Here is a 55,098-nt window from a genome sequence, read left to right as displayed (position 1 = left end):
ACGCGCGACGCCCTGCTGCCGCTGATCGCGCCGCTGGTGGCGGCGCGCGCCGCAGGGCTGGCCGCCCTGGTCGCGGCAGAGCCCGCCCGCTTCACCGCCGCCGACCGCCTGCAAGAGGTGCCGACCGACCGCAGCCTGGCGCTGGTGGCCGGGCTGGCCGCAGACCCGCGCGCGCGGGCCGCCTTTCTGGCCGGGCTGGGGGCGGTCGAGGCCGGGGTGGACCGGACCGACGGGCTGCGCCTCATGCTGGAGGGCGGGCGCATCCTGCACCTGCGCCCCTCGGGCAACGCGCCCGAACTGCGGCTTTACACCGAGGCCGAAAGCCCCGCCGCCGCCGGGGCGCTGTTGGCCGCGGGCCTTGCCGCACTGGCCCGCGCGCTGGAGGCGTGACCGGGCGGCCCCTCAATCTCCCAGCAGGTTTGTCGCCGGGTTGTCGCTGATTTCCACATCGGCATAGTATTTCTGCGCCTGGATGGCCGATCGGTGCAGCGACAGCTGCATCGCCGCCGCGAGGGGCGCCCCATCCAGTGCCGCCTGCGTCAGGAAGCCCGAGCGCAGCCCGTGCGGCGTCGCGTAATCCTCGGGCAGGCCCGCCAGCTTCAGCCGGTGGCGCAGGATGGTGCGGATCGCGTCGGGCGACAGCTTGCGGTCCAGCGCGCGGTCGGCGGTGCTGACCGGGCGGAACAGCGGGCCGTCGGTGATGCGGGCCGCCTCGATCCAGCCGATCACCGCCCGCGCCGCCCTGCCCTTCAGCGGCAGGCGCGGCGCGTCGCCCTTGGCGGTGGTCTTGGTTTCCAGCAGCCGCAGCCAGAGCAGGCCCTTTTCGGCATAGTCCTCGGTGCCGACATCCTCGCGGCAAAGGCTGGTGATCTCTGACCGCCGCCGCCCGCCCGAGGCGAAGCCGAGGCTCAGGATCGCCCGGTCGCGCAGGCCGCGCAGGGAATCGTCGCAACTGGCCAGCACCTGTTCCAGCACCTCGCGCGTCACCGGGCGCGGCGATTTCGGCCGCCTTGGCCGGGCGGCCGCCTTGCGGCCCTGGGCACGGGCCTGCTTCAGAAGCGGCGCCTCGAACGGCGAGGCGAGGTTCTTCATGCGGTGAAACGCCCGCCACGAGGCGATCCGCCGGTCCAGCGTCGCACTGGCGGGGCAGGCAAGGCCGAGCCGCAGCCCCCGCGCAATCAACTCCAGCGCCGCATCCTGCGCCGGGCCGGGCGTGTCGGTCAGGTCGATGGTGTGATCGAGCACGAAGCGCAGCGCCACCCGCTCCTCCTCGGGCCAGCCGAGCGGCCTGCCGAACACGGCCGCCTTCCACGCGGCGATGTAGGCCAGGTCGCGCTCCCATGCCCGCAGGGTGTTCGCGGGCGTGCCGCGCCGGTAAAGTGCGCTCAGCGCCGCCTCGTCCTCGGTCGAGAGGGTGGCGGGGGCGGGCAGGGGCAGACGTTGCGCAACCATCAATGATGACCTACATTATGGACAGAAGTGGAGGTGCCGATGCGGATTGCCATAGCCGAGGCCAAGGCCCGGTTTGCCGAGATCATCCGCCGGGCCGAGGCGGGCGAAGAGATCGAGTTGACCCGGTATGGCTGCGCGGTGGCCCGCATTGTGGGTCCGGGGCCGCAGAAGCGCCAGCCCCTGATCGGCTGCATGAAGGGCCGCTTTGCCGCGCCTGCCGACATCCACGCGGGCGATGCCGAGATCGCGGCCCTGTTCGCCGCAAGCGAGATCGCGCCGCGGTGAGGCTGCTGGTCGATACCCATGTGCTGATCTGGGCGGTGCTGGAGGATGCGGCACTGCCGCCGCGGTTCCGCGACGCGCTGTCCGACCCGGCGGCAGAGGTTCACATCAGCGCCGTTTCGGTCTGGGAAGTGGCGATCAAGCGCGCCCTCGGCAAGCTGTCGGTGCCCCACGACCTGTTCGACCAGGCGGCATTGGCCGGGTGCCTGCCGCTGCCCGTCACCTGGGGCCATGCGGCCGCGGTGGAAGCCCTGCCGCCGCATCATGCCGATCCCTTCGACCGGATGCTGATCGCACAGGCCAGGGTCGAGGGCCTGACGCTGCTGAGCGCGGATCGTCACTTCGCGGCCTATGATGTGACCCTTCTCTGACGTTGCGGCGGCGGCCCGAGGCTGACCCGGGCCTCGTCGCATTCTGGCGATTAACCGGGTCAGCGCAACCTGTGGCGAGGACGGGATGCTGTTCGTCGGGGCCGTGGGTGGCCGCCATCCCGGGCCGGAAAGGTCCGAAAACCTCGGCCCGGAAATGCGGATCGGCGGCGAAGGACCCTTCGCCGCCGATCCTGCAGGTGATCCGGCGCTTCAGGCGGCCGGATGGCGCCTGAAGCGCCTGTTGTCAGACGAGCACCAGGCTGTTCTCCAGGCCGACGATGGAGGCCCCGAGCAGCGTGACCGAACCGTAGTCTCCGAAGTTGAAGACGACGTTGTCTCCGGCAACGCTGGCAAACATGTCCACGACTTCGGCAGCCGTCAGGACGCCCTCTGCCCCGCGCCACATCGCCTGGCTGAAGACCAGCATGTCCTCGAAGGCGGCGAAATCGTTGACCCTGTCGTGCCCGAACATGGCGCCGGGAGCGCCCGCGGTGAAGATGAACATGTCCGCGCCGCCGCCGCCGGTCAGCAGGTCATCGCCCAGGGCGCCGGTCAGCCGGTCGTCTCCGCCACCGCCACTGATCGTATCGGCACCCTGACCGCCCCGGAGGTCATCGCTCCCCGCGCCGCCAGAAAGCTGATCGTCCCCCAGATTGCCCTGCAGAAGATCGGCCCCGTTGTCGCCCGTGAGGGTGTCGTTGCCGTCAAGGCCATAGATCGTGTCGTTGCCGTCCATGCCCTGAAGCAGGTTCGCCGCGGCATTTCCGTCCAGCGCATCGGCATGCGTGCTGCCGGTCACGTTCTCGATGCTGATCAGCGTATCGCTGCCCTCGCCGGCGCTGACAAGCTGCGGGCCTGCGGCGGCAAGATTGACCCGGACACCATCGACGGACTCGAGATATGAAACCGTGTCGGTTCCGGTTCCCCCGTCCAGAATGTCGTCGCCGCGGCCACCGGACAGCATGTCGTCACCCGAATTGGCCAGAAGGAAGTCGTTGCCGGCGCCGCCCTCGAGCGTATCGTTGCCCATGCCGCTGAACAGCGCATTGTCACTGGCATTGCCGACGAGCAGGGCATTTCCCGTTCCGCCAAGATAATGCACGTTCTCGAACCCGAAGATTGCATCGGGCTCGCCCTCGCCGGTCTGGGCAAAGCTGTCTGCCAGGTTCACCGTGACGGCATCGGACGTCCCGAAGATCAAGAGCGTGTCGTTCCCAGCCCCGCCAAACAGGGTATCCCCTTCAAGGATCGCCAGACCGGCAGAGACGTTCCCCCGACCGATGTCCAGAAGCGGGTTGCCGATCAGGATGGAGTCGTCGCCGCTGCCGCCAAACAGGATGTCGGTGCCATTGCCGCCGGACAGGAAGTAGTGCCGGCACCGCCGAACACGCTGTCAGATCCTTCACCGCCTTGCAGATTGTCGTTGCCATCTCCGCCGAAAAGCACGTCATTGCCGTTGAAGCCGTCGAGGTAGTCGGCCCCGCCGTTGCCGTACAGGCTGTCATGACGCGCGTAGCCGTGGAGATAGTCGTCCGCGCCGCCGCCGGTGAGGGTGTCGTCCTCGGACGTGCCCGGTACCTGCATTGACAGCAGGGCGCCGACGGCCGGGGCTGTCGTGACGATGTAACCCGCGTCATCCGTAACCGATGCTGGTTCCGGCCGTCTTGGAGGTTTTGACGAACACGAAGTTGTGCCGGAAACTGATGATCGTCATGGGTGAACTCTGTCCGGCACAGGGAAGGGAAGATCTCCGGCTGGCTTTCACCGAAGTGCAGCGATGTCCTGAGATGATCGGACCCCGGCCTGTCCGTGCAGGACCGGTGTTGCGGCCCTGAAGCCGGGTGGTTCGGCAACCGCAGCCGGGGCCGATGCCCGGTCCGGCCGTGGCAGACACCGTTACGCGCGGCCCGTCCCGCTGTCGAAGGAAAGAGGCCGGAATCCGGAAACGTGAACCCGCCCGCGCACACCCTTGCCGGGGTGGCGCGGGCGGGCAGGAGGCCCTGGTTGCGCGACAGGACCGGCCATCCCGGCCGGGCGACGCCCTGCAAAACGTCGGCCAGCCTTGCCCGCAATCGCGAAATGGCGGCCGGCGATGGCGTGAAACACCTGCCCGAGATCGCGTGAAATCGCCCCCCGCATCAGCAGATGATGGCGGCCTGCAAGTTTGGCCCGGCCCTGCGGAAATGCTGACCCGCCGGAACGGGACCGCGACGAAGCGGATGACGGGCTCTGACGGCGAGGCGCCGCCGTCGATGCCTCGTGGACCGGCGGGGCGTCCGGTTCAGGGGTCGGCCGCGGGCCGCGCACACCAAGGGGCGGGATGCCACTTCCCGCCCCCTTGCGGCGCGACCCTCTCCGGTCAGGCCAGAAGAAAGTCGCTGGCATCGATCACGCTTGCCTGCACCCCTGTCAGCAGCACCGTGGTTCCGCCGCCAAGGGTGATGATCGTGTCTGCCCCCCCGTTCGCAGCCGCGATGCCGAAGGTGGAGAAGATGCCGCCCGCCACCCGGAACAGATCGGTCCCGTCGGCGAAATCCGTGACGGTGTTCGCCCCTTCGTTCAGCGTGGCGGAGAACTCGAACACATCCGCGCCCGCGCCGCCGGTCAGCACGTCAGTCCCGGCCCCCGCGATCAGGGTGTCGTTGCCGGCGCCGCCGTTCAGCACGTCGTTGCCCGCGCCGCCGTCCAGCACGTCGTTCCCCGCACCGCCGTTGACCCGGTCATTGCCCGCGCCCGCAAGAAGCGTGTCGTGGCCGCCGCCGCCGTTGATGGTGTCGTTGCCCCGGCCGGTGGTGATGCGGTCAGCCCCGCCGGCGAGGTCGGTATAGCTGAAATGTTCGATGCCGAAGAACGAGATGTCGTTGTTTCCGGCGGCGTTGAAGATGCCGCCATGGCCGCCGTCGGAGTAGCTGGTGAAGCCCTGGGTCTCCATCCCGCCCGCGATCTCGTTCACCACCACCAGCGTGTCCTTGCCGCTGCCGCCGGTCACCGAGTCATTCCCGCCGTGCCAGAGCGTGATCCTGTCGTTGCCGCCGCCCGTGCTGATGGTGTCGCTCAGCGCCGAGGTGCGGTGCCCGGTGACGACATCCCTGGCCGAGCCGGTGACAAGGTTGCCGAAACCCTCGATGTTCTGCACCGATCCGGTGGCGAGGAAGGTCGATACCCCGTTGAGGTCGATCACGACCGAACGCTTCACGTCCCCCATGTTGGCCGACCAAAGGTCGAGCCCTGCGCCGCCATCGACGATGTCGATGCCCGAGCCCGAATTGATCGTGTCATTGCCGCCGCCGCCGTTGATGGTGTCGTTGCCCCGGCCGGTGGTGATGCGGTCAGCCCCGCCGGCGAGGTCGGTATAGCTGAAACGCTCGATGCCGAAGAACGAGATGTCGTTGTTGCCGCTGGCGTTGAAGATGCCGCCATGGCCGCCGTCGGAATAGTTGGTGAAGCCCTGGGTCTCCATCCCGCCCGCGATCTCGTTCACCACCACCAGCGTGTCGCTGCCGCTGCCGCCGGTCACCGAGTCGTTCCCGCCGTGCCAGAGCGTGATCGTGTCGTTGCCGCCCCCGGTATTGATGGTGTCGCTGACCGCGGCGCTGCGGTGCCCGGTGATCCGGTCGTTGCCGAGGCCGGTGAACAGCGACCCGAAGCCTTCGACACTGCGCACCTCGCCCGTGTCGAGGAACCGCGACCTGGCGGCGTTCAGGTTGATGGCAATGTTTTCGGTGGCAACCCCCATGTTGGCCGACCAGATGTCGATGCCTGCGCCGCCATCGACGATGTCGATGCCCGAGCCCGAATTGATCGTGTCATTGCCGCCGCCGCCGTTGATGGTGTCGTTGCCCCGGCCGGTGGTGATGCGGTCAGCCCCGCCGGCGAGGTCGGTATAGCTGAAACGCTCGATGCCGAAGAACGAGATGTCGTTGTTGCCGCTGGCATTGAAGATGCCGCCATGGCCGCCGTCGGAATAGTTGGTGAAGCCCTGGGTCTCCATCCCGCCCGCGATCTCGTTCACCACCACCAGCGTGTCGCTGCCGCTGCCGCCGGTCACCGAGTCGTTCCCGCCGTGCCAGAGCGTGATCGTGTCGTCGCCGCCCCCGGTATTGATGGTGTCGCTGACCGCGGCGCTGCGGTGCCCGGTGATCCGGTCGTTGCCGAGGCCGGTGAACAGGGAGCCGAAGCCTTCGACATTGCGCAGCGATCCGGTGCCGAGGAAGGTCGAGACTGCGGCGTTCAGATCGAGGTCGATGGCGGTGGTGGCTGCGCCGAGGTTGACCGACCAGATGTCGATACCGTCGCCGCCGTCGATGATGTCGGTGCCCGAGCCCGAATTGATCGTGTCATTGCCGCCGCCGGCCGAAATCGTGTCGTTGCCACGACCCGTGGTGATGTTGTCCGCCCCGCCGCCGTTGTCGGTGAAGGCGATGCGCTCAATGCCCGAAAAGGTGATGTCGTTGTTGCCCAGTGCGTTGAAGATGCCGCCGTGGCTGCCGTCGGAATAGTTCGTGAAACCCTGGACCAGCACGCCGCCTTCCAGATTGTTGATGATCGTCAGGCTGTCGTCGCCGGTGCCGCCGGTGACTGTGTCGTTTCCGGGGATCGGCAGCGTGCGCGTAAAGGCGGCCATGATGTGCTCCTGCATTTTTTGAAATGCTGAATCATTGGACCACGGGGGCCAGGCATGCCGTGATCTGGATCAATGGCCCTGGAACCGCATTTTCCGGTCGGCCGGGAGATTGCGCACCCTTGCCGGGCCTGCCCGAACCTCCGGCGGTCGCTCAGCTGCGGGACGTGGCGGCCGTTGCCGAACGCCTGACCGAACCCTTCAACCGGTCAACCGGCAGTCTGAGCATCCCGCCATTGGCAAGTTTCATCCCGTTCATCGCGGCCGGGTCGCGCCCCGCCTGCAGGCAGGAAAGGCAACCCGCCCAGGCGCCATGGCCGAAGATCAGCACCGGCGGCCCGGACAGGCGTGCGGCCCGGGCCAGCACGCGGGCGACGCGGGCGGTGAAGGCTTCGAAGGGTTCACCCAGCGGCAAGAGGTGCGGTGCCTCGTGCCAGAGGCCGGGATGGGCTGCGTCCAGCTCCGACCAGAGCCGCCCCTCGAACCTGCCGAAATCGATCTCGGCCAGGTCCGGCAGGATTTCGGGCGTTGCGAAGCCGTGCAGCGCGGCCGTCTGTCGCGCCCGAAGCAGGGGAGAGGACCAGACGGCCGAAAACTCCAGCCCCGCCAGTGCTTCGGCATTTGCGGCCAGTGCCGCCCGATCGGCGGGGCCGAGCGGGTCATCCAGCGCGATGTCGCGCCGGCCCTGCAACTTTCCTTCCGCATTCCAGGCCGTGCGAAAATGGCGGATGAACCACAGGTCCGCCATCAGGCCAGCAGCGGCGCGTTGCGGCTTTCGACCTTCAGCGCGACAGCGGCCCCGGTTTCATGGGCCACCGCCCCCTCGCCATGCAACCGGTCAACGATGATCTGCCCATCCGCGGTTTCGACCAGATAGCGGATCTGGCTGCCGAGAAATTCGCGATGCCGGATGATGCCGGGAATGACACCGAAGCCGCGGTCATCCGTCAGGCTGATGTTCTGCGGCCGGAGCACGATGCGGGTCGCCCTGTCCAGGGTGGTCGCGACCGGCAGGGCGTTGCCGCTCCCGGTCACGAAGGTTCCGTCGCGCAGGCTGCCCTTCAGGATGTTCGCGGTTCCCAGGAAGCCCGCGACGAACCCGTTCACCGGGCGGTCGTAAAGTTCCTGCGGGGTGCCGATCTGCTGGATCACGCCACCGTCCAGCACGGCCATCCGGTCGGACGTGGTGTTGGCCTCCTCCTGGTCGTGGGTCACGAAAACGGTGGTGAGGCCAAGCTTGCGCTGCAGCGCCAGCAGCTCGCGCCGCATCTGCACCCGGAGCGAGGCGTCGAGGTTGGACAGGGGCTCGTCCAGCAGCAGCACCTGAGGCTCGATCGCCACCGTCCGGGCCAGCGCAACGCGCTGCTGCTGCCCTCCCGACAGTTGCGCCGGCATCCGGTCGGCAAGGTGGAGCAGGCCTACAAGTTCCAGTGCGGCTTCAACCTTCGGCCCGATCTCGCGGCGGGGCATCCGGCGTTCCTCCAGCCCGAAGGCCACGTTGGCGCGCACGGTCATGTGCGGCCAGAGCGCGTAGGACTGGAACACCATCCCGACATTGCGCTTCCACGGCGGCAGGTCGGCAATGTCGCGATCCCCGATCAGGATGCGGCCCTGCGGCCGCGGGCCAAAACCGGCAATCGCCCGCAGCAGGGTGGATTTGCCCGAGCCGGACGGGCCGAGGAAGGCAAAGAACTCCCCCGGCCTGATCTCCATGTCGATGCCTTCCAGCACCTTGGTCTCGCCGAACGACAGGTGCAGGTTCTCGATGCGGATGCCCGCCTTGGATCGTGTCATGTCTGGGTTCTCCTGCCGGATCATGCCTCTGCCCCCGGAGCGGCGGCGCGGCGGCGGCGGTCGCGTTCGATGATGCGCTGCGAGAGGTAGGTGCCGAGCGCCACGATGACCACTGCGAGGATGCCGAGCGCGGCGCCGGCCCCGCGCCCCGATGGCGATTGCATGAAGAGATAGATGCCGTAAGCAAGCGGCGCATCGGCCGAGCGGCCCACCAGCATGATGGTGGCCGACAGCTCTACTGCGGCGGTGGCAAAACTGGTGACGAAGCCGGCCAGGATGCCGCCCGACATCAAGGGCACCACGATGCGGCGGATGGTCGAGGTCCTGGTCGCGCCAAGGCTTTCGGCCGCCTCTTCGAGCGCCAGCGCGATCTGCTGCAAGGCGGCCATGCAGGCCCGCAGCGCATAGGGCAGGCGCCGGATGGCAAGGGCAAGAATGATGATCCCCCACCAGCTGGCCATCGGCCCCATCCCGAAGGGCAGCTGCACGCCGTGGAACAGGCGCAGATAGCCGATGCCCAGCACCACGCCCGGAACCGCCAGCGCGGCCGTAGCCATGTAGTCCAGCCACTTGCGCCCCGGCAGCCCGGTGCGGATCACGATGTAGGCAATGGCCGTCCCGAGGATGACATCGAGCAGAGCGGCCGTTCCGGCATAAAGCAGGGTGTTCGTCACGTATTGCATCGACTGGCTGAAGACCGTGCCGAAATGCTGCAGGGTAAAGCCGTCGGGCAGCGGGCTGAAGGACCAGATCGTGCCGAAGGCCAGAAGCACCAGCCCCAGATGGGGCGAAAGCACCAGCGCAAGAATGAACAGGATCACCGCATAGGCCGTGATCTTCTCGCCCCGGCCGAGGTCGCGCTTCGACAGCCCGCCTCCGCCCTTCTGCGTCGTGGCATAGTCCTTGCCGCGCATGAAGAGGAACGAGGCCCAGAGCGAGAAGACCGAGAACACGACGAGGATGAACGAGATCACATAGCCCATCGGGTCGTTGATGCCGACGCCGGTGATCCGCAGATAGGCCTGCGGCGCCAGCATGGTGTTCACGTTCAGCAGCAGCGGCGTGCCGAGGTCGTCGAAGACCTTGATGAAGACCAGCGCCGCGCCGGCAAGATAGCCCGGCATGGCCAGGGGAAACACGATCCGCCGGAACAGCCGCATCCCCGAAGAGCCGAGGTTCTGCGCCGCCTCCTCCATCGACCGGTCGATGTTGCGCAGCGCGGCCGAGAGGTTGATCAGGATGAAGGGGAAGTAGTGGATCGACTGCACCAGGATGACGCCGTTCAACCCCTCCATGAAGGGGATCTTGATGCCGAAATACTGGTTCAGCAGCAGGTTGACCGTGCCGTTGCGCCCGAACAGCAGGCTCATCGCCACGGCGCCGACGAAGGGCGGCATGATGAGCGGGATGATCCCGAGGCTCTGGATCAGCACGGCCCCGCCGAAGTTGAACCGCGTGGTGATGTAGGCCAGCGGCAGGGCGATCATGGTGGCGAAGACCACCGACATCGCCGAGACGTAGAACGAGTTCACGAAGCTTTCGCGGAACAGGGTCGTGTTGAAGAAATCCTGGAAGTTCTGCAGCGTGAACGCGCCGCTGCGCGCGTCGAGGAAGGCCACATAGATCACCTGCGCCACCGGCAGGATCAGGAATGCCATGAGGAAAAGGGCGATGACGATGCCGGTGACGGCGGTTCCGGAAAGCCGCGGAAACAGCGTGAAACGGCCGGAGCTTCCCGGGGAAGCGATGGGTTGGGTCATGGGAAGCACCTGGGCTCGAGGCAGAAGGCCCCGCTCCGGACCAGCCGGAGCGGGTGCGGGTCACTGCATCGCGGCAGCCTGGTCCGCGAGTTCCTTCGCCCTGGCATAGTTGGCCACGGCAAAGGCGTCCCATGCCTGTTCCACCTCGGCCTGACGCCCGACGACCTGTGTCTCGGGTTCGGCGCGCGAGATCTGGAACACGCCGGTGAAGGACGGATCGAGCGCCTGCTCCTCGGTGACCGGCAGGGCCTCGACCAGCGCGCGGGCCTCGTCGATCAGCGCCCTGGCCTCGGCATTGGCACCATCGGGATGCGCGGCCTCGGCCGCCTGCACCGCCGCCACCGCCGCACGCAGGTCGTCCATCCGGTAGGTGATCATCACGTCGAACAGCGAGTTCACCAGATTGTAGCGCGTGCCGGACTTGTCCACGTCGAAGACGATCGCACCGGGCGCGAATTCTTCCGAGAACGGGTTGGGGAAGCCTTCGGGTGCGTTTGCATAGGCGTCCGGATTGACCGGCAGCCGCATGATCGCCGGGTTCAGCAGCACCTGCTGGCCTTCGGGCGACAGGATGTATTCGACAAAGGCCTTGGCCCCTTCGGCATTCGGGGCATTCTCGATGATCCCCACGTTGGCCGGCACGATGGACGTGACACTGGGATAGACCAGCTCCACCGGGAAGCCCGAGGCTTTCGAGGCCAGGCCGAAGAAGTCGATCACGATGCCGAAGCCGAAGTTGCCCGAGTTCACCCCGTCGGGCACGCCGAAGCTGCGCTCGGTCACGGTGCTCATGTTGCCCGAGATCCATTTCCACTTGGCCCAGCCGGCATCCCAGCCGTCGCCCTGCAGCAGGGTCTCGACGGTCAGGTGCGTGGTGCCGGACCGCGACGGCGAGGACATGCCGACATGGCCGTTGTATTCGGCCCGCATCAGGTCTTCCCACTCGGTGGCCACGGGCAGGTTGTTCGCCTCGATGTAGCGGGTGTTGTACATGATGCCGTAACCCGAGGCCGCGAAGCCGTAGTAGGTGCCGTCCGGATCATTGATCGGATAGGAGCCGATGGTATCCGGTATCCCCTCGGCCGCGATGTCGACCCTGGCAAGCAGCCCCTCGCTCTTCAGCACCTCGAACGCATCCGGGGCCGATGCCCAGAACAGGTCGGTGGTGTTCGAGGCCCGGGTCTCCTGCAGGAAGGACACCGAGGCGTTGGTGTTCCGGCTGACCACCTCGAGCTGGTAATCGGGATGTGCCGCCTCGAACGCGGCCTTGAAGGGGTCGGTCAGATCCTTGGGAAAAGAGGTGACGACGACGACACTCTGCTGTGCAGCCGCCGCCGTGGCGACCAAGGCAAGGGCCGTGGTGAGTAGGATCGTGCGCATTGTTGCCTCCCTGGCAGTTTCGTGTCGTGCGCCGGTTTCCTGGTGTCCTCATGGCGCGCAAAAACTGTGCGCAGGGTCGATAATTTTATCAAGCATTTGTTTTCAAGGCATTTTTTGGGTCATATCTGACACGCCTCCCGGGTCGGACATGACCCATCATGCCAGCCCGTGGTAACGAAGACGCAGATAGAGCCGCTTGCGGGGGATGCCCAGAAGGCCCGCAGCCTCGGTCTTTCGTCCGCCGGTCTGCAACAGGGCAGCTTGCAGCAGGCGATTCTCGAATGCCTCCATGGCGGTGTCGTAGTCTTCCACGGCCAGGGCTGCCCGGCCCGCAGGCGCAAAGGTGGGCTCCAGGCCGATCACCAGCCGCTCGGCCATGTTCCGTGCCTCGCGGACGTTGCCCGGCCAGCCATGATATTCGGCCTGTCGGCGGAGTGTCGCGTCCAGCGCGGGCTTCGGCAGGTTGTGCCGGGCGGCGGCCTCGGCCGCGAAATGCTCGATCAGCAGCACGGCATCGCCCTCGCGCTCGCGCAGGGGAGGGAGCTTCAGGGCGCCCGCATTGAAGCGGTGGAAGAGGTCGGCACGCAGCCGCCCTTCGGCGATCAGCACCGCCGGATCGGCCTTCACGCTGCCGAGGATGCGCAGATCGACCGCCCGCGCCGCGCCGCCCAGCGGGGCGATCTCCCGCGCCTCCAGCACCCGCAGCAGCCGGACCTGAAGGGCGTCGGGCATCGATTCCAGTTCATCGAGGTAAAGCGTGCCGCCCTCGGCCGCCGCGATGCGGCCCGGATACTCGCCCGCCACCCCGAAAAGCGCGCGGTCAACGTCCGCTTCGGTCAGCGCACCGCAGTTCAGCGCGACGAACGGCCCGAGCCGCCGCCCCGACATGTCGTGCAGGCAACGCGCGACCAGTTCCTTCCCGGTGCCGGATTCGCCCGAGATCAGCAGGTCGACCCGCAGCGCGGCCAGGGCCGCCACCCGCCGCCGCAGGTCGGCCATCGGGGCGGAACGCCCAAGCAGCCTGTCGGTCGGCAGCACCGAACTTGCCAGCCGGTTGCGCAGCTCCGCATTTTCCAGTTGCAGCCGGCGCATCTCGACAGCGCGGCGCAGCACGTCGATCAGCAGATCCGGATCGCAGGGCTTCTCGAGAAAGTCATGCGCCCCCGCGCGCATCGCCCGTATCGCCCCCGCAACGTCTCCGTGGCCCGTGATGACGACGAACGGCACGCCCGGCGCGATTGTCTGGACGCGGTCCAGCAGATCCAGCCCGGACATGCCGGGCATCCGCACATCGGAAAGGATCACGCCCGGCCAGTCGGCCGTCAGGGCCGCCAGCGCGGGTGCGGCCGAGGCATGTGCCTCGACCGCGAAGCCTGCGCGATCAAGCGTCTCGGCCGTGGCCTGCGCCAGATCGGCATCGTCTTCCACCAGCATGACCGTCGGTCTTTCAGCCATTCGCCAGCCTCTCCCCGGCTTGCCAGCGCCGCAGACGCAGCCGCACCTCCGCTCCCTGCGCTGCGGGCCTGATCTCCAGATGGCCGCCCATGTCCTGCATCACGTTGAACGCGATGGACAGGCCCAGACCGAGACCTTTCCCCACCTCCTTGGTCGTGTGGAACGGATCGACCAGGTCGGCGGGAGCCTGACCGCGAAGGCCCACCCCGTCATCCGTTATGCGCAGCAGGACATCGGCGTGCTGTTCCAGCGCGATGCGGATGGTGCCCCTGCCGCGCCCCGTTTCGGCAATCGCGTCCAGCGCATTGCCGAAGATGTTCAGCAGAACCTGTTCCAGCAGGATTTCGTCGCCTTCCACCGCCACGGCCGCAAGCTCCCCTGCACGCTCCACCGCAACGCCCCCCTGATGCAGCCGGTGTTCAAGCAGCGCGAGGGCCGCCTCCAGCGGCTCGGCCAGCATTACGCGGACGTGGCGATGATCCGACCGGCGCGCGATGCGGCGCAGGTGGCCGATGGTGGCGGTGATACGCTCCACCGTCGCCTCGATCCGCGAGATGGAATCCGCCGCTTGCGGACAGGCCAGACGCAGGTTGTGCAGACGGTGCCGCATCGTGGCAAGCGGCTGGTTTATCTCATGGCTGATCGCCGCCGACATCTGGCCGAGCGCGGCCATCTTTCCGGCCTGCACCAGTTCCCGCTGCGTGCGTTCCAGACGCTCCACCGCGCGCTGCCGCTCGGCCACTTCGGCGGAGAGGTCGCGGTGTGCGGCCTGAAGCTGCGCCGCCGAGGCCCGGAAGACTTCGACAGCGCGCCCCATGTCGGCAATCTCGTCGCGGCCCTTCACCAGCACCGAGGCCGTCTGGTCGCCCTCTGCAATGCGTGTCAGGTCCGCCGCAAGCTGCTCCAGCCGCCGAAGGATGCGGTTGCGCACATAGGCAAGCAGGATGGCCGCGCACGCCGCGGCCCCGAGGAGCGCCAGCGCCGACAGCCAGATCGCGCCCGCAAGCACGGCACCGGCGGCATCGTCTGCGGCAGCCTGCGCGTCCACCCGTTCACGGCGCCCCAGCGTGCTGAGCTGCGCCTGCATCTCGGACAGGGCTTCCTGCGCCACGGCAAGATGGCCCACCGCCTCTGTCCGCAGGGTGATCTGGTCGCGCATCTGTGCGAAGACACCCTCCGGTTCCTGTGCCAGGGCGATCAGCCGGTCCACACTCTCCATGAACAGGATGATGTCGGTCCGTTCCGGCAGGCCCATGCGCAGCAGCGCTATGGCATCCATCGTGTCGTGGCCCAGTTCCCGCACCTCGTCCAGTGCGTCGAGCCCCTCCGCTCCGCGGGCCTGCAGCAGGAGCGCCGTCAGGGTCGCCGTCTCGGATGCAAGGCGGGCAAGGCGGTCACGGGCCAGCCGGTCGCGCTTCAGCCCGCCTTCGGCGGCGGCCCGCCGCGCCGGATCCGGGTCTTCGACCAGCACGCCCAGGGCCGCGTCCATGTTGAAGGAAAGATCCAGCAACAGCGCGCCAGCCTGATCCTGCACGTCGCCATGGGTCCAGCGCAGTTGCTGGTTGGCCGCCCGCACCCGTTGCTCGAGGATGCCAAGCCTGGCGCCGGTCTGGTTGAAACCGGCCAGTGCCCGCCGAAGAGCGGTCTCGGCACGCGCCAGATCCTCGCCCTCGGGGGCCATGCGGAGCACCGAGGCATTGAGAACGCCGGCAATCCCTGCCGCTGCCGCGTCCACCCGGCGGGACAGGTCTGCGGGGTCGCTGTCAGGGCTGGCAACGATGGTTGCCGAAACAGCGGCAAGATCGCCGGTGAACTCCGCCAGCTCGCCTGCAAGCGCGACCCGGGGAATCCTGTCCTCGGCCAGGAACCTGAAATCCCGCTCCGCGCGCAGCACGACATACATGCCGGCCAGCACCAGCACGGTGGCGATGCACACGATCACCAGCAGCGCCAGCGTCAGCCTGGCCCGGATGGACACCGGCTTCCTCATTCGGCCATGCCGGCTTCCGCCCGGTCCAGCAGATCCGACGAGGCCCGGGACCAGCGGATGAGCGTATCCCGGTCAAGGACCGCGCTGCGGGCCTGATGTTCGCTGACCGGCATGTGCGTCAGGATCGTCCGCAAGGCAGCCCGGTCGGGCGCATCCTGCGGCAGGCCGTGCCAGCGGCGCCACAGGTCGCGGCGGCGCAGGAAGTCGCGGGCGACGAAGCTTTCGAACAACTGGTTCACCGCCTCGTAACGCCGGCTGGCGAGCCCCGGATCGTAACGCGACCAGCTGAACTGCAGCGCGGCACGGACCTCGGGAAGCAAGGTCTCGGCCAGCTCCGCCCTGATCTCGGGAAGCACCGGAATCCGGCGGATATCGGGCCGGAGCAGCAGGCGCTGCCCCTCGGGTGACAGCAGAAAGTCTATGAAGGTCTGCGCGGCATCGGCGCTTTGCCCCCCTTCCAGCACCGCAATCCTTGCCGGAATGATGATGATCGGCCGGCCATAGCGGAAGACCAGTCCGGCATTGCTGCGCTTCAGCGCGAGGAAGTCGATCGTCAGCCCGATGTCGAACCGCCCGTGATCCACGCCCTCCAGCACGCCGAAGCTGCGGGCCGAGATCGTGTTGAGCTGCCCCGCCAGTTCCAGCAGCCAGGCCCAGCCCGCCTCCCAGCCGCGGTCCTGCAGGATCGTTTCGATCAGGCTGTGGGTCGTTCCCGACTGCATGGGATGCGACATGCCGATCCGGCCGGCAAGCTCGGGTGCGAGAAGGTCATTCCAGTCTTGCGGCGGCCTGCCGGGAAACGGCGTGCGCCATGTCCACCCGACGGCCGAATAGGCAAAATCCACGTGGCTGTCCGGCCCCTTGCCGAGCAGGCTCCCGGCCTGTCTCAACACCTCGAAAGCCTCTGGCGCGGAGGCCCAGAACAGATCGAAGCGGCGATCATTGCCCGAGACGAGTTCGGAAACGGCGGCGTTGGTGTTCTTGTTCAGATGGCGGATCGCGATGTCGGGGTGGTGTGCCCCGAACGCCTCCAGCACCGGGGCGATCACCTCGGCCTCGTAGGATGCGTGTTTCGCTTGATGGTGGGCATCGATTTCACGGGATCATGGGCAGTCATTTCGCGTGAAGCTGGGCACTGATTTCGCGGGATCGCGGGCAGGTCTGGTCGGCAAATTGAGGATAGTTGCGCCTTCAGGAATGAAGGGGTGGCTTGATGCCGACAGGACGATTGAACATGCGCCGGATACGAGATGTTTTGCGATTGAAGCTTGGGCAAGGCCTGAGCGAGCGGTCCATTGCCGCTTCCCTCGGTCTGAGCAAGGGGAGCGTCGGAAGCTACACCCAACGGGCGCGTCATGCCGGGCTCACGTGGCCCTTGCCGGAGGGGATCGATGACGACAGCCTTGAACTTCTTTTGTTTCCAGCCCCGCCCACGGTGCCGGACGCGGAGCGGCTTGTGCCCGACTGGGCGGAGATTGACCGCGAGTTGCGCCGCCCTGGGGTGACGCGGATGCTGCTCTGGGAAGAATACCGTGCCGCGCACCCCGGGGGTTTTGCCTATACTTGGTTTTGCACGCATTACGAGGCTTGGAAGGGTCGGGTGCGCCCGACGATGCGCCAGACACATGTGGGCGGCGAGAAGGTGTTCGTTGACTTTGCCGGCGACACCATCGACGTGATCGACCCCACGACCGGCGAAGCGCGGGCCATGAAGCTGTTCGTGGCGGCAATGGGGGCATCGAATCACACCTATGCCGAGGCGGTGGCATCGGAGGGGTTGGAAGATTGGATCCTCGCGCATATCCGGATGTTCGCCTTTCTGGGCGGCGTGCCAAAGGCGGTGGTTCCGGACAATCTGAAGTCCGCCGTGATCAAGGCAGACCGGTTTGATCCGGGGCTGAACCGGACCTATGCCGAGATGGCGGCGCATTATGGCACCGCCGTTCTGCCCGCCCGGCCGCGCAAACCCCGGGACAAGGCGAAGGTGGAAGTGGCTGTCCAAGTGGCACAACGCTGGATTCTGGCGCGGCTGCGGAACCACCGGTTCTTCTCATTGGCCGAGTTGAACGTGGCGATCCGGCGGCTGCTGGACGAGTTGAACATGCGCGTGATGCGCGGCTATGGCGCCAGCCGCGCCGATCTGTTTGCCACTTTGGATCGGCCCAATCTTCAGCCCCTACCGCCCGAACCTTATGTCTTCGCCCGCTGGAAGCGCGCCCGCGTGGCACCCGACTATCACGTTGAGGTCGACAGCTCATGGTATTCCGTGCCCTTCGCGCTGATCAAACAAGAGGTCGATGTTCGCACAAGCGGCCAGACGGTCGAGATATTCCATCGTGGTCAGAGGGTTGCGAGCCACGTGCGCACCCCGGGGCGGCGCAGCCATGTCACCGTGGCCGACCATATGCCATCGGCCCATCGTCGCTTTGCCGAATGGACCCCGGCCAGAATGCTGGCGCAGGCAACCAAGACCGGCCCCGCCGTCGCCGCCTTTTGCGAGATGGTGATGGCTGACCGCCCCCATCCTGAACAGGGGTTCCGCACCTGCCTGGGTGTGCTGGCCTTGGTCAAAACCTATGGGCCGGAGCGCGTTGATGCGGCCTGCCAGCGGGGTGTGACCATCCGGGCCCGCACCGTCACCTCCATTCGTTCGATCCTCAAGACCGGCCTCGATCGCGCCTTCCTGGAAGGCTCCGAAGAGGTCGCCCCCCTCCAGCACGCCAACATTCGTGGCGGCAGCTATTACCATTGAGAAAGGACTAAAATGCTGACCCATCCCACCCACGACCGACTGTTGGCGCTCGGCCTGACCGGCATTGCATCGGCGCTCGAAGAACAACGCAGGTCAACCGCCTTCGACGCCCTCTCGTTCGAAGAGCGTCTCGGCCTGCTGGTTAACCGCGAGGCTGCAGAGCGCGACACCAAGAAACTGGCCTCCCGGCTCAAGTTTGCGGCTCTGCGCCAAGATGCCAGCGTCGAGGATCTGGACCTGCGCAGCCCACGTGGTCTTGACCGCAGTGTCATGGCGCATCTTGCCGATGGCGGCTGGATCGCCCGGCACGAGAACCTGCTGATAACCGGGCCGACCGGTTTGGGCAAAAGCTGGATCGCCTGCGCCCTTGGCCACAAGGCGTGCCGGGATGGGCGGCCCGTCCTCTATCAACGTGCGCCGCGCATGTTCGAGGCCCTTGCTCTGGCCCGTGGCGATGGCCGCCATGAACGCATCCTCAAAACCATCGCCCGCATGGATGTGCTGATCATTGACGATTGGGGCCTCGCCGTCCTCACCGCCCCGGAGCGCCGTGACCTGCTGGAAATCCTCGAAGACCGCCACGGCCGCGCTTCCACCATCGTCACAAGCCAACTCCCCGTTGACCAGTGGCACGAAGCCATCGGCGACCCAACGCTCGCAGATGCCATCCTCGACCGCCTCGTTCACAACGCACACCGCCTCACCCTCTCAGGTGAAAGCCTGCGCAGGCGCTCCGCCGTCACAAAAAAGCTTGACCAAATCGTTCAAGCCTGACTCCATGAAAGCGTCGGCCAGCCTGCCCACGATCCCGTGAAATGACTGCCCAGAATGGCGCGAAACGCGTGCCCACGATCGCGCGAAATCAGCGCCCATTCTCCGCGAAATCCGCACGTAGGACGTCAGGATCAGCAGGTCCCTGGCAGCACAGACCGTTCCGGACAGGACCAGAAACGCCGCAAGTCCCCAGGTTCCCGCCCTCATCAGCCGCCGCCGCCTCCCGCTGCCATGCCGTCACCCCCCTGAAACCTGCCGGTTTGGCCGAAGGCTGATGGCTCCAGGTTACGCCCCCATGGCTTCCGTTGCCAGAGCGGCATCATCGATGCTCCGCGTTCGCATGGAGGACGACCCGAGACCCCGGCCCCCGAAGCATTCGCAACCGCGGGCCCCGCCCGCTCGGGCGGCTTGCCGTCCAGGGGGCACCGGGAAGAGCCGGCTTCTCCCGGGCTCATGTTTTCGGACAGGGACGCGAAGCCGGAAAGTCTCCGGTTTCTGGGCGCGCAGCCTTGGCGCAAGGGCAAGTGCGACCTCAACGCTGAAGTCGGGGTGCATCTGCCGCAGAGCTCATTGCCAAGGCTGGCGCGGTCGGATATCGCACCCCGCACCCGAAAAATGACTGCGGCAAAGAGATGCAGCCGGTCGGCGGGGATGGGCGCCCCCGGCGATGATCCCGGCGGGTATCGTGCCGGTGTCGGCCCGCGCGATCCTCATCGCGGCGCCCGATCTCGGGGCCATGGGCCCGGCAGGTCGCGGGGCATGACCGGACCCGTGCCGGCCGTGCCCCGGGCCGACGGGACACGGCCGCCCGGCCGGGCTTGCGCCGATCACCCGGCCATGGGGGCAAGGACGCTCCCGCGCATTCAGGGCGACCGGGCCGCTTTGCGCAGGCCGCCTTTCCGGGAGAGCGCGATGGCATGGAACGGTCAACAAACGCCATACGACAGATATGCGGGTCTTGCGGCCTCGAAATGCGGCCGGCCGTGCCGGTCACTCGCTTTCGCTGAGCGCCACTTCGAACCCGCCAAGGATCGGGCCCAGCAGATAGTCGGCCATCGTCTGCTCGCCGGTGGCAATCATCACCTGCGCGGGCATCCCCGGCACGGCCTCGACGTGATCCAGCGCCTCGAGCTGGCCCGGCAGGATGCGGACATCGACCTTGAAGTAGGGCCGGCCGCTCTTGGGATCGGTGAAGCTGTCGGCCGAGACATGCGTCACCTCGCCATCCACGGTCGGCGTGGTGCGGAAATTGTAGGCCGAAAGCCGGACCCGCGCGGCGCCGCCCTGAACCACCTGGTTGATGTCCTGCGGCCGGACCTGGACCTCGATCACGTGGCCCGCATCGCGCGGCACGATCTCCATCAGGTCCTGCCCGCCCTCGATCACCCCGCCCACGGTGTTGACCCGCAGCCCGACCACCCGGCCCGATTGCGGCGCGCGGATGGTCAGCCGCTCGGCAATGTCGCTTGCGGCCTGGATGCGCTGGCGCAGGTCGTCGATGGTTTCGTTCACCGCCTGGCGATCCTGCGTGATCTCTTTCAGCCGGTCGCGGCGCACCTGCAACTGCCGGGCCTCGATCTCGGCGATCTGCTGATAGACGGTCTGCATCTGGGTCTGCGTCACCAGAATGTCACCTGTCAGGGCAGCCTCGTCGCGGCGCAGTTCCAGAAACTGGCTCTTGGTGATCAGGCCCTGTTCGAACAGGGTCTTCTTTCCGGCCAGTTCATCCTGCAGCAGCGCCAGCTGGTTTGCCTGCGCCCGCAGCCGGTGCTCGGTGCCCGAAAGCTGCTGGCGCAACTGGCTGATCCGGTCTTCGAGAATCTGCACCAGCCCCTGCGACAGCCGCAGGTTCGCCTGGAACACGTCCAGTTGCGAGCGCAACACGTCGCCCGAGGCCGGATGCGCGGCGATCATCGCCTGAAGTTCCTCTGACGGGACGATCCTGCCGCGCTCGTCGAATTCGGCCTGAAGGCGGGCCCGGGTTGCCAGCGCCGCCATCAGCTGGTTCTGCAGGATGCCCAGCGAGGCCTGGGCGCGGGTATCGTCGAGCTCGATCAGCACGTCGCCCTGCTGCACCACGTCGCCTTCGCGGGCCTCTATGCGCCGCAGGATGCCGCCCTCCAGATGCTGCACCACCAGACGGTCCCCCACCACGCGGAACTGGCCCGAGGCCACGACCGCGCTCTGCATCGCGGCCATCGTCGTCCAGAAGACCATCACCGCCACCAGCCCGAGGCCCAGGATCGTCAGCCAGACCATCGTGCCCCCGACCCGGACGGGGGGCGCAAGCCGGAGCTGCTGCGACGGCATCCTGTCCACCAGCCCCGGCGCCGTCGGCCTGGCGCGTGCCAGCGCATGCGTGGTCATTGTCCAGCCCCTTTCCGAACCGAGGAAAAGCCCGCCCCTGCAGCCCCCTGTCGCCGCAGAAGGGTGACCTTGCCGGGGGTCACCCTCTGCTGGGCGACCGGGTGCAGGGTGGCGTCGAGGATCTCGCGCGCCGGGCCGAAGCGGATCATCCGGCCGCCCTCCATGACCGCGGCGTGACTGACGCGGCGCAGGATGCTCATCCGGTGGGTCACCACGATCACCACGGCGCCGCGGGCGGTGGCGTTGGCCACGGCGCGGGCCAGCGCCTCTTCGCCCTCGGGGTCGAGGTTGGCGTTGGGCTCGTCCAGCACGATCAGCCGCCGGTTGCCGAAGAAGGCCCGCGCCAGCCCGATGCGCTGCCGCTGGCCCGCCGACAGGCGTTCGCCCAGCACCCCGACCGGCGTGTTGTAGCCGTTGGGCAGGGTCAGGATCAGGTCATGCACCTCGGCGCGCCGGGCCGCCTCGACGATGGCCGAGGGTGCCGCTTCGGCATCCATCATGGCGATGTTCTCGGCCACGGTGCCGTTGAACAGCTCGACCCGCTGCGGCAGGAAGCCGACATAGCGGCCGATCTGGTCGGCGGGCCAGTCGGGCAGGGCGGCGTCGTCGATCCGGACATGGCCGCGCGACAGGGGCTGCAGGCCGACCAGCGCGCGCGCCAGCGTGGTCTTGCCCGCGCCGCTTGGCCCGATGATGCCCAGCGATGCGCCGGGCTGCAGATCGAAGCTGACCCCGAACACGATCGGGTTCTGGTGGTCGGCCATCAGCACGGTCGCCTCCTCGACCGTCAGGTGCCCCAGCGGTTCGGGCAGTTCCAGCAGGGCCTGCCGGGTTTCCTGCCGCGCCAGCAGCGTGTTCAGCCGCTGGATCGACAGGCGCACCGACATCAGCGCCCGCCAGCCGGAAATCGACTGCTCCACCGGGGCCGCGGCCCGCCCCAGCAGGATCGAGGCGGCCATCATCAGCCCGGGGGTCAGCTCGTCGCGCAGCACCAGCAGCACGCCGACCCCGAGGATCGCGATCTGCAGGCCCATGCGCACCAGCTTGGCCAGCGCCCCGAGAAACGCGACCCGGTCGGTGGCCATCGTGCCGAACACCATCGACCCGAAGGAATGCACCTGCCAGCGATCGACCATGGCAGGCGTCTGCCCCATGGCACGGACGATGTCGGCATTGCGCAGGATCTCTTCCGCGGCGCGGTTGGCCTTCTGGGCGGCGTCGGCGGCCGACCGGTTCGGGCTGCGCCCGAACGCCTCGGTCATCACGCCGATCAGAAACAGCAGCAGCACCCCCCCCAGCGCGATCATGCCGAGCACCGGGTGGAACAGGTAGATCACCGCAACGAACACCAGCGACCAGGGTGCATCGAGCAGGGCGATGAAGAAGGGGCCGCTGGCAAAGGCCCGCACCTCCTGCAGGTCGCGCACCGGCTGGGCGCCCACCGCTTCGCGGGTCGGCACGTCATCGACCAGCCCTTCCAGCACCCGCGCGCCGAGCGCGGTTTCCAGCCGGGTGCCAAGCCGCGCCGCCAGCCGCTGGCGGATCAGGTCGAAGGCGAAAAAGAACAGCAGGGCCAGCACGGCCCCGACGGTCAGGGCAATCAGGGTGGGAATGCTTCCCGATGTCATCACCCGCGAAAACAACTGCAACATGTACAGAGGCGCCGTCAGGATCAGGAGATTGACGAACATGCTTGCGATGAAGATCGAGGCGATCAGGCCGCGCTGGCCATCAAAGACGGTTCTGGTCTTCATCTGCGTGCATCCCCCCGGACAGCGACTGCAACAATCCATCACGACGGCGCCCCGGCTCGAGTCGGTACGAACCGGCCGGGGGACCAATCTTTCCTTCATCGAGCCAGGGCTGGAATGTGCCCGACCCGCGAAGGCCGGGCACATCCGTGCCGTGGAACCGATCAGACGATGACGATGTCAACCGCCTCGTAGAGGTAGTTGCCGTCGCTGAAGTCGTTGATCGCCTCGAGCGAGTTGAAGTTGAACGGATGGTTCCCGTGCACCCCGACCAGGGTGATCGCCGCGCCGCCCACGGTGATCGAGGTGTCGACAGCATTGTCGACCACCGTCGTCGCCGCGTTCAGCGCATTGAAAAGCGCGGTATCATCCGCCCCGTTCGTCAGGTCGTGGATGACGAAGGTCAGCACGTCGGCATCCTGGTCCATGTCGAAGTCGGTCGCCGTGTCGGACCCGTCGGTCGAGGTGAAGGAAACGCCGTCCCAGGTCAGGTGAACCTCGAACACGTCCTTGCCATTGCCGCCGGTCAGAACGTCGTCGCCTTCGCCGCCCCAGAGGAAGTCGTCATCGTCGCCGCCGTTCAGGATGTCGTTGCCGGCCCCGCCGTTCACATCGTCGTCGCCCGCATCGCCGTTCAGCACGTCGTCGCCGTTGCCGCCATACATGTTGTCGTCGCCGTTGCCGCCCGACATCGCGTCGTTGCCGTCATCGCCGCCCATCCAGTCGTTGCCGTCGTCGCCGCTCATCACGTCGTCGCCGGTCCCGCCGGACATCCCGTCATTGCCGTTGCCGCCCGACATCCAGTCGTTGCCGTCAGCGCCGTACATGACATCGTTGCCGTCATTGCCGTACATGGTGTCGTCGCCGGCGTCGCCATGCATGGTGTCGTCCCCGGCATCGCCATACATCAGGTCGTTGCCGTTGCCGCCATACATCAGGTCGTGGCCGTCGCCGCCGGACATGGTGTCGTTGCCTTCGCCACCCCACATGGTGTCGTTCCCGGCGTCGCCGCTCATCGCGTCATCGCCGGTGTCGCCGCGCATCCGGTCGTTGCCGTTGCCGCCATACATGGTGTCGTTGCCTTCACCACCCCACATGTTGTCGTTGCCGTCATCGCCGTTGACCAGATCGTCGCCAAGCTGGCCTTCCAGCCGGTCATTGCCGTTGCCGCCATAGATCTCGTCATTGCCGCCTTCGCCGTAGATCGCGTCGTTGCCGTCGCCGCCCAGCAGCAGGTCGCAGCCGTCGGGGCCATCATCGGCATCCGGCACGCCGCTGTGGTCGATGCAGGTGTCGTTGTCCACCACCGACCGGGCGACAGGGCCGTCCAGGCCGCGGTCGCCGTAGATGGTGTCGGCACCGGCGCCGCCGCGGATCCAGTCGTCGCCCGACCCGCCCCGCAGGTTGTCGCGGCCGGCGTCGCCCATGATCGAGTCGTCTTCCGCGCCGCCATCGACATAGTCGTTGCCGCGTCCGGCGAAGATGCGGTCTTCGCCCGCCTCCCCGAACAGCAGGTCGGCAGCGGCGCCGCCGTCGATGAAGTCGTCGCCGTTGCCGCCGAAGATGGTGTCCGACGACCCCGAGAAGCTGTATTGCGAACCGCCGTTCCAGGTGTCGGACCCGATGTCGAGATCGGTGGCCCTGCCCTGGCGGATGTCGCCGAAGATCTCGTCGTTGCCGTCGCCGCCCACGATGTAGTCGTAGCCAAGACCGCCCGAGATGCTGTCGTCGCCGTCGCCGCCGTCGATGGCGTCATCGCCTTCGTTGCCATAGAGCAGGTCGTTGCCGCCCTCGCCCCAGATGCAGTCGTTGCCGCCCTCGCCGGCCACGATGTCGTCGCCCTCGCCGGCCCAGATCTTGTCATGGCCGTCATCGAGCGAATAGTCGTCGCCGTCATCGCCGAGGATGGTGTCGTTGCCCGCGCCGCCGTAGATGGTGTCGCTGCCCTCGCCCCCGATGATCCCGTCATTGCCGCTGTTGCCTTCGTCGGGCTGGTCGGGCGCATAGTCGCCATAGATCACGTCGTCGCCGGTGCCGCCGTCCAGCCCGTCGGACCCGCCTTCGCCGACGATGAAGTCATTGCCGTCACCCCCGTCGATGCAGTCATTGCCTTCGGGGTTGCTGCCGTGGCCGTCATCGCCGTAAAGGGTGTCGTCGCCCGCGCCGCCGGTGATGGCGTCGCTGCCGCCCATGCCATAGATGGTGTCGCAGCCGTCTTCGCCATTGAGCGCGTTGTTGTCATTGTTGCCGACGATGAAGTCATCGCCCGCATCGCCGTTGTAGTTGTCGGGCGAGCCGCGCAGGCGCAGGTCCACGGCATCATCGCCGACGGTGCCGGTCCCCGTCACCTGGTTGTTGCCGCCGGTTGCCTTGGAAAGATCGACAATACATTCCGGGACGACCACCTCGACCCATTCGTCATAAGAGCCAGACATTCCAATTCCTCCATCTGAAGCGCCGGATGGGGCTTGCCACGCGGCACGCCGTTTCCGATCCTGTTGCATTGGCCGTGCGGGCCACCGCGAGGCGCAATTCGCCTGTTGGATTTTTTCACTTCATCAGGTTCGCCCCGTCGGCAATGCCCCCTTCCGGGGATGGTTTCAGGAAAGATTCCGGGGCCGACAGCCCCATACCCGTCATGGCAACCATCGCGGCACCCCGGATGCCATTCGAGAAAACGGCCCCGACGGCAATTGCGCCCGCAATGATGATCCACAGACGCATGTCGCGGAAAAGGCCGCCCGATGGCCGCGCGGTTGCATTGCCGACCGCCTCCTGAACCAGGCCGCGCAGCATCGGCTCCAGTTCGATCCGCAATGCGCCATCCATGCTGTTGACCGCGCGTTCGATCTGGTCGAGCCGGGCCACCAGTTCCGCGCGGTCCTCGCGGACCCTGGCCGCCTGTGCCTCGCCCAGCCCGGTGTTGAGCGTGGCCATCATCGCGACAAGGCGCTTGTGCAGCTCTCCCAGATCGCGGCGCCGTGCCAGCGCATCCTCGCCCTGGGTCAGCGCCGCGATCAGGGCCCGCAGGTCCTGGGGCTCGGGCCTCGCGGCTGCGGGCCTTGCCCCCTGTGCCGCAGGCTTCGCCTGGCCCGGCCGGAAATCCGCGCTGGTGTTGATCTCGTTCATGGCATCCTCCCGCCTTGTGCCTGCCAGGTCAGCATCTGTGCCATCTCGGCGCGTGACGTGACGTTCAGCTTGCTGAGCACGCGCTTGGCATAGGTGGAAAACGACTGCTCCTTGAGCCCGGCCATCCCCGCGGCCACCCTGTTCGACAGGCCCAGTTGCAGCAGGGCCGCGACCCGGGCCTCGGCATGGGTCAGCCCCATCCGCTTGGCCAGCCGTTCCACCCGGCGGCTGTCGGGCGGCGAGGGCATCATGACCGTCACCAGATCGGTCGGCACCCCGACATGCAGGAAGCGCGAAACCGTCACCGGAACCCGCAGGCCAGGCGTCGCGGTTGCCAGAAACACGAAGGCTTCTGCCGTTGCCGCCCCTGCCTTCGCACAGGCCGCCACCGTTTGCCGCAGCAACCGTGTCTGCCCTTCGTCCACGCCGCGGATGCCGCCCTTGCCGCGCCTGAGCACATGCCCGCTTTCGAGCATGTCGCGGGCCGCTGCGTTGGCGCGCAGCATCTGGCCCTTGTCGTTCATCACCATCACCGCGATGTCGATCTTGTTCGAGATCATCCAGAGCATCGCCTCGTCACCGAAGTCGGGCCCGCTGTCCGGCCCGCTGTCGGACCCGCTGTCGGGCAGGGGCAGATGGCATTCCCGCAGCGCGTCCTCCCGCAGGATGGGCCAGATCGACGAGAAGAAGCCGGTCACCGCCTGATCGTTGGCGTTGTCGCGCAGCAGCACGGCAAGGTCGTCCGTCACCCCGTTGGCGAAGGCCGCGCGGAAGATGCGCCACACGCTGCCCTGCCGATGATGGGCCCCGGTGCCGGCCGCGTCGGGCCGTCGTGCATAGCGGTCCAGCCGAGCCAGGTCGTGGCCGTCGGGCGGGACGGCCGAAAGCGCGATCAGGCGACCGGTCGGGGCCAAGGCGGGGGCGGGCAACACGGCACCGGCCTCGCCCCCGCTCCGAGGGGGCAATGTGCCCAGCACAGGCCCGGCGGCAGCCGTATCAAGGAATGCAAGCGCCGTGTCCGTAAGTTCCGACAGGGTCCGTTGCAGGCAATGGCAATAGAAAACGGCTCCCGTTCCCGAAACGGGTCTGAAAATGGAGTTCATTCTGATTTCCCCCCGGAAAATAGAAAGACAGACCAAATCCGGACTCACGTTATCAAACGGCGGGCTGAAGTCGATTGCGCAAGAGGGTTAAGCCAGATGGTCAGGGGCGGGCGATGTCACGGGGCCGAATCGGCGGGCTCCCGGCCGGAAAGGCCTGTTACAGAAACGACAAGGAAATCAATCCGGGGTTGATTTTCCCGGGCGAGCTTCACCCGGAATCCCAGGATTCGAGAATGGGCCCGGTCGGCGGCCGCTTGATTAAATGCATGAGGTGGAATGACTTCCCGTCCCATGGGCGTCCAGGGGCGTGATCCTGGCAAGCCCGGAAACCTTCCCGTCTTGCATTTTTTCAGGTTTCGCCCATTATTTGCGCTATACGCGAAGTCATCCTTTTTTCGAGTCATACCTTGTGCCGAGCAATCGGCCTTTGTGGTTGTGAATGCCGCTGCTGCATCAAGCGGGTTTCTGGGCTGCCCGGCATTATCATTTGGTATAACGGCGGACGGAATAGATGAGTGTGAAGATTGTTTCCGGTAGCCCGGTTTTCCAGAATGTTCTTTTTTCGGTCTGCATTGCCCGTGGGCTTGCAATCTCTGGCATCTACGATTCGTACAGAAAGCTCACCAGAGTCGAATTGCGGGACATTCTGCTGCTTCATGTCATCGAAGGTCGCGGAGATTTCGCAGATCAGGTTCTTTGCCTGACGCAGGTCTTCCCGGGGATACGGATCATTGTGCTGTGTCCGCAAAGGATCATGCATGAGCTTCTGCCGCGGATTGGCGACATGGTGACGGCATTGATTCCGGAAACGGAATCCGCCGACATGCTGTTCAGCGTGCTGTATCTGGCCCAGCGGGGGTACCGGATGACACCCGCCGATCAGCGGGTCGCCCGCGATCAGACCCGGTGCGAGGCCACGTCACGCCTCGACGGCCAGGCATGTCACGGGGAAACGGCCGCACCCGGACCTGTGCCCGATGACCGGCCGGTGTATCAGCTGTCCAGGCGCGAACTGGCGATCCTCGTGCATCTCTGTTCCGGCAATTCGAACAAGAGCATCGCCAATGCGCTTCAGATCAGCGATGCCACCGTCAAGGTTCACCTGCGGATGGCGTTCCGCAAGATCGGCGTCACCAACCGCACCCAGGCCGCCATGTGGGCGGCGAAGCACCTGTGACGTGGCGCCGTTGTTCGTTTGCCTTCATCGCTGCAATCCCGTGATCGGCGGAGCCGGCGTGCCGCCGCTGCGAAGTCACCTTCGCGTTACCTCAAGCACAGGGTCGACCAGCGCCGCCAGATCGCGCAGGGGGTGTCGGATGACCGCAAAGTCCGCGCCGGGGCGATCATGAGGGTCCGAGGCTTTCTGCGCGCAAGAGGCCAGCCACCTGTCTCAGGCCTTCCAGGTCGCTTGCTGCACCTGACGCAAGGGCGATGTCGTCCAGATCGGCCTCGCGGCGCTCTCCGACCAGCCGGGCGTCCAGTTCGGTGGCCGAGCTTTCAGCTCGGCCTTTTTTTTTGGCGCGGGCCCTTTTTGGTCCTGTTTGCCCGAAATCACGGCAGAACCGCAGGGCATTGCCCATTGGCCGCGCAGCCGCCGGGCTTTGGTTCGGGTCGTGCAGGGCGGCCGCGGGGAATCAAAAACAAGACCGGCGCAGGAAACCCGCGCCGGCCACGTCAGAAAGACAATTCAGAAACTCAGGAGTTGGCGCGTTGAACCCGCGCCAGATATTCTGCGGCGCCATCGCGCGACAGGGTCGATTTCGGGCCACCTTCGCGGGCCCGACGCTCTGCAACCCTCGCGCCGACGAAGGCCATGACCGCAACGAAACCCAACGTACCGAAGTTCAGAAATGCAAGTGCCTGATCCATGGTGTCCTCCTGTTCTGGATACAGTTTCTACGCCACGGGATTTTAATCGGATCACAAGGATTCAGCTTTTTTCGCAGGCTGCTTCAATAGACCAGCACGATGACCGCCAGGAAGTAGATCAGCATCCCGATCCAGCCGAACCCGGCCGCGATCAGCGAGGTCACGAACAGCAGCAGCAGCACGCAGCCGACCAGAACGGCCTGGCGGCGCGGCGGCAGCGCCCTCAGGCGGGCCTCGGCGCTCTTGCCATCGGGCGACCGCCACAGCCGCTCCAGCAGCGCCGCGGCGATGGCCCGCAACCAATCCCAGATGCCCGCCAGCAAGGTCAACTCCCCGCCCTCCGCTTCCGTCCTCACCCGATGTCACAATCGGGTAACACGGGCAAAGGCATCGGGGCAACAGCCGAACGCCGACCAGACTGCCCGACCAGACTGCCCGACCAGACTGCCCGACCAGACTGGGGCCTTTTCCATGCACCCCTTTCGATTGGCTCGGCATCCCCTCCCGCTCGGACATCCGTCGTACACGTGCGACAAATGACGGGAGTTGGGCAGCGAAGGCCGGATGATCGCGGGACGCGTGGTGAAGTGCAGCAGCTTCTCCCCGACCAGGCAATCGAGGGCGGCCTTTTCCCCGTAGCAGGCGCGGTCGTGACCGTGACATCACACTGCTCGCGCCCCTTCTCTTCGTTCCTCACCATGCTGGCCTCCAAAGCCCGCCTCGGGAACAAAACCCTGCATCAGCTTACGCTGACCTTGAACAGGTCCGCTATCTCGGGGATGGGGCGGCGCTCCACGTCCCACATCCGTTTCACCCCGGCTTTCTGGGCCGGCGGCAGGGCAGGGGGCCTTCCCCCCATCCGGCCACGCTTCCAGGCGGCTTCCAGGCCCTCCTTGATCCGTTCAACGATACGCTCGCGTTCGAACTGTGCGATGCTGGTCGTGTCGACATTCTCAGTAAGCGAGCGAAACCCGACGCCACGGCTCTCGAGGTCGGTAACGGTTTGCAGCAGGTGCGTCGGGTGGTGTTTTCGTTTGTTCCTCGCCACCCCCACACAACCCAAGTCTGTTATTGACGACCAGTGCCGACTGCTGAATACTACCCAGTAGCATAGGAGGGTTTCGCTGTGAGCGTCAAAGCGTCGATTTCCCTGACCGAATCTCAAGAGGCTTTTGCCCGCGAACTGGTGGCGCAGGGCCGATATTCCAGTCTCAGTGCCGTGCTCCAACAGGGCCTTGAACTCCTGCGCGAAGAATCGCAGACCACCAGCGCACTGCGCGAACTTCTCGAAAGGCGTCGCGTCGGCCCCTTCATTTCGCTTGATGAGGCCCGGCAGAGCGCCAGGGACATGATCGCACGCAAGCGGGGCGAGCGTGGTCTATGAGGTCGTTCGGGCTGCGGATGTCGACGTTGATCTCGAGCTGATATTCGATTTCCTTGTCGCCGCCGCGGAAGATTTCGGTGAGAGCGCGGAAGGGGCATTTCAGCTTGCCGAACGGCGCATTACAGAGATTGAAGCCACCATTGAGGATCTTGGCAGTGCGCCGCATCAAGGCACGCTACGTCCCCGCCTCGGCGATGGGGTCCGAAATGTCACCAAGGGCCGTGCCATCTACTATTTCGAGGTCGATGATGCCCGGAAGATTCTGCGCCTCCTCGCGGTGTTCTTTGGCGGTCAGGATCATGACGCCCGCATCCTGCTGAGACTGCTCACCCGACCATGACCCCAAGATCTGGTTCCCGATTTGCGCATTTAGACGAGGTGGAGTCGGGTTCGGCTATGGCGGTTACAACATGACCGGCCCCAAAATCCGCGCCGTTGCCTTCGACTGTTATGGAACGCTGCTTCACATCCGTTCTCCCATAAATCCTTGGAAGGCGCTGCTGGCTGCGGCGCGTCAACAGCCGAGGCGCTGATCGCGGCCGTCTATCTTTCCGGGACCAACACCCGGCGCGTCAAGCGGGCGCTGTTCGGGCTGTTCGAGGGCGCCGTCAGCAAGGATGTGGTCAGCCGGGCCTGGCGCAAGGTGAAGGTGGATTGGGATGCCTGGTGCGCCCGCAGCCTGGCCGACGAGGACATCGTGCGTCTGATCCTCGACGGCACCGTGATCCGGACGCGGCTGGACCGGAAGGCCACGAACATCTCGGTTCTGGCCGCGATCGGGGTGCGCCGCGACGGCCAGAAGGTGCTGTTGTCCATCCGGAACATGGGCGGAGAGAGCACCTCCGCCTGGCGCCAGTTCCTCGACGACCTCGACGCGCGCGGGCTGAAGCGGCCCGAGTTCGTCATTGTTGACGGCGCCCCCGGATTGGAAGCCGCTCTGGTGGCGCTGTGGGGCGAGGCTCTGCCGATCCAGCGCTGCACGGTTCACAAGCACCGAAACCTGCTGGCCCATGCACCGAAGCTCCTCCATGACGAGCTGACCGAGGACTACCGGGACATGATCTACGCCGACACAGCGACAGAGATCGAGAAGAAGCGCAAAGCTTTCCCGGACACCAAAGGGCGCCCCCGACTTTGTGCGGATGCTGGCAAGCACTTTGTGCGGATGCCGACAAGGATGTTGGTTTTGTCCCCCAGCCGACGCGTTTCTGAGCAACAAAATCAAGGTTGGCACGCCGCGTGCTTACCGTTGTGGTGTCGGACTACATAGCGGGAGGGCAAGATGGACGAGGATCTTCGCGGCGGGCTGGTGCTGCAGCGGGGGGCGCTGCCCCGGATGGGCGGTGAGCGCATCCGTCTGCTGAAGGCGATCCGGGAACAGGGCTCGATCTCGGGCGCGGCGCGGGTTGTGGGGCTTTCCTACAAGGCCGCTTGGGACGCGGTCGCCGCGATGAACAACCTGTTCGCCACCCCGCTCGTCACCGCAGCACCGGGCGGGAAGGCGGGCGGAGGCGCCACGATCACGCCCGCCGGGGCGCGGGTCATCGCCACCTTTGCCGCTGTGGAGGACGGCCTTGCCCGCGTCGTGAGCGCGCTCGAGGTCGGCCTCGGAGGGTCCGACACTTCCCTCAACCCTCTCTGGAGTCTCTTCATGAAAACCAGCACGCGAAACGTCTATCGCTGCACCGTCACCCGTGTCACCGAGGGCGCGGTCAGCGCCGAGGTGACGATGGCCCTCGCCGACGGGCAGAGCCTGACCGCCATCATCACCGAGCGCAGCGCCGACGACCTGGGCCTTGCAGCTGGCACCGAGGTCTTTGCCCTCATCAAGTCGAGCTTCGTGATCCTTGCCGCAGGCGAGGCTCCGGCAGGCATTTCGGTGCGCAACCGGCTGACGGGCACCGTCGCGGCCCGCACCGACGGGGCGGTGAATTCGGAAATCGTGCTCGACCTCGGCGGCGGCAAGACCATGGCCGCCATCATCACGCTGGAAAGCGCGCGCGATCTGAACCTGCAGCCCGGTGACCGCGCCACCGCTCTCGTCAAGGCCAGCCACGTCATCCTGGCAATGCCGTGACGCCTCCCGGCCCGGCTCCTCGGGCGCCGGGCTTTTCCAAATCTCAAGAAGGAATATCTTCATGACATTCTGCACGACAGCCCTGCGCGCGGCCTTCACTGCGGCGCTGGCCGCACTCGTGTTCGCCGCCCCCGTCCGGGCAGGCGAGACGCTGGCCGCGGTCGCCGCCAACTTCACCGAGCCCGCAACCGAGATCGCCGCGGCCTTCACCGAAGCCACCGGCCATACCGTCACCTTCAGCTTCGGCCCCGCCGGCCAGTTCTACACCCAGATCTCGCAGGGCGCGCCGTTCGAGGTCTTCCTGTCCGCCGATCAGGCCCGCCCGGAAAAGGCCGAGGCGGAGGGCTTCGCCGTCCCCGGCACGCGCTTCACCTATGCCATCGGCACGCTGGTGCTGTGGAGCGCCGACCCGGACCTCATCGACGGCACCGAGGCGGCGCTGCGCAGGCCCGACCTGACCCATGTCGCCATCGCAGACCCGGCCGCCGCCCCCTATGGTGCCGCGGCAGTCGAGACGATGCAGGCGCTGGGGGTCTACGACAGCCTGCAACCGAAGCTGGTCACCGGCAAGAGCATCAGCCAGGCGCATCAGTTCGTGGCCACCGGCAACGCGCCCGTTGGCTTCGTGGCCCTGTCGCAGGTGATCCTGGACGACACGGGCTCGCGCTGGATGGTGCCGGAGGAGCTTCATGCCCCGATCCGGCAGGATGCCGTTCTGCTGAAACGGGGCGAGACCAGCGAGGCCGCGCGCGCCTTCCTCGACTTCCTCCGGATGAACCGCCCCGGGTTTACCGGAGGGTGGTTTGTTCAATGACTACGCGACCATATCGAGTGAGTTCAGGTTTGCATAGAACGCCTCCTCTGCTTCTGCGGGTGGGATGTATCCGATTGGGCCAAGCAGGCGGCGGTTGTTATACCAATCGATCCATTTCAGCGTTTCCCATTCGACCTCGCGCATTGATTTCCAGGGGCCGATCTGGTTGATGACCTCTGTCTTGAACAGGCCGATGACGCATTCAGCCAAGGCGTTGTCATAGGCATCGCCAACTGTTCCAACGGAAAGGTCGATCTCGGCCTTGGCCAGGCGTTCGGTGTATTTGATCGACAGGTATTGTGATCCGCGGTCCGAATGGTGGACCAAGCTCTTGTTATCCGGCGTCTTTCTTTGCCAGATCGCTTGCTCCAGCGCGTCGAGCACAAACTGGGTCTTCATCGATGTCGAGACGCGCCAACCGACAATACGACGTGCAAAGACGTCGATGACGAAGGCCACGTAGACGGTGCCGGACCATGTGGGCACATAGGGGCACCTCTATAAATTGCCCCATCCCCCGCACTTCGGTATGGTGAGACAGTGAACTGGCATTGGGGATGCAACGATGGCGCAGATGGGTTTTTTCGATCTTTCGGACCGTTACGCGAGCCTCGATGCCAAAAGGGATCCGCTGGTCGAAATTGATGCCGTCGTGCCGTGGGAGGAGTTTCGTCCGGCTCTTGAGCGGGTCTGGCGCAAGCCTGTTGCGGATCGCAAGTCCCGCGCGGGGCGCAAGCCGATAGATGCGGTGCTGATGTTCAAGACGCTGGTTCTGAGCGCGCTTTACAACCTGTCGGATGATCAGATCGAATATCAGGTCCGCGACCGGCTTTCCTTTATGCGCTTCCTGGGGTTGGGCCTTGGTGACCGGGTGCCCGACGCCAAGACGGTGTGGCTGTATCGCGATGCGCTGGCGCAGGCCGGCAAGGTGGAGGAGTTGTTCGGGTTGTTTGACGGTCATTTGGCGCGGCGGGGCTGACATTGCGCGCGGCGGTCAGATCCTGGACGCCTCCATCGTGCCGGTGCCGCGCAATCACAACACGCGCGATGAAAACGCAACGATCAAGAAGGGCGAGGTCCCCGAGGATTGGGCTGATAAGCCAGCGAAACGGGTGCAAAAGGATGTGGACGCACGTTGGACGAAAAAGCACGGCAAGAGCCACTACGGCTACAAGAACCATGTGAATGTGGACCGCACGCATAAGCTGGTCCGGCGCTACCACGTCACCGACGCCGCTGTGCATGACAGCCAGGCAGTGGATCATCTGCTGATGCAGGGCAACACCGGGTCTGGCGTGTGGGCGGATGCTGCTTATCGGTCCGAGGAGATGGAGGCCAAACTCCGCGCCTTAAAACTGAAAAGCCACATCCACCGCAAGGGCAATCGGGGCAAGCCGCTGACCGACCAGGCCAAGGGCAGCAACCGCACCAAATCCACCGTGCGGGTCCGGGTTGAGCACATCTTCGGCGCGCAGGCCAACGACATGGGCGGCACCCTGGTGCGCACCATCGGCTTGGTGCGGGCGAAGGCCAAAGTCGGCATGAAGAATCTCGCCTACAACATGCGCCGCCTCGGCCAACTGGGTCGCATCAACCCGCACCCAGCCTGAAAACGGTCGGCCAAGGACGCAGATCGCCCCGCGCATCGCTAAAAACGGCCCTGAACCGAAGGTCCGCGAGGCGAAATGGGCGGCAGATCATAAAAACCAAGGCAACAATCGGTCAGCTGAAGGTCGCTGCCGCGCTTCGGGCAGAACCTGCTATGCCGTTGCCGCGAAAACAGTCAAAAATCGAGGTGCCCATAGGTGAAATCTGAAACCCACAGCTTGTTCGGCCGATCCGCCATGAACAGCCGGTTCACCTTGTCGTCCGGGCAAGGCAGAGACGTGTCAGGATTGGTCGTGATGACCTTCTTGCCACGGACCACGCCCCTGATGCCCAGATGGCGCATCAATCGTTCCACGGTGCAGCGGGCGGCGTCTTCACCCTGCCGTCGCAAAACATGCCAGATCTTCCGCGCGCCATAGAGCTTGCGGTTGGCATCCCAGGCCGCGTCGATCTTGAGGCTCAGGGCGGCATCCGATTTGGCCCGGGCCGAGGCCCGGTCAGGATCACGCATGATCGCCCGCCGGTCATAAAAGGTGGAAGGGGCAAACTGCAGTGCCCTGCAGATCGGCTCGACCCCGAATGCCTCTCGGCTTTCCTCAATGAAAGCAGTCATTTGCGAAACGGGCGGTCGAGCTCCGCCTGGGCAAAATACGCTGAAGCTTTGCGCAGAATCTCGTTCGCTTGCCGCAGTTCCCGGTTCTCGCGCTCAAGCTCTTTGATCCGCGCGATCTCAGCGCTGGTAGGTCCCGGCCGTTCGCCACCATCGCGCTGGACCTGTCGCATCCAGACGCGAAGGCTGTCCGTCGAACAGCCCAATTTACCTGCAATCGCCGTCAGCGCCGCAGCCTCGCTCTGATAATCATCGCGGTGTTCCATCGCCAGCCGCACCGCACGCTCGCGGAACTCAGGTGAATACGGCTTCGAGGTCTTCTTCTTTGAGGTCTGTTCCATAACGGGCAATTCTCCGAGAGTTTTGCCCTCCGGTAAACCCGGGGCGGTTCAGTCGCCATCATCGAGCGCTACGGCTACACGACCGGAGACTGAGCCATGACCGGGGACAGCCCGCTGCTCGATGCGGCCATGATCGAGACGATCCTGCTGACGCTTCAGCTTGCCGCGATCACGACCGTGGTGCTCTTGCTGCTGGGCACGCCGCTGGCCTGGTGGCTATCCCGCAGCGGCGGCCTCTGGAAGGAGGTCGTCGCCACGATCGTCGCCCTGCCCATCGTGCTGCCGCCGACGGTGCTGGGCTTCTACCTGCTGATCGCCATGGGGCCGGCCTCGCCGCTGACAGCGATCCTCGGGCGGCAGTTGTCCTTCACCTTCGAGGGGCTGGTGGTGGGCTCGGTCTTCTATTCGCTGCCCTTCGTGGTGAACCCGATCCGCAACGCCTTCGAGGCGATGGGGCCGCGCCCGATGGAGGTGGCGGCGACCCTGCGGGCCTCGCCGCTCGATGCCTTCTTCACCGTGGCGCTGCCGCTCGCGCTGCCGGGCCTGTCGACCGGTGCGATCCTCGGCTTTGCCCATACGGTGGGCGAGTTCGGCGTCGTGCTGATGATCGGCGGCGGCATCCCCGGCCAGACCAAGGTGCTGTCGGTACAGATCTTCGACTATGTCGAGACGCTGCAATGGAGCAAGGCGCATGTGCTGGCGGCGGGAATGCTGGCGATGTCCTTCCTGGTGATCCTTGCCATGCTGCTGATCGAGCGGCGGCTGAAATGGGGACGGCGATGATCGAGGCGGCCTTCTGCGGGCGGCTGGGGGGCTTTGTCCTGGATGCGCGCTTCACCGTGCCGGGCAGCGGGGTCACCGCGCTGTTCGGCCCGTCGGGCTGCGGCAAGACCAGCGTGCTGCGCGGTGTGGCAGGGCTGATGCGGCTGCCCGGCTCCAGCCTGCGCGTCAATGGTGAAAGCTGGCAGGAAGGACGGCGCTTCGTGCCGCCCCACCGCCGCGCCGCTGGGTATGTCTTTCAGGAAGCGAGCCTGTTCCCGCATCTGTCGGTCGAGGGCAACCTGCGCTTCGGCCTGCGGCGGTCGGGGGCCGGAGAGCAGGGGATCGGGATGGAGGAGGTGATCGACCTGCTGGGCATCGCGCCGCTTCTCGACCGCCCCACCGCCATGCTGTCGGGCGGCGAGCGGCAGCGGATCGCCATCGGCCGGGCGCTGCTGTCGCAGCCGCGGCTTCTGTTGATGGACGAGCCGCTGTCGGCGCTCGACCGGTTCTCCAGGGACGAGATCCTGCCCTATCTGGAACGGCTGCACGCGGCGCTGTCGATCCCGGTGCTTTACGTCAGCCACGACATCGCCGAGGTCGAACGGCTGGCCGACACGCTGGTGCTGATGGAGGCGGGCCGGGTTCGCGCCGCGGGGCCGATCGCCGATCTGCTGGCCAACCCGGACCTGCCGCTGATCCGCATGCCGAACCCGGCGGCGGTGATCGACGGCCGCGTGGTGGCGACCGATCCGGTCTATGGCCTCTCGGAGGTGGAGGTGCCGGGCGGGCGGCTGGTGGTGCCGGGCGACCTCGGGGCACCCGGCACCCGCTGCCGGCTGCGCATTCCGGCCAGCGACGTGAGCCTTGGCCGCGACATGCCCGAGGACACGACGATCCTGAACGCGCTGCCCGCCCGGATCGAAGGGGCGGAGGCGGGCACCGGCCACCAGATGACGGTGCGCCTGTCGCTGGGGGCCGAGGGCGGGGGGGCTGCGGTGCTCGCCGGCATCTCGCGTCTGTCGTGGGACAGGTTGCATCTTCGGCCGGGCGAACTGGTCGTCGCGCGCCTGAAGGCCGTGGCGCTGGCCCATCCTGCCCCACCGCCCGCACAAAGCTGACCCGAAGTCCCGTTACCCGTTGTCCAAGAGGTTCCCGATGCGCCCCATGACCGCCACCCGCAGCCCCGCCGCCTTTGCCGCAGGAGGCGTCATCGGCACCCTCGGCGGCCTGATCGGACTGGGCGGCGCCGAGTTCCGCCTGCCGGTCCTGATCGCGCTTTTCGGCTTTCCGGCGCTGGAGGCGGTGATCCTGAACAAGGCCATGAGCCTGATCGTGGTCGCGACCGCCCTTCCGTTCCGCGCCGGGACCGTCCCCTTCGCGGATCTTGCCGCCCACTGGCCGGTGATCCTGAACCTGCTCGCCGGCAGCCTTGCCGGGGCGTGGCTCGGGGCGGGATGGGCGACGCGGCTGCGCACGGCGACGCTCTACCGTGTGATCGCAGCGCTGATGGTGGTGATCGCGGTGGTCCTTGTGGCAGGGCACGGGGTCACGACTGGCGCGCCGCTTCTCGAAGGCGCGCCGCAGATGGTGGCGGGCGTGCTGGCCGGGCTGGCGATCGGCATCGTCGCCTCGCTGATGGGCGTGGCGGGAGGCGAGCTTCTGATCCCGACGCTGGTGATCCTGTTCGGTGCCGACATCAAGCTGGCCGGCAGCCTGTCGCTGGCGGTCAGCCTGCCGACGATGCTGGTGGGCTTCGCCCGCTACAGCCAGGACCAGAGCTTCGCCACCCTCGGCCGCAACCGCCGCTTCGTGCTGGTCATGGCGGCGGGTTCGGTGCTGGGCACCTTCATTGGCGGGTTGCTTCTCGGCATCGTTCCCGAGGCGGTGCTGCTGCCGGGGCTGGCAGCCATCCTGCTCGTCTCGGCCTGGAAGGTCTGGCGGCACAAGTGAGCATCGGTGCCGCCCTGCCGGAGTTGGAAGACCCGCACCGCCCCCCCAAGCCATTGCCCAGGAAAATCAAGGTAATCAAGGAGTGTCCCCATGTTCCTCATCGACGACCAGGCACTGCTCGCGCTGATCCGCGAGGACGTCCCGTTCGGCGACCTCACCACGCGCTCTCTCGGCTTCGACCGGTCGCGCGGGCACCTCGTGATGGCGGCGCGCGACCCGATGACCCTTTGCGCGGTCGAGGAGGCGGGGCGGATCTTCGAGCTTCTGGGCTGCGCGGTCGATCTCGCCGCCGCCTCTGGCGAGGCGCGCGCGCGTGGCGACATGATCCTCGGGGCAGCAGGGCCCGCCGAGGCGCTCTTTGCCGGCTGGAAGGTGGCGCAGGTGCTGGTGGAATGGGCCGCGGGTCTCGCCACCGCGACGCGCGAGCTTGTCGATGCGGCGGTCGCTGTCAGGCTTGGGGTGGTCGTGGCCTGCACGCGCAAGGCCGTGCCAGGCACGCGGACGCTGGCGCTCAAGGCGGTGACGGCGGGCGGTGCCACGATCCATCGCGCGGGCCTGTCGGACACGGTGCTTGTCTTCCCCGAGCACCGCGCCTTCGCGCCCGGCTGCCTGAAGGGCCAGCTCATGCGGCTGCGCAGCGCTTGCCCCGAAAGGCACATCGTCGTCGAGGTCACCTGTCACGAGGATGCGCTGCGGGCAGCGGAATGGGGCGCGGACGTGGTGCAGCTCGAGAAGTTCGTGCCCGATGCGGTGGCGCACGTGGTTGCCGACCTGTCGGGCTCGCCAGCTCGTGTCGCAGCCGCCGGAGGCATCACGACTGCCAATGCGGCCGAATATGCGGCGACCGGTGCGCATGTGCTCGTCACCTCGTCGCCCTACCACGCCCGGCCGCGCGACGTCACGGTGGTGCTAGAGCCCGCCTGAGCGGATAGGGGCAAGTAGCTGGTCGCTGGCCTGCAGCGATTCAAGGCCGTCGCTGCACGATGGTATCCATCGTAAGCGACGTCTCCGGGCCATTGATGTTTTTCTTGCGGTCGCTCGCCCGGTCGCGCTGGCGACTGGCGTTTGCCGATTGTCAGAAGTCTTGTGAGCTCACTGGGGACTCCCGGATGAGGTCATTTTCCCGGAAGTGAGGCGATCTCAGGTTTGGCCGCCGGGATGTAGGCCCAGGGCGTCAGCGCGTCGATGTCCTTGTCGAGATGGCCATTGGCGAGCCGGGAGAAGAGGTCGACGAGATAGGCGTAGGGCTCGACCCGGTTCATCTTGCATGTGCCGATCAGGCTGGCGAAGCGCGCCCAGCACCTTCCGCCCTCGTCGTGGCCGGCGAAGAGTGCGTTGCGGCGGTTCAGCACGCGGGTCTTCTCAACACCATGACCGCGATAGCCACGGTCGACGACGGCGAGGTCGGGGCGCTGGTTCGGACATGCGCCTGCATCACCGCACCCGAGCAGCACCGGCAGGCGTGGCGCGGGCGCTGCGTCACCAACAAGGTCGCTTTTGCCCGAGATGTGCTTGAACTGCTCCTCGGCCCAGGCTTTGAAAGACTCGACCTTCGGGCGGCTGTGCTCCTGGCGGACGGCGCGGCGGTGAAGCGCCGCAAAAGATCGAGGAGCCGGTCGGCCGCGCCAAACGCCAGTGTTGCGCAGCGGCTGAGTCCAAAGCCGTTGGCTGGGGTTGTAAAGCAGCTGGGAGGTTGCATAACGAGCCATTCGAGCTATACTGGCTTTATCAGCTTTGCGATCCTGGGGAAAATGCCGATGAGGACCATGACCGCCGTCGAGGCGAAGAACTCCTTCGGGAGGCTTCTGGAGGCCAGCCTTCGGGAGCCGGTCACGGTGACGAAGAACAATCGCGAGATTGCGGCGATGTTCTCGATGGAGGACGTTCGCGCCCTGGCCGACAGCTTCCTGGCAGATCCCCTGAAGGCGGAGGTCGCGTCCGGCAAGCTCAAACTCATCGAGGCGGTGATGGCCCAGATCGACCTGAACAGGCGGCTTGAGCAGAGCCGCAAGGCGATTGCCGACGGGGAGGGGATCGTTGCGGACGCCATCTACTTTGCCGCGCTCCGCCGGCGCGCCCTGAGCCGCATTTCCTGAGACCTGCATCTTGCAACCGGCAACCGTCATCTTCGGCCCGGCGGTCGATTTTGCCCTCGGTCGGCTCATTGACCATGTTGATCTCGAAGATATTCCTGCCCTCATCGACTTTCTCGAACGCATCCAGGGCCGTCTGGTCAAGACGCTCGGCACCTTCCCGGAGGCCGGTCCGGGCTTTCACGGGACCGTGCGCATGTTCCCCCTGGAGGGGTACGTCTTCCTTTACGAGGTCCACCCGGAGGCCAGCGAGGTTCATGTCCTCGACATGATCGCACCCGGCCGCAACTGGCGCTAGGGTGACTGGCTGACAAATTCCGTGAAGATCAGGGAGAAGCGACGACACGCGATAATGGCAAGTCAGGAGTTAAGACAATCAAAACATTGTTTTTATTATTATTTTTTGACTCTATGATACGATTTTGCCCCGTCCGGCATTCGACCCCATAGGCAGTTAGGGCGAGCGATTTCACGCGTGCACCTTGAATATGTAAGGCAAATGTGGCACTTGTAATGCATAAACGCCGTTAGACTTGGAGCGCGCCATGCAAGAATCCACCGTCACCATCAAAGGCCAGACAACCCTGCCAAGGGATGTCCGGCAGGCTTTGGGCCTGAACCCAGGCGACCGGGTGCGGTACATGATCCTTGACGGTGGCGAAGTGCGGATCGTGCGCAGTCGGCCCGTGATGGCATTGGCCGGTCTGTTGGAAGGCCGGTCGCAGCACAAGGCGACCCTTGAGGAGATCGAAGAGGCGATTGCCGAAGGTGCTGCGGAATCGGGCATGCCGACATGATGACAGGCCTCGACACCAATGTGATTGTCCGCTTCCTGATGAAGGACGACGCAGAGCAGGCGGCGCTGGCAAACACGGTTCTTGCCAAACTCACGGCGGCTGAACCCGGGTTCGTCTGCCGCGAGGTTCTGGTCGAGCTGGTCTGGGTCCTGCAGAAAATCTATCGCTTGCCGCGCACTGACATTGCCGACGCGATCGAGGGCCTGCTTGGCGCACGCGAACTGGTGGTTGAAGCGGCGGATCACGTCGCTGTGGCTGTGGACCGGTTGCGCAAAGGCGGTGCCGGCTTTGCAGATCAGATGATCGCGCTGGCAGGGCAGGGGGCCGGGTGCGACAAGACGGTCACCTTTGACCGCCAGGCGGCGGGCCTTCCCGGTATGTCGCTGTTGGGCGTTGTATCCGACCATTGATCTGAGGACTTTCCCGCATGCTTCTCGGGCCAGGTTGCGACCTTTTTGGGGCTCACCCCACCACCCCTGATAATGGCAAGTCAGGAGTTAAGACAATCAAAACATTGTTTTTATTATTATTTTTTGACTCTATGATACGATTTTGCCCCGTCCGGCATTCGACCCCATAGGCAGTTAGGGCGAGCGATTTCACGCGTGCACCTTGAATATGTAAGGCAAATGTGGCACTTGTAATGCATAAACGCCGTTAGACTTGGAGCGCGCCATGCAAGAATCCACCGTCACCATCAAAGGCCAGACAACCCTGCCAAGGGATGTCCGGCAGGCTTTGGGCCTGAACCCAGGCGACCGGGTGCGGTACATGATCCTTGACGGTGGCGAAGTGCGGATCGTGCGCAGTCGGCCCGTGATGGCATTGGCCGGTCTGTTGGAAGGCCGGTCGCAGCACAAGGCGACCCTTGAGGAGATCGAAGAGGCGATTGCCGAAGGTGCTGCGGAATCGGGCATGCCGACATGATGACAGGCCTCGACACCAATGTGATTGTCCGCTTCCTGATGAAGGACGACGCAGAGCAGGCGGCGCTGGCAAACACGGTTCTTGCCAAACTCACGGCGGCTGAACCCGGGTTCGTCTGCCGCGAGGTTCTGGTCGAGCTGGTCTGGGTCCTGCAGAAAATCTATCGCTTGCCGCGCACTGACATTGCCGACGCGATCGAGGGCCTGCTTGGCGCACGCGAACTGGTGGTTGAAGCGGCGGATCACGTCGCTGTGGCTGTGGACCGGTTGCGCAAAGGCGGTGCCGGCTTTGCAGATCAGATGATCGCGCTGGCAGGGCAGGGGGCCGGGTGCGACAAGACGGTCACCTTTGACCGCCAGGCGGCGGGCCTTCCCGGTATGTCGCTGTTGGGCGTTGTATCCGACCATTGATCTGAGGACTTTCCCGCATGCTTCTCGGGCCAGGTTGCGACCTTTTTGGGGCTCACCCCACCACCCCTGATAATGGCATCTTATCGCGGGTGGCGGGGGCGCAGGGCGGAACGGGCGGTGCTGATCATTTTGGACGGTAAATGGTCAACATGGCCGAAGAGCATTGCGAGTTAAGATTTTCGGCGAACCGCAGGAAGTTGAGATCGCCGCGACCCGCTCGGCCCTCGGCTGCCCAGACTCCGGGTGCAATCCAACCACCTGCATGCCATTTGTAAAGCGGCCGCCCATCGCCCTCCCTCGTTGGCTGATCGGCGGCCTTAACGAGGCCGAGATCGGCGAGTACTGTCGCCGCCCCAGCGTCTACACACCCCCCGGTTGCCCTCGGCATCCCACCCGTCCTTCCAAATCGGCTGAGCCAAGAGAGCATCTTTCACCTGACGCGCTTCCGCCAGGGCGCCATCCAGCACAGCCTCTGCGCCGTGATCTTCCGTGCCCTCGGCCAGCCATGGTGTCCGCTGCGGTCTAAACCACCATTGGCGGATTTCCGCCGCAACGTAGATCGCTTAACCATCCATTAATGCCGAACGTGAGGGATATCGGAGCGTTCAGCAGCAGTGCTCTTCAAGATGGTCGAGCAGCGCCTGCCCCGCCGTATCCTCGATCTCCTCGAAAAAAGAGCGGAGCGCATTCACCTGACTGCCGATGAAGTGCAGATCGTCCTGACCCATCCGCGCCCGTTCCGCCAGCTTCGCGGTGAGGTAGCCGACCCAGGGGGTATCGCTTCGCTGCATCGCGTCGCTCAATAGACGCATCATTCGTTCGGCGTTCGTATCGCAGTTGATGCCTATGAAGGTCTTGTAGCGATCAGGGACAAGCTGCTGCATGTGGCGGGCCCACCTTTTGGCTGTGGAGGTTCTCTGGTGATATGCTACGGTCAGAGAACAAAATCTGTCAGCTTGCTGACACTTCCGAGAGAGCCGTCAAACGCTCGGGATCCCGGAGAACCAGCGACCGCCGGTCCGGACGTGCCACCACTCCCTCACGGATGAGCCGGTTGATCTGCGTTGACAGCGTTTGTCGAGAGGTTCCAAGCGTCTCGGCCAAAGCGCCGGTGTGCCCGATCGGTATGGTGTCCGTCCCCAGCGCCTCCCGCTGTCTCAGCAGATGGCTTGCAAGCCGCGAGCCTACCGGGCGAAATGCCAGGTCCTCTATCAGGGTGCGTGTTTCGCTTGATGGTGGGCATCGATTTCACGGGATCATGGGCAGTCATTTCGCGTGAAGCTGGGCACTGATTTCGCGGGATCGCGGGCAGGTCTGGTCGGCAAATTGAGGATAGTTGCGCCTTCAGGAATGAAGGGGTGGCTTGATGCCGACAGGACGATTGAACATGCGCCGGATACGAGATGTTTTGCGATTGAAGCTTGGGCAAGGCCTGAGCGAGCGGTCCATTGCCGCTTCCCTCGGTCTGAGCAAGGGGAGCGTCGGAAGCTACACCCAACGGGCGCGTCATGCCGGGCTCACGTGGCCCTTGCCGGAGGGGATCGATGACGACAGCCTTGAACTTCTTTTGTTTCCAGCCCCGCCCACGGTGCCGGACGCGGAGCGGCTTGTGCCCGACTGGGCGGAGATTGACCGCGAGTTGCGCCGCCCTGGGGTGACGCGGATGCTGCTCTGGGAAGAATACCGTGCCGCGCACCCCGGGGGTTTTGCCTATACTTGGTTTTGCACGCATTACGAGGCTTGGAAGGGTCGGGTGCGCCCGACGATGCGCCAGACACATGTGGGCGGCGAGAAGGTGTTCGTTGACTTTGCCGGCGACACCATCGACGTGATCGACCCCACGACCGGCGAAGCGCGGGCCATGAAGCTGTTCGTGGCGGCAATGGGGGCATCGAATCACACCTATGCCGAGGCGGTGGCATCGGAGGGGTTGGAAGATTGGATCCTCGCGCATATCCGGATGTTCGCCTTTCTGGGCGGCGTGCCAAAGGCGGTGGTTCCGGACAATCTGAAGTCCGCCGTGATCAAGGCAGACCGGTTTGATCCGGGGCTGAACCGGACCTATGCCGAGATGGCGGCGCATTATGGCACCGCCGTTCTGCCCGCCCGGCCGCGCAAACCCCGGGACAAGGCGAAGGTGGAAGTGGCTGTCCAAGTGGCACAACGCTGGATTCTGGCGCGGCTGCGGAACCACCGGTTCTTCTCATTGGCCGAGTTGAACGTGGCGATCCGGCGGCTGCTGGACGAGTTGAACATGCGCGTGATGCGCGGCTATGGCGCCAGCCGCGCCGATCTGTTTGCCACTTTGGATCGGCCCAATCTTCAGCCCCTACCGCCCGAACCTTATGTCTTCGCCCGCTGGAAGCGCGCCCGCGTGGCACCCGACTATCACGTTGAGGTCGACAGCTCATGGTATTCCGTGCCCTTCGCGCTGATCAAACAAGAGGTCGATGTTCGCACAAGCGGCCAGACGGTCGAGATATTCCATCGTGGTCAGAGGGTTGCGAGCCACGTGCGCACCCCGGGGCGGCGCAGCCATGTCACCGTGGCCGACCATATGCCATCGGCCCATCGTCGCTTTGCCGAATGGACCCCGGCCAGAATGCTGGCGCAGGCAACCAAGACCGGCCCCGCCGTCGCCGCCTTTTGCGAGATGGTGATGGCTGACCGCCCCCATCCTGAACAGGGGTTCCGCACCTGCCTGGGTGTGCTGGCCTTGGTCAAAACCTATGGGCCGGAGCGCGTTGATGCGGCCTGCCAGCGGGGTGTGACCATCCGGGCCCGCACCGTCACCTCCATTCGTTCGATCCTCAAGACCGGCCTCGATCGCGCCTTCCTGGAAGGCTCCGAAGAGGTCGCCCCCCTCCAGCACGCCAACATTCGTGGCGGCAGCTATTACCATTGAGAAAGGACTAAAATGCTGACCCATCCCACCCACGACCGACTGTTGGCGCTCGGCCTGACCGGCATTGCATCGGCGCTCGAAGAACAACGCAGGTCAACCGCCTTCGACGCCCTCTCGTTCGAAGAGCGTCTCGGCCTGCTGGTCGACCGCGAGGCTGCAGAGCGCGACACCAAGAAACTGGCCTCCCGGCTCAAGTTTGCGGCTCTGCGCCAAGATGCCAGCGTCGAGGATCTGGACCTGCGCAGCCCACGTGGTCTTGACCGCAGTGTCATGGCGCATCTTGCCGATGGCGGCTGGATCGCCCGGCACGAGAACCTGCTGATAACCGGGCCGACCGGTTTGGGCAAAAGCTGGATCGCCTGCGCCCTTGGCCACAAGGCGTGCCGGGATGGGCGGCCCGTCCTCTATCAACGTGCGCCGCGCATGTTCGAGGCCCTTGCTCTGGCCCGTGGCGATGGCCGCCATGAACGCATCCTCAAAACCATCGCCCGCATGGATGTGCTGATCATTGACGATTGGGGCCTCGCCGTCCTCACCGCCCCGGAGCGCCGTGACCTGCTGGAAATCCTCGAAGACCGCCACGGCCGCGCTTCCACCATCGTCACAAGCCAACTCCCCGTTGACCAGTGGCACGAAGCCATCGGCGACCCAACGCTCGCAGATGCCATCCTCGACCGCCTCGTTCACAACGCACACCGCCTCACCCTCTCAGGTGAAAGCCTGCGCAGGCGCTCCGCCGTCACAAAAAAGCTTGACCAAATCGTTCAAGCCTGACTCCATGAAAGCGTCGGCCAGCCTGCCCACGATCCCGTGAAATGACTGCCCAGAATGGCGCGAAACGCGTGCCCACGATCGCGCGAAATCAGCGCCCATTCTCCGCGAAATCCGCAATCAGGGTCAGCGCGCCGCTCAGTATCTGACCGACATCCCGGAATGCGGCCGCGCCCAGAGCGGGCTCTTGCGCTATCAGGTGCATCATCTGTGAAAGCGGCCAACTGCGCATCTCGCACCGTTCCAAGGCGCTCACCCAGGCTCGGGTATGCGTGGAAAACACCCCACCGGCGCGCAGACGACACAGGGTCAGCTCTCTGGTGCCGCTGTTGAGGTAGACGCGCGCGGTGCCCGCCTCGAGCAGCATCAGGACATCCCGACCCGACCCTGGAACGAAGATCGTAGCACCGGCCATGTAGCGCTGGAGATGTCCGGGCCCCAGCCGGTTGATCCAGTCTGCATGCGCAACGTCGTTTGGCCCCGACCGGGGTCTGTGCGGATGAGGTGTTTGATCCGAGTGCATGATGCCCATACTAGCCCCCGTCGTCGCCGCATGGACGCGCGTCGGATTGACGCGGCAGACATTCGGCGACAGCGTCAGCGGTCAAGACTCATCGACACCTGCATCAGCGCCGCTCTGGACAGGGATGGATGGCTTCAAGCGCGGGCGAGCCATTCAATGGACGGCGATCCAACGTCCCGAGAGCCGGTGAACCTCGATGGGCGTCTCATAGACCTCCTGCAGAAATCCGGCCTCCATGACCTCCTCCGGGGGGCGCCGTGACGTACGATCCGTCCGTCCTTCATCGCGACACTCCGGTCGCAGCAGGCCGCGGCCATGTTGATGTCATGCAGCACCACGACAACCGTCTTGCCAAGTTCGCGGGCCGCCCTGCCGATGAGGGTCATGATGCCGACCGCGTGGCGGATATCGAGGTTATTCAGCGGCTCGTCGAGCAGGATGTAATCGGTGTATTTTATCGACAGGTATTGCGACCCGCGGTCCGAGTGGTGAACCAAGCTATTGTTATCCTGTGTCTTTCTTTGCCAAAGCGCCTGGTCCAGCGCGTCGAGCACAAACTGCGTCTTCATGGATGTCGAAGCACGCCATCCCACGACCCGCCGCGCGAACACGTCGATGATCGCGCTGTGGTTCAGGTGCAGGTCGGCAGTGCAGAAATGGGCCATGTCATCCCAGCTTATTCACCGAACCCGCGCCGTTGGTCGGATCGGGTGGGTTTCTGGGGTGGTTTGGGCTGCTGTCGCGGGTTCGAGACGGTGTCACGAGACGTCTGCGGGGTCATCGCGACGACGAACTGGGGTTTTCGTCGCGCTCCCTTGTCGCTCGGGCACCGTGTGTGGGTGAAGAGCCCTTCGATGGCATTGAATTCTCCCGGAAAAGTTCCGGCAACCTTTCGCTTTGCCGATTGGTGGCGGGCTGGTCCGGCATTCACCTACGCTTGTCCTTCCGTGTGCATCCTGTCACGCAACGCCTTCGCCAGATCGCGGGAGGTGTGAAATACGGCGAGTATCGTGACCGCTTCCGGGCCAACCTCGTAGACGATCAGGTAGGGGAAATCCGGGATGCTGAGTTCCCGCGTTTCGGGATGGCGTCCGGGACGGCCCAAGGCCGGAAACTCGGGCAGTTTCTCGGCCGCAGCCACGATTCCCCAATACACCCTCTGAGCAGCGCCGGGATCATCCAGAGCGATGTAATCCACGATCCCTTCAAGATCGCGGGCCGCAGGTTCCGCAATGACCAGCGACTTCAACGTGACCAGCCGTGCTTCGCTGCTATCCCGGCAAAGACCTCGCCCGCAGGCGCGACCTTTCCATCACGGGCTGCGGTGATGCCGTCCCTGATCCGTTCCATCTGCCATGTGTTGGCTTCAAGATATTGCTCAATCGCCTGATTGACGATGTAGTTGCGGGAACGGTCCATCGCGCCCGCCAAGGCGTCGATCTCGGCCACCTTGGCCGTGCGGATGGTGATTGGTTCGGATGCTGCGCGCTGCGGCATGGTGTGCTCCATTGTAATCACCTGTAATCATAGCATCGTTTGGTGCTCAACCCAAGCCGTGAACCGCGCCGGGACAGCCCGCCTTCCCTGGCTGTCATCTCAAGACCCGGATGGCCAACGTGGCGCCGGGCGATCAGCTCGAAGAGCACGCCTGTCTTGGCCTGATCCTTGTGGGCGTAGGTGATGTCGTTGTCCGGGACTTTGCGGAACCTGCAGTCACCACGGCATTGGGAAGGTGGATGATCGCCATCCCCGCTTCTCGATCTTCCGGATACGGTCGCGGTCGCGCAAGCTGAGCAGATATCCTGCCAGGTACTTCAGTTCGTCATCGTTCGTGTCGCCGAAAAACGGCGCAGGATAGATCGCGTTGCCGAAGTTGGCCCTGCATTTCTCGGGCGAGTCATCCACCACCAGCATGTCGTCGATCGACCACCCGAACCTCGTCAACTTCCGGAGCCGCTTTTGATGATGGAAGTCAGGAAGCGGCCGCCCGAACCCGTCGTGATCGCCGGGGTGTGTCCGGCGCATGGTTGTTCTGGAGGCCCCCCACACCATGATCAGGCCCGCAGGGTTCGGGAAGATTTCCCGAACCATCGCCTGCACGTAGTCATCTCCTGCCGAGGACCAGACACCGACGGCGAAGTGGGCATCGCAGAACTGCAGAAACTGGTCCAGACAGGGGCGCCGATACACGCAGTAGCCGTACAGACTGAAATCGGGCTCTCTGGAAAGAGGGACCTCGGTTGCGTGCACAAGGGTTTCATCCAGATCCAGGACAAGCAGCTTCATCCTGGTGCCTGCCCTTTCGACCACTGAGGTTTGCGTCCTGCGGGAGTCAGACATCGAACCCCTCACGAGCCACTTCCCGGATCTGGTCCAGATCGGCGAAGAGCCTTCCGAGGATCATTGTGCCGTCGAGGGGCGTCCCGATGAGAACGTCGAGACCGTTGGTGCCGTGGATGGCGTCGTCGCCGGACGCCTTGGCGATGTCGACGCGCAGGCATCGGCCCCGATAGCGGACATGGACCGATCGGCCATCATGGGTCGCGCCGTGGAATTGGGCCGGACAGGACCCGCCGCCGTCCAGCTCCCTGAGGTCAAGGTTCAGGGACGGCGGCACCTCCGGGGTGTGAAACGTGATCATGGAATTCTCCCTCTGCGGATTATCTGCGGGGCCGAGGGCCGGGGTCCGTCCCCGACGCATCCTCTTCTGCGGTGCCGGTGGCGCTGCCGGGCTCCACGTCGGACCAATGCCTGTTGACGGGCAGCGTTCTGGCCCGGCGCAGGATGTCTGCGGCCTGCACGGGTCGGAAATTCCACACATCGACCCCGACGTTGACGGCATTCCGGCTGCCCAGCCAGTTGTTGTGGACATGGCCGAACACCTGAACAGCCCCGCGCCGCGCGTGGTCCCGGGTGATCATCGGGTAGTGGCACAGCAGAAACCGCCGGTCCCCGTCCGTCACCGACACGATGTCGTGCACCGATGCCCAGCCCAGGGTACGGACCCAAGGCTTGTCGTGATTGCCGACGATCAGGTGTTTCCGGCCGGGGAGGCGCTGGAAGCAGCGCTCGAGGTACGCGCGGTGCATCCCGCCGCCAAACCCGAAATCCCCGACGATCCAGAGGTCATCGTCCCACCCGACCTGTGACTCGAAGTTTTGCAGGATGGTCTGATCCATAACCTTCGCATCGGCGAACGGGCGGTTGCAGAAACGGATGATCGCGCTGTGGTTCAGGTGCAGGTCGGCAGTGTAGAAATGGGCCATGTCATGACTCCCGGGATAAAGGTGGACGGTCCGGGCGGCAGGTCAGAGCCGTCCTGTCGGTGACCGGCCTGCCGTCAGGGCCGTCACCTTCTGGCCCGCTGTGATCATCGGCGGCCCCGGCACGGCATCGGGATCTGTCGCCCCCTCAACCGCCCGGCATTTCGCCTGTCCGGGATCAGCCACGGAGCCCCTCCCTGGCGACGCGCTTGCGCATGCGGGCCAGCCAGGGTTTGACGTCGTCAGCCCGCACGGGCTTCAGCGCCGGATTCAGCGGCTTGCCGCGCAGAGCCTCGTACTCCGCCACATCGATCAGTCGGCCGAGTCTGTACCACCGGCTGTATGTCCGCGCGTGACCTGCCTGCGGGTCGAGGCCGAACAACATCGAGGTCGCGACCCAGCGGCCCTCGCCCGACAGCAGCGGATGGTTTGAAACCGCGCCCGAGAGGCACAGCGCCGAGGCTGGATCGCGAACCACAAACCACGGATCCAGAACCGGTGCCGCTTGCTGTAGCGCGTCAACCAGCATGTCCGTGACCGTCAACCACGTTGGCCGGTTTTAGGCCGCTGGGTTGGCGTATCTGGAATTGTTTTTCGCTCAGCCTTCTCCTTTGTCCTTGTTGTCGGCGATGGTTGTCGTTGGCGGTCTGCTCAGCGCCTCTTTGTTGGAGGCGGCCGCGCGCTGGCGGAAGCTTTCGGCATTCATCTCCAGGATCGCTGCGTGATGAACCAGCCGGTCGATGGCCGCGACGGTCATCGCCTTGTCCGGGAAGATCTGGTCCCAGCCGCTGAAGGGCTGGTTGGCGGCGATGGCGATGCTGCGGTATTCGTAGCGCCGGGCGATCAGTTCGAAGAGCACGCCGGTTTCGGCCTGATCCTTGTGGGCGTAGGTGATGTCGTCGAGGATGATCAGGTCGAACTTGTCGAGCTTGGCGAGCGCGGCTTCGAGCACCAGATCGCGGCGGGCGGCCTGAAGTCGCTGCACCAGATCGCTGGTGCGGGTATAGAACACGCGGTGTCCCCGCTCGATCAGGGCATGGCCTATCGCGCAGAGAATGTGCGTCTTGCCCGTGCCGGAATTGCCGATGGCGATCAGATTGCCGCCACCCTCCAGCCAGTCGCCGGCCGCCAAGGCCTCGATCCGGGCGCGCGGCAGGGTTGGCAGCGCCTTGAAGTCGAAGGTCGCCAGCGTCTTGCCAGCCGGTAGCTGTGCCTCGTTCATGTGGCGCTGAATGCGGCGCATGTCGCGCTCGGCCAGTTCGTATTCCGCGAGGACGGCCAGAAAGCGGGCAGCGGGCCAGCCTTCGGCATCGGCGCGGGTGGCAATCTCGGTCCAGAGTTTGTGGAAGCTGGGCAGGCGCAGCGCGGTCAGCATGCCTGGCAGCGTGTGGATGTCGATCTCGCGGGAGGTCATGCGCAGGCTCCCAGAAGGGCATCGAAGCTGTCGAGCGAGGGATGGGCGACGGCAACATCTCTCGGCAGCGCCGTTTGCCGCGGGTTCAGGCAGGATGCCAGAGGTCCGGGATCGGGCACCCGGCCCGCGTCCAATTCTGCTGCCAGCAGATGTGCCAGTTCCGCCTCGCAGGCCCGGTCGTGGGCGATGAACAGCAGGTCGACCATGCGGCGGCAGGCGTCGCGGCGGGGCAGATCGCGCTGCAGCACCTTCCAGGCCTCAGCGTATTCGGTTCGCGGGAACAGGCTGTCGCGGTAGATCGAACTCCACAGGGCTTGCGGTTTGCGCCGCAGCGCATGGATGACGTGATGGTAGTTGATGACATGCACGCGATGGCCATCGCCGCGACCTCGCGCCCTTGTATGGCTGACGACCAGGGTGCTGCCGAGAAAGGCCTCAAGGCGATCGTCGTAAAGGTGGACCCGCAAGCGCTGCCCGATCAGCTGCGACGGGGCGCTGTAGAAGATGCTCTTGACCAGAAAGCCGCTGGTGCGGGTGACCGGAACCACGGTCTCTGTAAAGTCGGTGGTGCGCCGGCGCGGCAGGGGCTTCAGATGCGCCCGTTCCACCTGCGTGGCCGCCGCCCGCTGCCGGTTGCGCCGTGCCACCAGAATGTCGATGAAGCGGCGGTAGTCCTCAATGCTGGCGAAGTCGCGGCTGCCGCGCAGGATCAGCGCCTGTTCGATGGCTTTCTTGAGGTGCCGGTTCTGGGATTCCACCGCGCCGTTCTCATGAGCCTCGCCGCGGTTGTTGCGACTGGCCTCCATGCCGTAATGGCCGACGAAGGCATTGTAGCGCGTGGTGATATCCTGGCGCTGGTCAGCCGTCAGGTTGCGGAAAGCGGCCGAGAGGCTGTCGGTGCGATGCTCCTGTGGTGCCCCGCCGAGCGACCAGAGCGCCTGCTGCAGGTTCTCGGCCAAGGCCGTGAAGCTCTCCCCGCCCAGGACCACCCCGACATGCTCCCACCGGCTGTAGACCATGACGAAGTGGTAAAGCAGATGCGGGAATAGCTGGCCCGCGATCGTCACCTCCAGCTCCTCGGCATGAGTGAAGTCAGACTGGGCCATGCGGCCCGGCTCCGGCGTCTGGCGGAAGATGATGTCGCGCTCGGGTCCGTTCAGCGCCCGCCACTGCCGCACCCGCCGTTCCAGGGTGCGCCGGATGCGGTCATCGGGGAAGGCCAGCGGGTGCAGGCCCTGAAGGTGGCGCAGCAGGGTGACGGCCTGCAAGGCGCTGTCCCTCTCCAGCAAGGGAAGGATGTCGCCCTCCCAATAACCCTCGAGGGGATCGGCCACCGTGCGCCCGTGAACGATCTTGCGGTTCGAGGGCAGCGTCGGATTGGCATCGAACCGTCGGGCCGTGCGCTCACTGAACCCGGCGCGGGCGGCCGACGTGCGCTGACTGTGATATCGGAGGTCGGACATGTATAATCTCAATTGCTGGTCGTTGATGGGTTTGTAGGCCAACCCGGATCCTCCGTTTGACGGCAGAGGAACCCGGCTTACCAACCCGCAGCGACCAGCACCTTCCCCGAAATCAATCAAGCCGGTGGGGCTGCCCTCCAGACGGGCATGCCCGTCTTCCGTTCAGCCCCACCGGCCAAGGTGGTTGCCGGCACCGGCCAAGATGGTTGTCGCGCAACATGATCAGACGGTCCTCGAGCCAACGGCGATGATTGTGATGGAGCTTCAGCACCACCTCCGGAGTGAGGGACACCCGGCGGCGGCTGGCCTGAAACTCCTGCAAGAGGGTTGCCTGCTGCGGGTCTGGCATCGAAATTCGGGAATAGTCGTTCATCCGGCGTCCCGCCTCCCGCATCGCGGTTGCGGGGTCACCCAGCAGGTCAAAATCGGTCCAGAGCGTGACGCACAGGAACCGCGTCGCGCCATGGATCAGCTCGGTTTTCTGGAGGAAATGCATGCCTTCCGCAGCGGCGTGGCGGCGCAGATCGCCATCGCCGTCGATCCCGAAGCCGTAGTAATCATGATTGCCCGGCAGGACGTAAATCCGTGAGGGGTCGATCCACCGGGACAGCCGGCGCAGCGCCGGCCGCCAGCTGACGCATGGGGAATTGGCCAGATCGCCCGTGACGATCAGGGCATCGAGCCTGGTCCAGGGCAACCCCGACAGACCACCGGACTCGATCGGATCCAGGCCCGCCCGGTCATGGTTGTCGTAGTGGAGGTCACCGACCAGGGCCACCAGGCCGCTGTCGTACGGGATGGTATGAACAGACATCAGCGCCGCCCTCTGTCGAAACCAAGCTCGCGCTCGGCGCAATCGGGACAGAGCGTGAGCCAGGCCCCGAACGGGTGCTCGCGATACACGCCGGGGCTCTTGCAGTACTCACAGGAATAGCGCGACAGTCGCTCCGCCCAATCCACAATGGTCCGCACCTGCGATGTGGCGGGTTCGGCCCAAAGCCGAAGACCGCCAAAATTCCGGCTGATGTGGTGGACCCTGAGACCCGCGTCATCCCTGCGACGCAAGGCGTCGAGCTGATTGCAGGCGTCGCTGGCTATCGTCGACCAGCTGCTGCCGCAGGTGAGGTCGGTCGTCCAATTCGGCACGAAGAGGTCAGGGAAGCGGGCGGCAACATGATGCAACGTGTTCATGCCAGCCTCTCCGCTGGAACAGCGCTGTTCCGCTTGCGGTCATGGACCATGCCCTCCGGCGGCCGGATCAGATAGCCGATGAGCGAGTCCACACATTCGCCACAGAGCGCCTCGCCATTGCCTGACGTCCAGTAGCCGTCCGCGATGAAGGTTCCGATCAGGAATCCGCTGCACGTGCGCACGCAATGACGGTCGATCCAGCTGCCGCCGAAGTCGGTGCTCCGATCCACCGGCGCGCGGCACATGTCGCAGCACCTCTGCGCAGTCTGTTGCCGATCCGGTGCAGGATCGGGCGGAGGCACCGACGGGAAGTCCGGCTGGACGGAACCTGCCGGGACCCGAAGCGGGCGGTCGCCCCGGTCCGCAGGGGTGAACCGCCCCGGGTTTACCGGAGGGCAAAACTCTCGGAGAATTGCCCGTTATGGAACAGACCTCAAAGAAGAAGACCTCGAAGCCGTATTCACCTGAGTTCCGCGAGCGTGCGGTGCGGCTGGCGATGGAACACCGCGATGATTATCAGAGCGAGGCTGCGGCGCTGACGGCGATTGCAGGTAAATTGGGCTGTTCGACGGACAGCCTTCGCGTCTGGATGCGACAGGTCCAGCGCGATGGTGGCGAACGGCCGGGACCTACCAGCGCTGAGATCGCGCGGATCAAAGAGCTTGAGCGCGAGAACCGGGAACTGCGGCAAGCGAACGAGATTCTGCGCAAAGCTTCAGCGTATTTTGCCCAGGCGGAGCTCGACCGCCCGTTTCGCAAATGACTGCTTTCATTGAGGAAAGCCGAGAGGCATTCGGGGTCGAGCCGATCTGCAGGGCACTGCAGTTTGCCCCTTCCACCTTTTATGACCGGCGGGCGATCATGCGTGATCCTGACCGGGCCTCGGCCCGGGCCAAATCGGATGCCGCCCTGAGCCTCAAGATCGACGCGGCCTGGGATGCCAAC

General features: G+C 65.5%; 58 protein-coding genes, 6 pseudogenes and 2 other annotated features (1 of these 66 only partly in view). Of the genes and pseudogenes, 25 read left to right on the top strand and 39 right to left on the bottom strand.

Translation table 11 applies throughout. The features are described from left to right. Positions 1–390 carry the end of a phosphomannomutase gene (locus RNZ50_00320; protein ID MDT8853498.1) on the top strand. Its footprint begins 993 nt before the window's first position, so 390 of the gene's 1,383 nt are visible here — the last part of the coding sequence; the start codon falls outside the window, past its left edge; the stop codon is at positions 388–390. Between the two features lie 12 nt (positions 391–402). Here the strand turns inward: RNZ50_00320 and RNZ50_00315 are convergent, their stop codons facing one another. Continuing rightward, positions 403–1,452, bottom strand: a complete 1,050-nt coding sequence (locus tag RNZ50_00315; protein ID MDT8853497.1) for a tyrosine-type recombinase/integrase — start codon at positions 1,450–1,452, stop codon at positions 403–405. A 39-nt stretch (positions 1,453–1,491) separates the two neighbouring features. On the opposite strand from RNZ50_00315, the gene RNZ50_00310 reads away from it, so the two are divergent. Together RNZ50_00310 and RNZ50_00305 are read left to right on the top strand one after the other, a co-directional pair. Next, positions 1,492–1,737, top strand: a complete 246-nt coding sequence (locus RNZ50_00310) for a type II toxin-antitoxin system prevent-host-death family antitoxin (GenBank protein ID MDT8853496.1) — start codon at positions 1,492–1,494, stop codon at positions 1,735–1,737. After that, positions 1,734–2,105: a type II toxin-antitoxin system VapC family toxin gene (locus RNZ50_00305; protein ID MDT8853495.1), complete on the top strand. Its 372-nt coding sequence runs from the start codon at positions 1,734–1,736 to the stop codon at positions 2,103–2,105. Before RNZ50_00310 ends, RNZ50_00305 begins: the two co-directional genes overlap by 4 nt. A 244-nt stretch (positions 2,106–2,349) precedes the next feature. Here RNZ50_00305 and RNZ50_00300 read toward each other — a convergent pair whose 3' ends face one another. From RNZ50_00300 to RNZ50_00255, 10 genes are all read right to left on the bottom strand, one after another. Continuing rightward, positions 2,350–3,306: a calcium-binding protein gene (locus RNZ50_00300; GenBank protein ID MDT8853494.1), complete on the bottom strand. Its 957-nt coding sequence runs from the start codon at positions 3,304–3,306 to the stop codon at positions 2,350–2,352. 101 nt (positions 3,307–3,407) lie between these two features. Then, a complete protein-coding gene (locus tag RNZ50_00295) occupies positions 3,408–3,689 on the bottom strand; it encodes a hypothetical protein (protein ID MDT8853493.1) in 282 nt (93 codons plus the stop codon). Between the two features lie 775 nt (positions 3,690–4,464). After that, positions 4,465–6,729 carry a calcium-binding protein gene (locus tag RNZ50_00290; GenBank protein ID MDT8853492.1) on the bottom strand — a complete coding sequence of 755 codons (2,265 nt, stop codon included), beginning with the start codon at positions 6,727–6,729 and terminating at the stop codon, positions 4,465–4,467. Positions 6,730–6,880: 151 nt separating this feature from the next. Further along, positions 6,881–7,474, bottom strand: coding sequence for a histidine phosphatase family protein (locus RNZ50_00285; protein ID MDT8853491.1), 594 nt, complete (start codon positions 7,472–7,474; stop codon positions 6,881–6,883). Beyond that, positions 7,474–8,520 (bottom strand): ABC transporter ATP-binding protein, encoded by a 1,047-nt coding sequence (locus RNZ50_00280; protein ID MDT8853490.1) that lies wholly within the window; start codon positions 8,518–8,520, stop codon positions 7,474–7,476. The genes RNZ50_00285 and RNZ50_00280 overlap by 1 nt, the downstream gene beginning before the upstream one ends. A 20-nt stretch (positions 8,521–8,540) precedes the next feature. Continuing rightward, on the bottom strand, positions 8,541–10,280 hold the full coding sequence (locus RNZ50_00275; GenBank protein ID MDT8853489.1) for an iron ABC transporter permease: 1,740 nt from the start codon (positions 10,278–10,280) through the stop codon (positions 8,541–8,543). A gap of 60 nt (positions 10,281–10,340) precedes the next feature. Continuing rightward, the gene (locus RNZ50_00270; GenBank protein MDT8853488.1) at positions 10,341–11,660 is read right to left on the bottom strand and encodes an extracellular solute-binding protein; all 1,320 of its coding nucleotides are present in this window, start codon (positions 11,658–11,660) and stop codon (positions 10,341–10,343) included. Between the two features lie 156 nt (positions 11,661–11,816). Then, entirely contained in the window at positions 11,817–13,115 is a 1,299-nt protein-coding gene (locus tag RNZ50_00265) for a sigma-54 dependent transcriptional regulator (GenBank protein ID MDT8853487.1), read from the bottom strand. Further along, on the bottom strand, positions 13,108–15,093 hold the full coding sequence (locus RNZ50_00260; GenBank protein MDT8853486.1) for an ATP-binding protein: 1,986 nt from the start codon (positions 15,091–15,093) through the stop codon (positions 13,108–13,110). Before RNZ50_00260 ends, RNZ50_00265 begins: the two co-directional genes overlap by 8 nt. A gap of 8 nt (positions 15,094–15,101) precedes the next feature. Next, positions 15,102–16,154 carry a substrate-binding domain-containing protein gene (locus RNZ50_00255; protein ID MDT8853485.1) on the bottom strand — a complete coding sequence of 351 codons (1,053 nt, stop codon included), beginning with the start codon at positions 16,152–16,154 and terminating at the stop codon, positions 15,102–15,104. 164 nt (positions 16,155–16,318) lie between these two features. Here RNZ50_00255 and istA (RNZ50_00250) point away from each other — a divergent pair, with 164 nt between their 5' ends. Next, positions 16,319–17,857, top strand: coding sequence for an IS21 family transposase (gene istA / locus RNZ50_00250; GenBank protein ID MDT8853484.1), 1,539 nt, complete (start codon positions 16,319–16,321; stop codon positions 17,855–17,857). Between the two features lie 12 nt (positions 17,858–17,869). Further along, entirely contained in the window at positions 17,870–18,631 is a 762-nt protein-coding gene (istB, locus tag RNZ50_00245; GenBank protein MDT8853483.1) for an IS21-like element helper ATPase IstB, read from the top strand. Positions 18,632–19,621: 990 nt separating this feature from the next. Here the strand turns inward: istB (RNZ50_00245) and RNZ50_00240 are convergent. The 5 genes from RNZ50_00240 to RNZ50_00220 all read right to left on the bottom strand — a co-directional run bounded on the left by RNZ50_00240 (position 19,622) and on the right by RNZ50_00220 (position 26,810). Further along, positions 19,622–20,998, bottom strand: coding sequence for an HlyD family type I secretion periplasmic adaptor subunit (locus tag RNZ50_00240; GenBank protein ID MDT8853482.1), 1,377 nt, complete (start codon positions 20,996–20,998; stop codon positions 19,622–19,624). Next, on the bottom strand, positions 20,995–22,752 hold the full coding sequence (locus RNZ50_00235; protein ID MDT8853481.1) for a type I secretion system permease/ATPase: 1,758 nt from the start codon (positions 22,750–22,752) through the stop codon (positions 20,995–20,997). The genes RNZ50_00240 and RNZ50_00235 overlap by 4 nt, the downstream gene beginning before the upstream one ends. A gap of 161 nt (positions 22,753–22,913) precedes the next feature. Next, positions 22,914–25,184 carry a calcium-binding protein gene (locus tag RNZ50_00230; protein MDT8853480.1) on the bottom strand — a complete coding sequence of 757 codons (2,271 nt, stop codon included), beginning with the start codon at positions 25,182–25,184 and terminating at the stop codon, positions 22,914–22,916. 115 nt (positions 25,185–25,299) lie between these two features. Next, positions 25,300–25,878, bottom strand: coding sequence for a hypothetical protein (locus RNZ50_00225; GenBank protein ID MDT8853479.1), 579 nt, complete (start codon positions 25,876–25,878; stop codon positions 25,300–25,302). Continuing rightward, the gene (locus RNZ50_00220) at positions 25,875–26,810 is read right to left on the bottom strand and encodes a LuxR C-terminal-related transcriptional regulator (GenBank protein ID MDT8853478.1); all 936 of its coding nucleotides are present in this window, start codon (positions 26,808–26,810) and stop codon (positions 25,875–25,877) included. The genes RNZ50_00225 and RNZ50_00220 overlap by 4 nt, the downstream gene beginning before the upstream one ends. Before the next feature lie 682 nt (positions 26,811–27,492). Between RNZ50_00220 and RNZ50_00215 the strand changes: the two genes are divergently transcribed. Continuing rightward, on the top strand, positions 27,493–28,158 hold the full coding sequence (locus tag RNZ50_00215; protein MDT8853477.1) for a LuxR C-terminal-related transcriptional regulator: 666 nt from the start codon (positions 27,493–27,495) through the stop codon (positions 28,156–28,158). Positions 28,159–28,324: 166 nt separating this feature from the next. Here the strand turns inward: RNZ50_00215 and RNZ50_00210 are convergent, their stop codons facing one another. From RNZ50_00210 to RNZ50_00195, 4 genes are all read right to left on the bottom strand, one after another. Beyond that, a complete protein-coding gene (locus RNZ50_00210) occupies positions 28,325–28,561 on the bottom strand; it encodes a hypothetical protein (protein MDT8853476.1) in 237 nt (78 codons plus the stop codon). Positions 28,562–28,676: 115 nt separating this feature from the next. Beyond that, positions 28,677–28,850: a hypothetical protein gene (locus RNZ50_00205; GenBank protein MDT8853475.1), complete on the bottom strand. Its 174-nt coding sequence runs from the start codon at positions 28,848–28,850 to the stop codon at positions 28,677–28,679. Between the two features lie 83 nt (positions 28,851–28,933). Continuing rightward, the gene (locus tag RNZ50_00200; GenBank protein MDT8853474.1) at positions 28,934–29,179 is read right to left on the bottom strand and encodes a hypothetical protein; all 246 of its coding nucleotides are present in this window, start codon (positions 29,177–29,179) and stop codon (positions 28,934–28,936) included. 410 nt (positions 29,180–29,589) lie between these two features. Then, positions 29,590–29,898, bottom strand: coding sequence for a recombinase family protein (locus RNZ50_00195; GenBank protein ID MDT8853473.1), 309 nt, complete (start codon positions 29,896–29,898; stop codon positions 29,590–29,592). A gap of 78 nt (positions 29,899–29,976) precedes the next feature. Here RNZ50_00195 and RNZ50_00190 point away from each other — a divergent pair, with 78 nt between their 5' ends. From RNZ50_00190 to modA, 5 genes and pseudogenes are all read left to right on the top strand, one after another. Further along, on the top strand, positions 29,977–30,234 hold the full coding sequence (locus RNZ50_00190; GenBank protein MDT8853472.1) for a type II toxin-antitoxin system ParD family antitoxin: 258 nt from the start codon (positions 29,977–29,979) through the stop codon (positions 30,232–30,234). Then, positions 30,224–30,574, top strand: a complete 351-nt coding sequence (locus tag RNZ50_00185) for a type II toxin-antitoxin system RelE/ParE family toxin (protein ID MDT8853471.1) — start codon at positions 30,224–30,226, stop codon at positions 30,572–30,574. Before RNZ50_00190 ends, RNZ50_00185 begins: the two co-directional genes overlap by 11 nt. Before the next feature lie 180 nt (positions 30,575–30,754). Next, positions 30,755–31,342, top strand: a pseudogene (locus RNZ50_00180) (transposase). 174 nt (positions 31,343–31,516) lie between these two features. After that, on the top strand, positions 31,517–32,311 hold the full coding sequence (locus RNZ50_00175) for a TOBE domain-containing protein (GenBank protein MDT8853470.1): 795 nt from the start codon (positions 31,517–31,519) through the stop codon (positions 32,309–32,311). A gap of 61 nt (positions 32,312–32,372) precedes the next feature. Next, positions 32,373–33,125, top strand: a complete 753-nt coding sequence (modA, locus tag RNZ50_00170; GenBank protein MDT8853469.1) for a molybdate ABC transporter substrate-binding protein — start codon at positions 32,373–32,375, stop codon at positions 33,123–33,125. On the opposite strand, the pseudogene RNZ50_00165 reads toward modA, so the two are convergent. Next, positions 33,126–33,614, bottom strand: a pseudogene (locus RNZ50_00165) (IS3 family transposase). It abuts the gene before it with no gap. 76 nt (positions 33,615–33,690) lie between these two features. On the opposite strand from RNZ50_00165, the pseudogene RNZ50_00160 reads away from it, so the two are divergent. Continuing rightward, positions 33,691–34,735, top strand: a pseudogene (locus tag RNZ50_00160) (IS5 family transposase). Between the two features lie 173 nt (positions 34,736–34,908). On the opposite strand, the gene RNZ50_00155 reads toward RNZ50_00160, so the two are convergent. Beyond that, positions 34,909–35,346 carry an IS3 family transposase gene (locus tag RNZ50_00155; GenBank protein ID MDT8853468.1) on the bottom strand — a complete coding sequence of 146 codons (438 nt, stop codon included), beginning with the start codon at positions 35,344–35,346 and terminating at the stop codon, positions 34,909–34,911. Continuing rightward, positions 35,272–35,388: a sequence feature (AL1L pseudoknot), on the bottom strand. Its footprint overlaps the gene before it by 75 nt. Further along, a complete protein-coding gene (locus tag RNZ50_00150) occupies positions 35,343–35,684 on the bottom strand; it encodes a transposase (GenBank protein ID MDT8853467.1) in 342 nt (113 codons plus the stop codon). Its footprint overlaps the feature before it by 46 nt. Before RNZ50_00150 ends, RNZ50_00155 begins: the two co-directional genes overlap by 4 nt. A gap of 96 nt (positions 35,685–35,780) precedes the next feature. Here RNZ50_00150 and modB point away from each other — a divergent pair, with 96 nt between their 5' ends. From modB to modD, 4 genes are all read left to right on the top strand, one after another. Beyond that, positions 35,781–36,467: a molybdate ABC transporter permease subunit gene (gene modB / locus RNZ50_00145; protein ID MDT8853466.1), complete on the top strand. Its 687-nt coding sequence runs from the start codon at positions 35,781–35,783 to the stop codon at positions 36,465–36,467. Next, a complete protein-coding gene (gene modC, locus RNZ50_00140; GenBank protein MDT8853465.1) occupies positions 36,452–37,564 on the top strand; it encodes a molybdenum ABC transporter ATP-binding protein in 1,113 nt (370 codons plus the stop codon). The genes modB and modC overlap by 16 nt, the downstream gene beginning before the upstream one ends. 37 nt (positions 37,565–37,601) lie before the next feature. Then, positions 37,602–38,396 carry a sulfite exporter TauE/SafE family protein gene (locus RNZ50_00135; GenBank protein MDT8853464.1) on the top strand — a complete coding sequence of 265 codons (795 nt, stop codon included), beginning with the start codon at positions 37,602–37,604 and terminating at the stop codon, positions 38,394–38,396. A gap of 90 nt (positions 38,397–38,486) precedes the next feature. Continuing rightward, on the top strand, positions 38,487–39,320 hold the full coding sequence (gene modD, locus RNZ50_00130; protein ID MDT8853463.1) for a ModD protein: 834 nt from the start codon (positions 38,487–38,489) through the stop codon (positions 39,318–39,320). 191 nt (positions 39,321–39,511) lie between these two features. Here the strand turns inward: modD and RNZ50_00125 are convergent. Then, a pseudogene (locus tag RNZ50_00125) lies at positions 39,512–39,985 on the bottom strand (transposase domain-containing protein). Between the two features lie 177 nt (positions 39,986–40,162). On the opposite strand from RNZ50_00125, the gene RNZ50_00120 reads away from it, so the two are divergent. From RNZ50_00120 to RNZ50_00095, 6 genes are all read left to right on the top strand, one after another. Then, positions 40,163–40,492, top strand: coding sequence for a type II toxin-antitoxin system prevent-host-death family antitoxin (locus RNZ50_00120; GenBank protein ID MDT8853462.1), 330 nt, complete (start codon positions 40,163–40,165; stop codon positions 40,490–40,492). A 10-nt stretch (positions 40,493–40,502) separates the two neighbouring features. Further along, a complete protein-coding gene (locus RNZ50_00115) occupies positions 40,503–40,787 on the top strand; it encodes a hypothetical protein (GenBank protein MDT8853461.1) in 285 nt (94 codons plus the stop codon). Between the two features lie 247 nt (positions 40,788–41,034). Beyond that, positions 41,035–41,286, top strand: coding sequence for a type II toxin-antitoxin system PrlF family antitoxin (locus RNZ50_00110; GenBank protein MDT8853460.1), 252 nt, complete (start codon positions 41,035–41,037; stop codon positions 41,284–41,286). Next, complete coding sequence (locus RNZ50_00105; protein ID MDT8853459.1) at positions 41,283–41,696, top strand: type II toxin-antitoxin system VapC family toxin; 414 nt, start codon at positions 41,283–41,285, stop codon at positions 41,694–41,696. Before RNZ50_00110 ends, RNZ50_00105 begins: the two co-directional genes overlap by 4 nt. Positions 41,697–41,961: 265 nt before the next feature. Next, complete coding sequence (locus tag RNZ50_00100; protein MDT8853458.1) at positions 41,962–42,213, top strand: type II toxin-antitoxin system PrlF family antitoxin; 252 nt, start codon at positions 41,962–41,964, stop codon at positions 42,211–42,213. Then, positions 42,210–42,623 carry a type II toxin-antitoxin system VapC family toxin gene (locus tag RNZ50_00095; protein MDT8853457.1) on the top strand — a complete coding sequence of 138 codons (414 nt, stop codon included), beginning with the start codon at positions 42,210–42,212 and terminating at the stop codon, positions 42,621–42,623. Before RNZ50_00100 ends, RNZ50_00095 begins: the two co-directional genes overlap by 4 nt. Positions 42,624–43,228: 605 nt before the next feature. Here the strand turns inward: RNZ50_00095 and cowN are convergent. Both cowN and RNZ50_00085 read right to left on the bottom strand, forming a co-directional pair. Further along, positions 43,229–43,507: a N(2)-fixation sustaining protein CowN gene (cowN, locus tag RNZ50_00090; GenBank protein ID MDT8853456.1), complete on the bottom strand. Its 279-nt coding sequence runs from the start codon at positions 43,505–43,507 to the stop codon at positions 43,229–43,231. Positions 43,508–43,574: 67 nt separating this feature from the next. After that, positions 43,575–43,826 (bottom strand): helix-turn-helix domain-containing protein, encoded by a 252-nt coding sequence (locus RNZ50_00085; GenBank protein MDT8853455.1) that lies wholly within the window; start codon positions 43,824–43,826, stop codon positions 43,575–43,577. Positions 43,827–43,989: 163 nt separating this feature from the next. Between RNZ50_00085 and istA (RNZ50_00080) the strand changes: the two genes are divergently transcribed. Both istA (RNZ50_00080) and istB (RNZ50_00075) read left to right on the top strand, forming a co-directional pair. Continuing rightward, positions 43,990–45,528, top strand: a complete 1,539-nt coding sequence (gene istA, locus RNZ50_00080; protein ID MDT8853454.1) for an IS21 family transposase — start codon at positions 43,990–43,992, stop codon at positions 45,526–45,528. 12 nt (positions 45,529–45,540) lie between these two features. Next, positions 45,541–46,302: an IS21-like element helper ATPase IstB gene (gene istB / locus RNZ50_00075; GenBank protein ID MDT8853453.1), complete on the top strand. Its 762-nt coding sequence runs from the start codon at positions 45,541–45,543 to the stop codon at positions 46,300–46,302. An 88-nt stretch (positions 46,303–46,390) separates the two neighbouring features. Here the strand turns inward: istB (RNZ50_00075) and RNZ50_00070 are convergent, their stop codons facing one another. The 13 genes and pseudogenes from RNZ50_00070 to RNZ50_00010 all read right to left on the bottom strand — a co-directional run bounded on the left by RNZ50_00070 (position 46,391) and on the right by RNZ50_00010 (position 54,398). After that, positions 46,391–46,666 (bottom strand): hypothetical protein, encoded by a 276-nt coding sequence (locus RNZ50_00070; GenBank protein ID MDT8853452.1) that lies wholly within the window; start codon positions 46,664–46,666, stop codon positions 46,391–46,393. A gap of 602 nt (positions 46,667–47,268) precedes the next feature. Further along, positions 47,269–47,448 (bottom strand): annotated as a pseudogene (locus tag RNZ50_00065) (DDE-type integrase/transposase/recombinase). Between the two features lie 305 nt (positions 47,449–47,753). Continuing rightward, positions 47,754–48,071 (bottom strand): type II toxin-antitoxin system RelE/ParE family toxin, encoded by a 318-nt coding sequence (locus tag RNZ50_00060; protein ID MDT8853451.1) that lies wholly within the window; start codon positions 48,069–48,071, stop codon positions 47,754–47,756. Then, positions 48,068–48,331, bottom strand: coding sequence for a ribbon-helix-helix domain-containing protein (locus RNZ50_00055; protein MDT8853450.1), 264 nt, complete (start codon positions 48,329–48,331; stop codon positions 48,068–48,070). Before RNZ50_00055 ends, RNZ50_00060 begins: the two co-directional genes overlap by 4 nt. 204 nt (positions 48,332–48,535) lie before the next feature. Continuing rightward, the gene (locus RNZ50_00050; GenBank protein MDT8853449.1) at positions 48,536–49,108 is read right to left on the bottom strand and encodes an HAD family hydrolase; all 573 of its coding nucleotides are present in this window, start codon (positions 49,106–49,108) and stop codon (positions 48,536–48,538) included. Positions 49,109–49,154: 46 nt separating this feature from the next. Further along, positions 49,155–49,463, bottom strand: a complete 309-nt coding sequence (locus tag RNZ50_00045; GenBank protein MDT8853448.1) for a hypothetical protein — start codon at positions 49,461–49,463, stop codon at positions 49,155–49,157. A 19-nt stretch (positions 49,464–49,482) separates the two neighbouring features. Further along, positions 49,483–50,088, bottom strand: coding sequence for a metallophosphoesterase (locus RNZ50_00040; protein ID MDT8853447.1), 606 nt, complete (start codon positions 50,086–50,088; stop codon positions 49,483–49,485). Positions 50,089–50,263: 175 nt separating this feature from the next. After that, positions 50,264–50,614 carry a hypothetical protein gene (locus RNZ50_00035; protein MDT8853446.1) on the bottom strand — a complete coding sequence of 117 codons (351 nt, stop codon included), beginning with the start codon at positions 50,612–50,614 and terminating at the stop codon, positions 50,264–50,266. 69 nt (positions 50,615–50,683) lie between these two features. Continuing rightward, positions 50,684–51,499: an IS21-like element helper ATPase IstB gene (istB, locus tag RNZ50_00030; GenBank protein ID MDT8853445.1), complete on the bottom strand. Its 816-nt coding sequence runs from the start codon at positions 51,497–51,499 to the stop codon at positions 50,684–50,686. After that, the gene (istA, locus tag RNZ50_00025; protein ID MDT8853444.1) at positions 51,496–53,004 is read right to left on the bottom strand and encodes an IS21 family transposase; all 1,509 of its coding nucleotides are present in this window, start codon (positions 53,002–53,004) and stop codon (positions 51,496–51,498) included. Before istA (RNZ50_00025) ends, istB (RNZ50_00030) begins: the two co-directional genes overlap by 4 nt. A gap of 70 nt (positions 53,005–53,074) precedes the next feature. Next, positions 53,075–53,776, bottom strand: a complete 702-nt coding sequence (locus tag RNZ50_00020; protein MDT8853443.1) for a metallophosphoesterase — start codon at positions 53,774–53,776, stop codon at positions 53,075–53,077. Beyond that, on the bottom strand, positions 53,776–54,153 hold the full coding sequence (locus RNZ50_00015) for a hypothetical protein (GenBank protein ID MDT8853442.1): 378 nt from the start codon (positions 54,151–54,153) through the stop codon (positions 53,776–53,778). The genes RNZ50_00020 and RNZ50_00015 overlap by 1 nt, the downstream gene beginning before the upstream one ends. Then, entirely contained in the window at positions 54,150–54,398 is a 249-nt protein-coding gene (locus RNZ50_00010; protein MDT8853441.1) for a hypothetical protein, read from the bottom strand. The genes RNZ50_00015 and RNZ50_00010 overlap by 4 nt, the downstream gene beginning before the upstream one ends. 176 nt (positions 54,399–54,574) lie before the next feature. Here RNZ50_00010 and RNZ50_00005 point away from each other — a divergent pair. Next, positions 54,575–55,098, top strand: a pseudogene (locus RNZ50_00005) (transposase). Then, positions 54,871–54,987, top strand: a sequence feature (AL1L pseudoknot). Its footprint overlaps the pseudogene before it by 117 nt.

The sequence above is a fragment of the Paracoccaceae bacterium Fryx2 genome (assembly GCA_032334235.1).
Classification (GTDB): domain Bacteria; phylum Pseudomonadota; class Alphaproteobacteria; order Rhodobacterales; family Rhodobacteraceae; genus JAVSGI01.
This window is presented reverse-complemented; position numbering and strand designations above follow the sequence as displayed.

Bases quoted from the DNA above. Each gene is read 5' to 3' on its own strand.
- RNZ50_00295 (MDT8853493.1), bottom strand. From the start codon at position 3,689: ATGCAGGTACCGGGCACGTCCGAGGACGACACCCTCACCGGCGGCGGC.
- RNZ50_00215 (MDT8853477.1), top strand. From the start codon at position 27,493: ATGAGTGTGAAGATTGTTTCCGGTAGCCCGGTTTTCCAGAATGTTCTT.
- istA (MDT8853484.1), top strand. From the start codon at position 16,319: ATGCCGACAGGACGATTGAACATGCGCCGGATACGAGATGTTTTGCGA.
- RNZ50_00020 (MDT8853443.1), bottom strand. From the start codon at position 53,776: ATGTCTGTTCATACCATCCCGTACGACAGCGGCCTGGTGGCCCTGGTC.
- cowN (MDT8853456.1), bottom strand. From the start codon at position 43,507: ATGCAGCAGCTTGTCCCTGATCGCTACAAGACCTTCATAGGCATCAAC.
- RNZ50_00150 (MDT8853467.1), bottom strand. From the start codon at position 35,684: ATGGAACAGACCTCAAAGAAGAAGACCTCGAAGCCGTATTCACCTGAG.
- modA (MDT8853469.1), top strand. From the start codon at position 32,373: ATGACATTCTGCACGACAGCCCTGCGCGCGGCCTTCACTGCGGCGCTG.
- RNZ50_00240 (MDT8853482.1), bottom strand. From the start codon at position 20,998: ATGACCACGCATGCGCTGGCACGCGCCAGGCCGACGGCGCCGGGGCTG.
- RNZ50_00035 (MDT8853446.1), bottom strand. From the start codon at position 50,614: ATGCTGGTTGACGCGCTACAGCAAGCGGCACCGGTTCTGGATCCGTGG.
- RNZ50_00210 (MDT8853476.1), bottom strand. From the start codon at position 28,561: ATGGGCAATGCCCTGCGGTTCTGCCGTGATTTCGGGCAAACAGGACCA.
- RNZ50_00265 (MDT8853487.1), bottom strand. From the start codon at position 13,115: ATGGCTGAAAGACCGACGGTCATGCTGGTGGAAGACGATGCCGATCTG.
- RNZ50_00100 (MDT8853458.1), top strand. From the start codon at position 41,962: ATGCAAGAATCCACCGTCACCATCAAAGGCCAGACAACCCTGCCAAGG.
- modD (MDT8853463.1), top strand. From the start codon at position 38,487: ATGTTCCTCATCGACGACCAGGCACTGCTCGCGCTGATCCGCGAGGAC.
- RNZ50_00230 (MDT8853480.1), bottom strand. From the start codon at position 25,184: ATGTCTGGCTCTTATGACGAATGGGTCGAGGTGGTCGTCCCGGAATGT.
- RNZ50_00205 (MDT8853475.1), bottom strand. From the start codon at position 28,850: ATGGATCAGGCACTTGCATTTCTGAACTTCGGTACGTTGGGTTTCGTT.
- RNZ50_00175 (MDT8853470.1), top strand. From the start codon at position 31,517: ATGGACGAGGATCTTCGCGGCGGGCTGGTGCTGCAGCGGGGGGCGCTG.
- RNZ50_00040 (MDT8853447.1), bottom strand. From the start codon at position 50,088: ATGGCCCATTTCTACACTGCCGACCTGCACCTGAACCACAGCGCGATC.
- istB (MDT8853445.1), bottom strand. From the start codon at position 51,499: ATGACCTCCCGCGAGATCGACATCCACACGCTGCCAGGCATGCTGACC.
- RNZ50_00015 (MDT8853442.1), bottom strand. From the start codon at position 54,153: ATGAACACGTTGCATCATGTTGCCGCCCGCTTCCCTGACCTCTTCGTG.
- RNZ50_00285 (MDT8853491.1), bottom strand. From the start codon at position 7,474: ATGGCGGACCTGTGGTTCATCCGCCATTTTCGCACGGCCTGGAATGCG.
- istB (MDT8853453.1), top strand. From the start codon at position 45,541: ATGCTGACCCATCCCACCCACGACCGACTGTTGGCGCTCGGCCTGACC.
- istA (MDT8853454.1), top strand. From the start codon at position 43,990: ATGCCGACAGGACGATTGAACATGCGCCGGATACGAGATGTTTTGCGA.
- RNZ50_00270 (MDT8853488.1), bottom strand. From the start codon at position 11,660: ATGCGCACGATCCTACTCACCACGGCCCTTGCCTTGGTCGCCACGGCG.
- RNZ50_00275 (MDT8853489.1), bottom strand. From the start codon at position 10,280: ATGACCCAACCCATCGCTTCCCCGGGAAGCTCCGGCCGTTTCACGCTG.
- RNZ50_00310 (MDT8853496.1), top strand. From the start codon at position 1,492: ATGCGGATTGCCATAGCCGAGGCCAAGGCCCGGTTTGCCGAGATCATC.
- RNZ50_00055 (MDT8853450.1), bottom strand. From the start codon at position 48,331: ATGGAGCACACCATGCCGCAGCGCGCAGCATCCGAACCAATCACCATC.
- RNZ50_00110 (MDT8853460.1), top strand. From the start codon at position 41,035: ATGCAAGAATCCACCGTCACCATCAAAGGCCAGACAACCCTGCCAAGG.
- RNZ50_00135 (MDT8853464.1), top strand. From the start codon at position 37,602: ATGCGCCCCATGACCGCCACCCGCAGCCCCGCCGCCTTTGCCGCAGGA.
- RNZ50_00290 (MDT8853492.1), bottom strand. From the start codon at position 6,729: ATGGCCGCCTTTACGCGCACGCTGCCGATCCCCGGAAACGACACAGTC.
- istB (MDT8853483.1), top strand. From the start codon at position 17,870: ATGCTGACCCATCCCACCCACGACCGACTGTTGGCGCTCGGCCTGACC.
- RNZ50_00235 (MDT8853481.1), bottom strand. From the start codon at position 22,752: ATGAAGACCAGAACCGTCTTTGATGGCCAGCGCGGCCTGATCGCCTCG.
- RNZ50_00155 (MDT8853468.1), bottom strand. From the start codon at position 35,346: ATGACTGCTTTCATTGAGGAAAGCCGAGAGGCATTCGGGGTCGAGCCG.
- RNZ50_00105 (MDT8853459.1), top strand. From the start codon at position 41,283: ATGATGACAGGCCTCGACACCAATGTGATTGTCCGCTTCCTGATGAAG.
- RNZ50_00315 (MDT8853497.1), bottom strand. From the start codon at position 1,452: ATGGTTGCGCAACGTCTGCCCCTGCCCGCCCCCGCCACCCTCTCGACC.
- RNZ50_00070 (MDT8853452.1), bottom strand. From the start codon at position 46,666: ATGCTGCTCGAGGCGGGCACCGCGCGCGTCTACCTCAACAGCGGCACC.
- modC (MDT8853465.1), top strand. From the start codon at position 36,452: ATGGGGACGGCGATGATCGAGGCGGCCTTCTGCGGGCGGCTGGGGGGC.
- RNZ50_00095 (MDT8853457.1), top strand. From the start codon at position 42,210: ATGATGACAGGCCTCGACACCAATGTGATTGTCCGCTTCCTGATGAAG.
- modB (MDT8853466.1), top strand. From the start codon at position 35,781: ATGACCGGGGACAGCCCGCTGCTCGATGCGGCCATGATCGAGACGATC.
- RNZ50_00225 (MDT8853479.1), bottom strand. From the start codon at position 25,878: ATGAACGAGATCAACACCAGCGCGGATTTCCGGCCGGGCCAGGCGAAG.
- RNZ50_00050 (MDT8853449.1), bottom strand. From the start codon at position 49,108: ATGAAGCTGCTTGTCCTGGATCTGGATGAAACCCTTGTGCACGCAACC.
- RNZ50_00120 (MDT8853462.1), top strand. From the start codon at position 40,163: ATGACCGCCGTCGAGGCGAAGAACTCCTTCGGGAGGCTTCTGGAGGCC.
- RNZ50_00280 (MDT8853490.1), bottom strand. From the start codon at position 8,520: ATGACACGATCCAAGGCGGGCATCCGCATCGAGAACCTGCACCTGTCG.
- RNZ50_00045 (MDT8853448.1), bottom strand. From the start codon at position 49,463: ATGATCACGTTTCACACCCCGGAGGTGCCGCCGTCCCTGAACCTTGAC.
- RNZ50_00010 (MDT8853441.1), bottom strand. From the start codon at position 54,398: ATGTGCCGCGCGCCGGTGGATCGGAGCACCGACTTCGGCGGCAGCTGG.